The sequence below is a fragment of the Mesorhizobium sp. genome (genome assembly GCF_017306585.1).
Lineage (GTDB): Bacteria > Pseudomonadota > Alphaproteobacteria > Rhizobiales > Rhizobiaceae > Mesorhizobium.
The window spans coordinates 1-47,145 of the sequence record NZ_JAFKIC010000132.1 but is presented as its reverse complement, the minus strand read 5'-3'; the positions used below and the strand labels follow the sequence as shown (position 1 = coordinate 47,145).

General features: G+C 63.4%; 41 protein-coding genes. 20 read left to right on the top strand and 21 right to left on the bottom strand.

Features of this window, described 5'->3' with window-relative positions; genetic code table 11:
- Positions 1–1,137 (top strand): porin (locus J0I79_RS13070; RefSeq protein ID WP_292858760.1); only part of this gene is annotated, 1,137 nt, incomplete at its 5' end.
- Between the two features lie 274 nt (positions 1,138–1,411).
- Here the strand turns inward: J0I79_RS13070 and J0I79_RS13065 are convergent.
- Both J0I79_RS13065 and J0I79_RS13060 read right to left on the bottom strand, forming a co-directional pair.
- The gene (locus J0I79_RS13065; RefSeq protein ID WP_292858757.1) at positions 1,412–3,091 is read right to left on the bottom strand and encodes a tetratricopeptide repeat-containing sulfotransferase family protein; all 1,680 of its coding nucleotides are present in this window, start codon (positions 3,089–3,091) and stop codon (positions 1,412–1,414) included.
- A 65-nt stretch (positions 3,092–3,156) separates the two neighbouring features.
- Entirely contained in the window at positions 3,157–4,854 is a 1,698-nt protein-coding gene (locus J0I79_RS13060; protein WP_292858754.1) for a tetratricopeptide repeat-containing sulfotransferase family protein, read from the bottom strand.
- A gap of 663 nt (positions 4,855–5,517) precedes the next feature.
- Here J0I79_RS13060 and J0I79_RS13055 point away from each other — a divergent pair.
- Entirely contained in the window at positions 5,518–6,630 is a 1,113-nt protein-coding gene (locus J0I79_RS13055; RefSeq protein WP_292858752.1) for a pyridoxal phosphate-dependent aminotransferase, read from the top strand.
- Here the strand turns inward: J0I79_RS13055 and J0I79_RS13050 are convergent.
- The gene (locus J0I79_RS13050) at positions 6,627–7,154 is read right to left on the bottom strand and encodes a MarR family winged helix-turn-helix transcriptional regulator (RefSeq protein ID WP_292858750.1); all 528 of its coding nucleotides are present in this window, start codon (positions 7,152–7,154) and stop codon (positions 6,627–6,629) included. The genes J0I79_RS13055 and J0I79_RS13050 overlap by 4 nt on opposite strands.
- Before the next feature lie 174 nt (positions 7,155–7,328).
- Here J0I79_RS13050 and J0I79_RS13045 point away from each other — a divergent pair, with 174 nt between their 5' ends.
- The 6 genes from J0I79_RS13045 to J0I79_RS13020 all read left to right on the top strand — a co-directional run bounded on the left by J0I79_RS13045 (position 7,329) and on the right by J0I79_RS13020 (position 13,587).
- Positions 7,329–7,613: an acylphosphatase gene (locus tag J0I79_RS13045; protein ID WP_292858748.1), complete on the top strand. Its 285-nt coding sequence runs from the start codon at positions 7,329–7,331 to the stop codon at positions 7,611–7,613.
- 70 nt (positions 7,614–7,683) lie between these two features.
- Positions 7,684–8,328, top strand: coding sequence for a TetR/AcrR family transcriptional regulator (locus J0I79_RS13040; protein ID WP_292858745.1), 645 nt, complete (start codon positions 7,684–7,686; stop codon positions 8,326–8,328).
- Entirely contained in the window at positions 8,297–9,460 is a 1,164-nt protein-coding gene (locus tag J0I79_RS13035; RefSeq protein WP_292858742.1) for an isovaleryl-CoA dehydrogenase, read from the top strand. Before J0I79_RS13040 ends, J0I79_RS13035 begins: the two co-directional genes overlap by 32 nt.
- A 1-nt stretch (position 9,461) precedes the next feature.
- A complete protein-coding gene (locus tag J0I79_RS13030; RefSeq protein ID WP_292858739.1) occupies positions 9,462–11,069 on the top strand; it encodes a carboxyl transferase domain-containing protein in 1,608 nt (535 codons plus the stop codon).
- A gap of 132 nt (positions 11,070–11,201) precedes the next feature.
- Positions 11,202–11,573, top strand: a complete 372-nt coding sequence (locus J0I79_RS13025; RefSeq protein ID WP_292858736.1) for a hypothetical protein — start codon at positions 11,202–11,204, stop codon at positions 11,571–11,573.
- 49 nt (positions 11,574–11,622) lie between these two features.
- Entirely contained in the window at positions 11,623–13,587 is a 1,965-nt protein-coding gene (locus tag J0I79_RS13020; RefSeq protein ID WP_292858733.1) for an acetyl/propionyl/methylcrotonyl-CoA carboxylase subunit alpha, read from the top strand.
- 33 nt (positions 13,588–13,620) lie between these two features.
- On the opposite strand, the gene J0I79_RS13015 is transcribed toward J0I79_RS13020, so the two are convergent.
- The 3 genes from J0I79_RS13015 to J0I79_RS13005 all read right to left on the bottom strand — a co-directional run bounded on the left by J0I79_RS13015 (position 13,621) and on the right by J0I79_RS13005 (position 16,211).
- Entirely contained in the window at positions 13,621–14,121 is a 501-nt protein-coding gene (locus J0I79_RS13015) for a sugar O-acetyltransferase (protein ID WP_292858730.1), read from the bottom strand.
- A 268-nt stretch (positions 14,122–14,389) separates the two neighbouring features.
- Positions 14,390–15,511 (bottom strand): branched-chain amino acid ABC transporter substrate-binding protein, encoded by a 1,122-nt coding sequence (locus J0I79_RS13010; RefSeq protein WP_292858727.1) that lies wholly within the window; start codon positions 15,509–15,511, stop codon positions 14,390–14,392.
- A gap of 433 nt (positions 15,512–15,944) precedes the next feature.
- Positions 15,945–16,211, bottom strand: coding sequence for a sel1 repeat family protein (locus J0I79_RS13005; RefSeq protein ID WP_010915070.1), 267 nt, complete (start codon positions 16,209–16,211; stop codon positions 15,945–15,947).
- A gap of 439 nt (positions 16,212–16,650) precedes the next feature.
- Between J0I79_RS13005 and J0I79_RS13000 the strand changes: the two genes are divergently transcribed.
- The 5 genes from J0I79_RS13000 to J0I79_RS12980 all read left to right on the top strand — a co-directional run bounded on the left by J0I79_RS13000 (position 16,651) and on the right by J0I79_RS12980 (position 20,305).
- The gene (locus J0I79_RS13000; RefSeq protein WP_292858723.1) at positions 16,651–16,992 is read left to right on the top strand and encodes a DUF2147 domain-containing protein; all 342 of its coding nucleotides are present in this window, start codon (positions 16,651–16,653) and stop codon (positions 16,990–16,992) included.
- Between the two features lie 208 nt (positions 16,993–17,200).
- Entirely contained in the window at positions 17,201–17,356 is a 156-nt protein-coding gene (locus J0I79_RS12995) for a hypothetical protein (protein WP_292858720.1), read from the top strand.
- 40 nt (positions 17,357–17,396) lie between these two features.
- Positions 17,397–17,591: a hypothetical protein gene (locus J0I79_RS12990; RefSeq protein WP_292858717.1), complete on the top strand. Its 195-nt coding sequence runs from the start codon at positions 17,397–17,399 to the stop codon at positions 17,589–17,591.
- Between the two features lie 116 nt (positions 17,592–17,707).
- Positions 17,708–19,168 (top strand): AMP nucleosidase, encoded by a 1,461-nt coding sequence (locus J0I79_RS12985; protein WP_292858714.1) that lies wholly within the window; start codon positions 17,708–17,710, stop codon positions 19,166–19,168.
- Between the two features lie 132 nt (positions 19,169–19,300).
- Positions 19,301–20,305 carry an endonuclease/exonuclease/phosphatase family protein gene (locus J0I79_RS12980; protein ID WP_292858768.1) on the top strand — a complete coding sequence of 335 codons (1,005 nt, stop codon included), beginning with the start codon at positions 19,301–19,303 and terminating at the stop codon, positions 20,303–20,305.
- A 20-nt stretch (positions 20,306–20,325) separates the two neighbouring features.
- On the opposite strand, the gene J0I79_RS12975 is transcribed toward J0I79_RS12980, so the two are convergent.
- Both J0I79_RS12975 and J0I79_RS12970 read right to left on the bottom strand, forming a co-directional pair.
- Positions 20,326–20,925 carry a DUF922 domain-containing protein gene (locus J0I79_RS12975; RefSeq protein ID WP_292858711.1) on the bottom strand — a complete coding sequence of 200 codons (600 nt, stop codon included), beginning with the start codon at positions 20,923–20,925 and terminating at the stop codon, positions 20,326–20,328.
- Between the two features lie 53 nt (positions 20,926–20,978).
- Entirely contained in the window at positions 20,979–22,658 is a 1,680-nt protein-coding gene (locus J0I79_RS12970; RefSeq protein WP_292858708.1) for an electron transfer flavoprotein-ubiquinone oxidoreductase, read from the bottom strand.
- 221 nt (positions 22,659–22,879) lie between these two features.
- Here J0I79_RS12970 and J0I79_RS12965 point away from each other — a divergent pair, with 221 nt between their 5' ends.
- The 3 genes from J0I79_RS12965 (at position 22,880) to J0I79_RS12955 (ending at position 25,404) form a co-directional block, all read left to right on the top strand.
- Positions 22,880–23,524, top strand: a complete 645-nt coding sequence (locus J0I79_RS12965; protein WP_292858705.1) for a hypothetical protein — start codon at positions 22,880–22,882, stop codon at positions 23,522–23,524.
- A 92-nt stretch (positions 23,525–23,616) separates the two neighbouring features.
- On the top strand, positions 23,617–24,534 hold the full coding sequence (locus tag J0I79_RS12960) for a uracil-DNA glycosylase family protein (protein ID WP_292858702.1): 918 nt from the start codon (positions 23,617–23,619) through the stop codon (positions 24,532–24,534).
- A gap of 117 nt (positions 24,535–24,651) precedes the next feature.
- Positions 24,652–25,404: a helix-turn-helix domain-containing protein gene (locus J0I79_RS12955; protein WP_292858699.1), complete on the top strand. Its 753-nt coding sequence runs from the start codon at positions 24,652–24,654 to the stop codon at positions 25,402–25,404.
- Here the strand turns inward: J0I79_RS12955 and J0I79_RS12950 are convergent, their stop codons facing one another.
- Positions 25,405–26,370, bottom strand: a complete 966-nt coding sequence (locus J0I79_RS12950; protein WP_292858696.1) for a DMT family transporter — start codon at positions 26,368–26,370, stop codon at positions 25,405–25,407.
- Positions 26,371–26,571: 201 nt separating this feature from the next.
- On the opposite strand from J0I79_RS12950, the gene pepN reads away from it, so the two are divergent.
- From pepN to J0I79_RS12930, 4 genes are all read left to right on the top strand, one after another.
- Entirely contained in the window at positions 26,572–29,217 is a 2,646-nt protein-coding gene (gene pepN / locus J0I79_RS12945) for an aminopeptidase N (protein WP_292858693.1), read from the top strand.
- Positions 29,218–29,419: 202 nt separating this feature from the next.
- On the top strand, positions 29,420–31,741 hold the full coding sequence (locus tag J0I79_RS12940; protein WP_292858690.1) for a PAS domain-containing sensor histidine kinase: 2,322 nt from the start codon (positions 29,420–29,422) through the stop codon (positions 31,739–31,741).
- Positions 31,742–31,826: 85 nt separating this feature from the next.
- The gene (locus tag J0I79_RS12935) at positions 31,827–32,087 is read left to right on the top strand and encodes a type II toxin-antitoxin system prevent-host-death family antitoxin (RefSeq protein ID WP_292858687.1); all 261 of its coding nucleotides are present in this window, start codon (positions 31,827–31,829) and stop codon (positions 32,085–32,087) included.
- Positions 32,084–32,521: a type II toxin-antitoxin system PemK/MazF family toxin gene (locus J0I79_RS12930; protein WP_292858684.1), complete on the top strand. Its 438-nt coding sequence runs from the start codon at positions 32,084–32,086 to the stop codon at positions 32,519–32,521. The genes J0I79_RS12935 and J0I79_RS12930 overlap by 4 nt, the downstream gene beginning before the upstream one ends.
- A gap of 67 nt (positions 32,522–32,588) precedes the next feature.
- Here J0I79_RS12930 and J0I79_RS12925 read toward each other — a convergent pair whose 3' ends face one another.
- The 12 genes from J0I79_RS12925 to J0I79_RS12870 all read right to left on the bottom strand — a co-directional run bounded on the left by J0I79_RS12925 (position 32,589) and on the right by J0I79_RS12870 (position 47,120).
- Positions 32,589–33,059 (bottom strand): hypothetical protein, encoded by a 471-nt coding sequence (locus tag J0I79_RS12925; protein ID WP_292858681.1) that lies wholly within the window; start codon positions 33,057–33,059, stop codon positions 32,589–32,591.
- A gap of 42 nt (positions 33,060–33,101) precedes the next feature.
- Positions 33,102–36,068, bottom strand: coding sequence for a bifunctional [glutamine synthetase] adenylyltransferase/[glutamine synthetase]-adenylyl-L-tyrosine phosphorylase (locus J0I79_RS12920; RefSeq protein WP_292858678.1), 2,967 nt, complete (start codon positions 36,066–36,068; stop codon positions 33,102–33,104).
- A complete protein-coding gene (locus J0I79_RS12915) occupies positions 36,068–37,537 on the bottom strand; it encodes a HAMP domain-containing sensor histidine kinase (RefSeq protein WP_292858675.1) in 1,470 nt (489 codons plus the stop codon). Before J0I79_RS12915 ends, J0I79_RS12920 begins: the two co-directional genes overlap by 1 nt.
- A gap of 8 nt (positions 37,538–37,545) precedes the next feature.
- Positions 37,546–38,220 carry a response regulator transcription factor gene (locus J0I79_RS12910; protein WP_292858672.1) on the bottom strand — a complete coding sequence of 225 codons (675 nt, stop codon included), beginning with the start codon at positions 38,218–38,220 and terminating at the stop codon, positions 37,546–37,548.
- 341 nt (positions 38,221–38,561) lie between these two features.
- Complete coding sequence (locus tag J0I79_RS12905; RefSeq protein ID WP_292858669.1) at positions 38,562–40,112, bottom strand: Do family serine endopeptidase; 1,551 nt, start codon at positions 40,110–40,112, stop codon at positions 38,562–38,564.
- A 121-nt stretch (positions 40,113–40,233) separates the two neighbouring features.
- Positions 40,234–40,701, bottom strand: coding sequence for a cytochrome c-type biogenesis protein (locus J0I79_RS12900; protein ID WP_292858666.1), 468 nt, complete (start codon positions 40,699–40,701; stop codon positions 40,234–40,236).
- On the bottom strand, positions 40,698–42,689 hold the full coding sequence (locus tag J0I79_RS12895; protein ID WP_292858663.1) for a heme lyase CcmF/NrfE family subunit: 1,992 nt from the start codon (positions 42,687–42,689) through the stop codon (positions 40,698–40,700). Before J0I79_RS12895 ends, J0I79_RS12900 begins: the two co-directional genes overlap by 4 nt.
- 38 nt (positions 42,690–42,727) lie before the next feature.
- On the bottom strand, positions 42,728–43,171 hold the full coding sequence (ccmE, locus tag J0I79_RS12890) for a cytochrome c maturation protein CcmE (protein ID WP_292858660.1): 444 nt from the start codon (positions 43,169–43,171) through the stop codon (positions 42,728–42,730).
- An 8-nt stretch (positions 43,172–43,179) separates the two neighbouring features.
- Positions 43,180–44,319 (bottom strand): c-type cytochrome biogenesis protein CcmI, encoded by a 1,140-nt coding sequence (ccmI, locus tag J0I79_RS12885; RefSeq protein ID WP_292858656.1) that lies wholly within the window; start codon positions 44,317–44,319, stop codon positions 43,180–43,182.
- 105 nt (positions 44,320–44,424) lie between these two features.
- Positions 44,425–44,976 (bottom strand): hypothetical protein, encoded by a 552-nt coding sequence (locus J0I79_RS12880; RefSeq protein WP_292858653.1) that lies wholly within the window; start codon positions 44,974–44,976, stop codon positions 44,425–44,427.
- A 67-nt stretch (positions 44,977–45,043) separates the two neighbouring features.
- Complete coding sequence (locus J0I79_RS12875; protein ID WP_292858765.1) at positions 45,044–46,417, bottom strand: ATP-binding protein; 1,374 nt, start codon at positions 46,415–46,417, stop codon at positions 45,044–45,046.
- A 37-nt stretch (positions 46,418–46,454) separates the two neighbouring features.
- Positions 46,455–47,120: a response regulator transcription factor gene (locus tag J0I79_RS12870; RefSeq protein ID WP_292858763.1), complete on the bottom strand. Its 666-nt coding sequence runs from the start codon at positions 47,118–47,120 to the stop codon at positions 46,455–46,457.
- Positions 47,121–47,145: the final 25 nt, after the last annotated feature.

The following is a 47,145-nucleotide window of genomic DNA, read 5'->3' as shown; positions in this document are numbered from 1 at the left end:
ATCGCAGTTTCCGGTGCGCGCGCCGCCGACGCCGTCGTCGTCGCCGAGCCGGAGCCCGCTGAATACGTCAAGATCTGCGACGTCTACGGCGCTGGCTACTTCTACATCCCCGGCACCGAAACCTGCCTGCGTATCGGCGGCTATGTCCGCTACGACGTCGGCGTGGGCGACGTCGGCTCGTTCACCGGCGCTCGCGCCGACGACGTCGTCAACGGCAAGAACCAGGGCACCTGGTATAAGGATGCCCGCTTCACGCTGAAGACCTGGACCGGTCAGGAAACCGAGCTCGGCACGTTGAAGACCTACACCGAAACGCGCATGAATTTCCAAAACCACCCGCTCGACAACGGGGACGGCAACAACATGGCGAACAACTTCGACATGCACTTTGCCTGGATCCAGCTCGGCGGCCTGCGGGTCGGCTTGGATGAATCGGCCTTCGACACGTTCGTCGGCTACGCCGGCAACATCCTCAACGACACCATCGTTCCCTATGGCGGGTTCAAGACGGGCGTCGTTCAGTACTACTTCGATGCCGGCAACGGCTTCTCGGCGATGGCCTCTCTCGAAGAAGGGTCCGGCGGCGGCGGGATCGTCGCGGGTACCAGCACCTACGGTTACGGCCGCGCCACGGTCGACAGCTATGTTCCGCATGTCGTCGGCGGCGTGAAGTACACGCAGGGCTGGGGTGATATCGTGGGCGTCGTCGCCTATGACAGCAACTACGAATATGTGTCTGGCAAGGTTCGCCTGGACGTGAACATCAACAGCCAGCTGTCCCTGTTCGGCATGTTCGGTTATGGCAGCGAAGGAAAGCTGAACGATACTGGCGCATTCTCCCCGGCATTCGGTCGCGGCTTCTACAAGCCGTGGGGCGGTCACTGGGGCTTCTGGGCCGGCGGCACCTACAAGTTCAGCGACAAGGCGTCGTTCAACCTCCAGGTGTCGGGTGATCAGTGGAAGGACTATGGCGTTGCCGCCAACGTTACCTACACCGTCGTTCCCGGCTTCACGGTTACGCCGGAAGTCGACTACCAGCGCGTTGGCTCGGGCGCTATCGACGCCGGCAATGTCTGGGCTGGCGCCGAGAAGAGGAACTCCGTCGGCGCTCTCATCCGCTTCCAGCGCGACTTCTAAGACCAGATATTTCTGGGGAGACAGGAGAACCCGGCGGGCAACCGCCGGGTTTTTCTTTTGTTTCGATGCATAGCATTGCCCCCCGCCGCGCGCGTGCGCGATACGCATCACAGCAATGGTTGGGCGATTCCAGGAAAAGCGGGCAGCATTTCCCTAGGAAATTACGTTCCCTAGGAAATTACGCAAAACCAGAGAGTTAGAGTGGTTCATCGATTCTGTGAAACGGTGAGCCAAGCTAGACTGGCTATGACGTGCCTTGGCCTGTGAGCAGAGGTCAAACGTCGGCGAGGTCGCCCAACGCTTCGATCAGAGGCTGGATCTCACTTTCGTAATTCTTCCAGCGCTTCACTGACGATTTGTAGATCGGCTGACGAACTTGCCAGCGGCTGGGCGTGGTGACCGCCCCTTCCCTATCGAAGAAGCGCAGGCATGCGTCATCCCAAGGCAGGCCAAGATGGTCGATGAGCCGGCGCGACTGCGCCTCCTGATCCTCCACAAGCGTCTCATAGCGATTTTCAAAGATACGGCCAGGGAAAACCTCGTTCCAGTGACGCATCAGGCGGTCATATTCCCGATAGTACAGGCCGAGTACACGCAGGTCGGCGTTGTAGGAGTGAGCCGGGCTGAAAGGCAGGACATAGCATGACACGCAATTGTCGATGGCATCGCGGCGGCAGTGAACGATGCGCGCATTGGGGAACAGAAGGGCGATAAGACCGATCAGTTCAAAGTTGTGCGGCTGCTTGTCAACGACGCGGAGCGCGGCAGACGCTCGCTCCCTGAGATAGGATAGATGCTCTTCGGCCAGCGTCCTGATCAATTCCGGCGTAAAAGAATTGACGGACTTGCTCAAATCCTCAGCCGACGATTTGAGGTCGATTGCGTTTGCCACCCGCCTTAGCTTTTCAAGTTCTCCCGCGCCGTGGACCCCCGGATGGCTCGCCAGAATCTGCTCCGTCAGCGTCGTTCCCGAACGCGGCATTCCAACCACGAACACAGGGAGATCGGAAGGATTGCCAAAGCCGGACGCGGCAGCAAACAGGCCGGGCGTGAAGATTTCGATCGTCGAATCCACGAAACGACGATACTGGTCGATGTCGAACCTGTGGCCGGCGGCCTGCTTGGCCTTATTGAAATGGTCGAATGCTTCCGCGTAGCGCTTGAGGTCGTTCAGCACTTTACCGGCGGCATAGTGAAGACTCTGCGCGGACTCCGAATTAAGCCGCGGACTGTCGAGTTCGCGAAGGATCGATTGGAGTTCCGGGGGCTCTTCGGTAAATTTCCGGGTCTGCACGAGCTCGTAGTAGGCAGCCGGCGCGTCGACGCGTCGTTCGATCGCCTCTTTCAGATAGGCGCCGGCCTCGTCCATACGCCCAAGGCCGGTGAGCGTAGCAGCCATTCCGGTCCGCGCCTTGGCATGGTCCCGGTTGATTTTCAGCGCCTTCTCGTAAAGCGGCAATGCCAAATCGGGCTTGTCGAACTCGGTGTAGACACGCCCCAGGGCGCACAGGGCCTCGACAAGATCGGGCTGGATTTCCAGGGCATGCCGGATGTATCTGATGGCGGCCGAGAATTCGCTCAGTCTCGCATAGGCTTCGCCGAAGCTGAGATGGTAATATGCGTTTTTTGGCTCCTCGGCGACCGCGCGCGCGAAATAACGCAGAGCCGCCTCGTCGTCATGGCCCACACAAATCGTGCCCATGATGTACAGAGCCAGCGGATGGTTTGGCGTCCGCGCCAACACCTCGAAGCACAGCCTCTGCGCTTCAGCAAGCTGCTTGGCCTGTTGATGCTCATAGGCTTTCTTCAGCACCGCGTCATCGGCCTGCGCGCGCGCGGACGGATTTGCTTTCGGCGGACCTGGCTGTGTCGGACTTACCTGGGGGCCTCTGGGTTTCGGCGCGGCGGTGGACTTGATGTGTTTTGACCAGGCAGGCGGCAGACGATTGTTCATTGTGCCTGTTAGCAACAAGCACCGATGGAATCCAGTCAAAGCTCGGTGAGCAGCGGGCCCGCCGCTCAAGTATCCGCGAGATCGCCCAGCGCCTCGATCAACGGTTGAATTTCGTTTTCATAGTTTTTCCAGCGCTTCACAGACGATTTGTAGATCGGCTGACGAACCTGCCAGCGGCTAAGTGTGGTGACCGAGCCCTGCCTGTCGAAAAAGCGAAGGCAGGCATCGTCCCATGGCAGCCCCAAATAGTCGATGAGGCGGCGCGACTGCGCCTCCTGATCCTCGACAAGAGTTTCGTAGCGATTCTCGAAGATGCGCCCGGGCAGAACCTCATTCCAGTGCCGCATCAAGCGATCATATTCACGATAGTACAGGCCAAGTATCCGCTGGTCGGTGTTATAGTCGTGCATATCGCTGAAGGGCAAAACGAAGCACGAGAGGCAATTGTCGATGGCGTCGCGGCGACAATGGATGATCCGCGCATTGGGGAACATAAGGGCGATCAGGCCGATCAACTCAAAATTATGCGGCATCTTGTCGACGATACGCTGAGCTGCAGGCGATCGTTCCCTCAGATAGGACAGGTGCTCCCCGGCCAGCGTCCCGATCATATCCGGTGTAAGGAAATTCAGAGCCTGGGTCAAATCTCCGACCCCCGGCCTGAGACCCACCGCATTGGCGGCTCGCTTCAATTTGCCGAGCTCGCCCGCGCCATGAACTCCCGGGTGGCTGGCCAGAATCTGCTCCGTCAGCGTCGTTCCGGAACGAGGCATGCCGACGACAAAGACCGGCGCTTCGGAAGGATCCCCATAGCCAGCCGCCACGGCAAATAGGCCGGGCGTAAAGATTTCGATCAACGCGTCGATCCAGCGACGGTGCTTTTCGATATCGAACCGATGCTCGCGAGCCTGGTTCGCCTTGTCGAAATGGTGGAATGCTTCCTTGTAACGCTTGAGATCGTTGAGAATCTTGCCGGCGGCGCTGTGGAGCATGTAAGTAACGCCCGAATCGAGGCCGGGACGGCCGAGTTCATTCAGGATGGAAAGAAGTTCCGGAGGCTCCTCGGTGAAGTTTCGTGTCTGCGCCAGATCATTGTAGGCCCGGGCCAGGCCGATGCGGCGTTCGATCGCTTCCTTCAAATACGAGCCCGCATCATCCATGCGCCCAATGCTGATCAGCGCGCGAGCCATGCCGAGCCGTGGCTTGGGGTGATCGCGATTGATCTCGAGCGCCTTCTCGTAAATCGGCAACGCCAGGTCGGGCGTTCCAGAATCGATGTAGGTTCTCCCCAGGGCACAAAGCGCGTCGACCAGATCGGGCTGCAATTCCAGGGCGCGCTGGATATGCTGGATTGCCGGCGAGTATTCGATCATCGCAAGATAAGCTTCCCCCAGGCTTAGATGGTAATAGGGATTCGTCGGGGCTTCAGCGATGGCGCGCACGAAATAGCGCAGGGCCGCCTCGTCGTCATGGCTCAGGCAAAGGATGCCCATCATGTAGAGGGCCAATGAATGGTTCGGAGCGCGCGCCAGAACCTGCCGGCATAGCTCCCGCGCCTCATCGAGCCGATTGGCCTGTTGAAGCTCGCTGGCTTTCTTCAGCAACAGGTCGTCGGCCTGCTCGTAGGAACTCGGTTTGGACGAATTCGCTTGCCCTAATCCCGGAGCCTGCTGCAGGCCGGGTTTGAACCCCGGATCAGCTGGCCTGGCGACGGAACCGGACTTGATATGTTTGGCCCAGGCAGGCGGCGGACGGCTGTTCATTGGATTTGGTTAGCAAAACGACGCAGTTGAATCCAGCTTCGGGTCGCCTGCCCGGGGTCAAACCTATGTCATGAAAGGTGGTTGCGCGCGGAGGCGGCGCGCCCTTACGTGAAGGCTCCACCCCCGAAAGGCGGTGGCTTCAGATTACGGCTTAGAGCCGGATCGGACCGCCATCCGGAGGACTGGAGTTCGCGGCCGATGCCTCGGCGATACACCCTGTTCTTCACCTCCGCATCGGGGCGCGCCGGCAACATGGAGGCAAACGCATAAATGCTCTTCAAATCCCATGCCGGCAAAAGCCGTGGGGTTTACTGGTCACCTATCGGGGCCTCCAAATCGACCGAGAGTGCGCCCACGACATACAGAGCCAGCGGGTGTCGCGGAGCGCGGGCCAGAACCTCGCCACATAACTCCTTGGCCTCCGACAGCCGACCGGACCGCTGGAGCAGAAGTGCCTGCCGGAGCATATCGTCATTGGTCCGAGGGTGAGATTGCCGCCTGGGCTGCGCGGATGCCTGCGCTCCTGGAGTCGGTCTCGCCAACAAGAAGGGTCGCTGAAATCCAGTCCGCGCCTGGCTGCATCATAAGCGACCCTTCGCCAAGCTTGCGCCCTTCCGGCGGCCACGCTAGCAAGAGATTCCTCTTTTTAAGCGAGCTTCCGCCATGCGCCTGCGCCCTGCCCTCACGCCCGTCATCGCGGCGCTTCCGTCGACCGTGCCGTTTGTCGGCCCCGAAGCGCAGGAGCGTGAGCGCGGCCGGCCCTTCCGCGCCCGGATTGGCGCCAATGAAAGCAGCTTCGGCCCATCGCCGCGCGTCATCGCCCGCATGGAAAGTGTCGCGCGCGACCAGTGGATGTATTGCGACCCCGACAATTTCGACCTGAAGGTAGCCGCCGCCGCGCACCATGATGTGGCGATCGAGAACATCGTTGTCGGCGAAGGCATTGACGGTCTGCTCAATCTTGTGGCGCGCATGTATGTGGCGCCCGGCGACGCGGTGGTTACCTCGCTCGGCGCCTACCCTACCTTCAACTTCCACATCGCCGGTGTCGGCGGACGCCTGGTCACCGTTCCCTACGAGAACGACCACGAAAGCCTGGACGGACTGCTCGCAGCTGTCGCCAGGGAAAAGGCGCCGCTGGTTTATCTGTCCAACCCGGACAATCCGATGGGTAGTTGGTGGGAAGCAGGCGAAATCATCCGCTTCATCGAGGCTCTGCCGGAAACCACGATGCTGGTTCTTGACGAGGCCTATGGCGAACTGGGTCCGGCCTCCGCGCTGCCGCCGATCGATATCTCCAGGCCGAACGTCATCCGCATGCGCACGTTTTCGAAGGCTTACGGGCTTGCCGGCATACGCTGCGGCTATGCGGTGGCGGAAGCCGAGGTAATCCGGGATTTCGAGAAGATCCGCAACCATTACGGCGTCAGCCGCATGGCGCAGATCGCCGGCGTCGAGGCTCTCGCCGACCAGGCCTACCTCGAGACGGTGGTGGCGCGCGTCGCCGCCGGACGCCGCCGCATCGCAGCCATTGCCGAACAGAACGGGCTGAAGCCACTGCCGTCGGCGACCAATTTCGTCACCATCGATTGCGGCCATGATGGCGCGTTCGCGCTGAAAGTGCTGCAGGGGCTGCTGTCGCGGGACATTTTCATCCGCAAGCCGATGGCGCCCGGGCTCGACCGCTGTATCCGCGTCAGCGTCGGCCTCGACCACGAACTGGATGTTTTCGCCGAGGAACTGCCGGGCGCCCTGGCGGCGGCACGAGGCAACTAGAGGAGACGTTCGGAAGCCGCCGCTTCGTCGAGCAGGCTCCTGACGCGCGCCAACAGACCCGACAGTTCCGCCGCCTCCTTGTCCCCCAAACCATCGGTGACGCGGGCAAGATCGCGATCGGCGGCCGCATGGAGAGCGGCAAGCGCGGCCTGGCCGCGCGCGGTGAGCGAAAGGATGCGCCGAGACAGGGGCGGCGCGGAGCACCTGCGCATTTCGACCAATCCGGCGGCGCAGAGTTTGCGAAGGATTCTCAGCACGTGGCCGGGATCCATCTGGAGCTGCCCGGCAATCTCGGACGCCGCCGGCTCAAAATCGAGATTCAGCGCCCGCGCCAGAAAGCCGGCCATGCCGCCAGGGTCGGAGGCGATATGGCCCGGCCGTTGACCCAGTTCGAACAGCACGCGCGCTTCGGCCAGCGTGTAGGCGCTTTGCGTCAAGGTTTCGTCGAGCAGCCCGATACGACTGGTATAGAAGCGATTGAACCGGCGGATGTCGTTGACCAAGGCATTCCTGTTATCCGGCATGTCGGGCGCTCCATGGGATTTCCACGCGCCGGATCATCATCAGAATATTGACTCAGTCAACTATCTTTGGAATCGAGCCCCATACGTTGGCTCGGCTCGCCAATGGCGGGAACCCCTGGACACCGGTTGCCTTCGTTCGTGCCCGCACCAGATTCCACGCAAGGGAGGAAGCCAATGGACGACCGGCAAAGAGCGGTGTGTGCTCGCGTGTTCGGAAGGGTGCAGGGCGTCGGCTATAGAAACTGGACGCGCGGCGAGGCGACCGGGCTCGGCCTGATGGGTTGGGTGCGCAACGAGAGAGATGGTTCGGTGACTGCGTGGTTCGCCGGGGCCGATGTAGCGGTTTCGGTCATGGCCGAACGGCTTTGGAAAGGCCCGGCGGGTACGGCCGTGTCACGGATCGACCTCGAAGAGCTCGATACATGGATCGCGCCCGGGGACTTCAGGATCATCGCCTAGACTCACGATTCCAGAGCCCTTGAATTAATTGAACGTTCGTTTTATTATTGCTTCCTGGGATGAGGCGATTATGGCGCGAACAACGGGATCCGACGGCGAACGAACCGAAGCGGCAATTCGCGAGGCCGCGGTCAACCTGATCGCGCGCCAGGGCTACGAGGCCATGTCGATGCGCCAGCTGGCGGCAGAAGTCGGCGTGCAGGCCGCCGCGCTCTACCGTTACTTTCCGACCAAGGAAGAGTTGCTGTTCACGCTGATGCGGGAGCACATGGAGGGACTTGGCGAGGCCTGGGAAAAGACCCGGCCGGCGGGCGCCGATCCGAGCCAGCGGCTCTCGGCCTATGTGCGCAACCACATCGCTTTCCACATCGAGCGCCGGCACGCCACCCATGTGTCGAATATGGAGTTGCGCAGCCTCTCGCCCGAAAGGCTGACACACATACTGCGGCTGCGCACAGCCTATGAAAAGGAGCTGCGCGCCATTTTGCGCGATGGAACCGACACCGGAGCTTTCAGCATCGACGATATCGGGCTGACCGCGATGGCGCTGATCCAGATGATGACCGGCGTCATCGTCTGGTTCCGGCCGGATGAGAGGCTGTCGATCGCTGAAGTGACGGCGACATATCTTTCGATGACAATGCGCCTGGTGGGCGCAAGGCACGATGGTGCGGAGGAACGGCATGTACACGAACACGCTCAGCTTCGGGCATGACGAGGATGTCGAGGCGTTGCGCGACATGGTGCGGCGGTTCGCCCAGGATAGGATCGCGCCGATTGCCGGCGAGATCGACCGGGAGAACGAATTCCCCGCGCATCTGTGGCGCGAACTCGGCGCGCTCGGCCTGCTCGGCATAACGGCCGATCCCGATTTCGGCGGCAGCGGCATGGGCTATCTCGCCCATGTCGTCGCGGTCGAGGAAATTTCGCGGGCCTCGGCCTCGGTCGGCCTCTCCTATGGCGCCCACTCCAATCTCTGCGTCAACCAGATCAACCGCTGGGCGACGCCGGCGCAGAAGGAGAAATTCCTGCCGTCGCTCTGCTCGGGCGAGCATGTCGGCGCGCTTGCCATGTCGGAGCCGGGCGCCGGCTCGGACGTCGTTTCGCTCAAGCTGCGCGCCGAAAAGCGCAATGACCGCTATGTGCTCAACGGCACCAAGATGTGGATCACCAACGGCCCGGACGCCGAAACGCTGGTCGTCTATGCCAAGACCGATCCTGAACGCAAATCGCGCGGCATCACCGCCTTCATCGTCGAAAGGACGATGGCCGGCTTCTCCGTGGCACAGAAGCTCGACAAGCTCGGCATGCGCGGCTCCAACACCGGCGAACTCGTGTTTGAAAATGTCGAGGTGCCGTTCGACAATGTGCTGCATGAGGAAGGGCGCGGTGTCGAAGTGCTGATGTCGGGCCTCGACTATGAGCGTACGGTGCTCGCCGGCGGGCCGCTCGGGTTGATGGCGGCGTGCCTCGACGTGGCCATCCCCTATGTGCACGAGCGCAAGCAGTTCGGACAGCCGATCGGCGACTTCCAGCTGGTGCAGGGCAAGCTGGCCGACATGTACACGGCGATGAACGCCGCGCGCGCTTATGTCTACGCCGTCGCCGCCGCCTGCGATCGCGGCCAGACGACGCGCAAGGACGCCGCCGGCTGCGTGCTGTTTGCAGCGGAGAAAGCCACGCAGATGGCATTGGACGCCATCCAGCTGCTTGGCGGCAACGGCTATATCAACGACTATCCGACCGGCCGCCTGCTGCGCGACGCCAAGCTCTACGAGATCGGCGCCGGCACCAGCGAAATCCGCCGCTGGCTGATCGGCCGCGAGATCATGGCGGAGGCAATATAGCATGGCCACACTCCAGACCCAGATATCACCCTCCTCCGAAACCTTTCGCAGCAACGCCGAGCGTATGCGCGCGCTGGTCGCCGACATCGCGGACAAGGCAGCGGCGGTCGAGCGTGGCGGCTCCGACGAGGCGCGCGAGCGCCATGTCGGGCGCGGCAAGCTTTTGCCGCGCGAACGGCTGGCGCAACTGCTCGACATCGGCTCGCCCTTCCTCGAGATCGGCCAGTTCGCGGCGTGGTCGATGTATGGCGAGGAGATTTCGTCGGCCGGCCTGATCGCCGGCATCGGCCGCGTTGAAGGCACCGAGATGATGGTCGTCGTCAACGACGCCACGGTGAAGGGCGGCACATACTATCCGCTGACTGTGAAGAAGCATCTGCGCGCGCAGGAGATCGCGCTGCAGAACAATCTGCCCTGCATCTATCTGGTCGACTCGGGCGGCGCCAATCTGCCCAATCAGGACGAAGTATTTCCGGATCGCGAGCATTTCGGCCGCATCTTCTACAACCAGGCCAACATGTCGGCGGCCGGCATCCCGCAGATCGCCTGCGTCATGGGGTCCTGCACGGCGGGCGGCGCCTATGTGCCGGCAATGTCGGACGAGACCATCATGGTGCGCAACCAGGCGACCATTTTTCTCGGTGGACCGCCGCTGGTGAAAGCGGCGACCGGCGAGGATGTCAGCGCCGAAGACCTTGGCGGTGCCGACGTGCATACGCGGCTTTCCGGCGTCGCCGACCACTATGCGCTCGATGACGAGCATGCGCTGGCCATTTGCCGGCGCATCGTCAAAAACCTGAATCGGAACAAGACGGTAAGCCTGAACTTACACAAATCGATTCCGCCGCTTCATCCGGCGGACGAGCTTTACGGCGTCGTGCCGACCGATCTGCGCCAGCCCTATGACGTGCGCGAAGTGATCGCGCGTCTCGTCGATGGTTCCGAGTTCGACGAGTTCAAGCAGAATTACGGCACCACGCTGGTTACCGGTTTTGCCCATCTCCACGGCATGCCGGTCGGCATCATCGCCAACAATGGCGTGCTGTTTTCCGAAAGCGCGCTGAAGGGCGCGCACTTCATCGAACTGTGCTGTCAGCGTAAAATTCCGCTGGTTTTCCTGCAGAATATCACCGGCTTCATGGTCGGCAGGAAATATGAAGCCGGCGGCATCGCCAAGGACGGCGCCAAGCTGGTGATGGCGGTGGCCACCGCCCGCGTGCCGAAGGTGACCGTCATCATCGGCGGCTCGTTCGGCGCCGGTAATTACGGCATGTGCGGCCGCGCCTACTCCCCGCGCTTCCTGTGGATGTGGCCGAACGCCCGCATCTCGGTGATGGGCGGCGAGCAGGCGGCAACCGTGCTTGCCATGGTCAAGCGCGACGGCATCGAGCGCAAGGGCGGGCAATGGAGCGCCGAGGAGGAGGCGAAATTCAAGAAGCCGATCCTGATGAAATATGAGCACGAGGGCCATCCGCTCTACTCGTCCGCCCGGCTCTGGGACGACGGCATCATTGACCCGGCCAAGACGCGCGAGGTTCTGGCGCTCAGCCTCTCCGCCGCGCTCAACGCGGAAATCGAGGACACGCGCTTCGGCGTGTTCAGGATGTGACGATGAGCACCATGGATGAGACCATCCTCTCGCTCACAAAATTGCGAGCCGCCTTTGCATTCCTGGCGAGGATGAAGGATATTCGCTACGAATTATCCTTCAGCAATATCGTACAATGGGGATCGGGTGGAAATGAAGCTGAAATACTTTCCCAAGTCATTCGCCTCAATACTTTCAGCACTTCTTATATTCTCGGCATCCAGCGCGGGCGCAGCAGGATCGCTGGCGGGAAACGAGGGCAACAAGCGGTTCCCCCCGAATCTGGGCGTCTCGACGTCGCCATGCGCCAAGGCCTACAGGGCCTATGTGGCTGCCGGCGGCCACTCGGCTTATGCCACCACGCCATATTCCAGAGTGGTTTCACTCTACATCCTGTGCGGCACGCATCTGAATGCACCGTCACAACAGGTCGCGGAAGAGCTGGCGATGAAATCCTGCGTGGCTACGCGTGCGCACTACAAGGTGACGAACGGCGGCGCCTGCGAGATTGCCGCTTCGAAATAGGCTGGCGCCTGCCAAAATGGCGCCGCCCGATATTGACCCGGGAGGCTCCATGTTTAGCAAGATCCTGATCGCCAATCGGGGCGAGATCGCTTGCCGTGTTATTCGCACGGCCCGGAAGCTCGGCGTGCGCACCGTCGCCGTCTATTCGGATGCCGACGCGCACTCCCTGCATGTCGAGATGGCCGATGAGGCGGTTCACATCGGCCCCTCGCCGGTCGGCGAGAGCTATCTGCGCGGCGACAGGATCGTCGCGGCTGCCCTGGCGACGGGGGCGCAAGCAATTCATCCGGGTTACGGCTTCCTCTCCGAAAATCCCGATTTCGTCGACCAGGTGGTGGCGGCAGGCCTCACCTTCATCGGGCCGTCCGCGGCCTCGATCCGCGCCATGGGGCTGAAGGACGCGGCCAAGCGGCTGATGGAGAAAGCCGGCGTGCCGGTCGTTCCTGGCTATCATGGCGAAGCGCAGGAAATCGTGCTGCTCGCGTCCAAGGCGCGCGAAATCGGCTATCCCGTGCTGATCAAGGCGCGCGCCGGCGGCGGTGGAAAAGGCATGCGGCGTGTCGAGCATCCCGATGATTTCTCCGAAGCGCTGTCCAGCGCACGGCGCGAGGCGAAGGCCGCTTTCGGTGACGACCGCGTGCTGGTCGAGAAATATGTCGACAAGCCACGGCATATCGAAGTGCAGGTGTTCGGAGACAATTTCGGCAATGCCGTTCACCTCTACGAACGCGACTGCTCGGCGCAGCGCCGCCACCAGAAGGTGATCGAGGAAGCGCCCGCCCCCGGCATGACGCCGGCGCTGCGCAAGGCGATGACGGAGGCAGCCGTGAAGGCGGCCAAGGCGATCAATTATTCCGGCGCGGGCACGATCGAGTTCATCGTCGACGCCTCGCAAGGCCTCAAGGCCGACCGCTTCTGGTTCATGGAAATGAACACACGCCTGCAGGTCGAGCACCCGGTCACCGAAATGGTCACCGGCACCGATCTGGTCGAGTGGCAGCTAAGGGTCGCCAGCGGCGAAAAACTGCCGAAGGCGCAAGGCCAGATCGTGCTCTCAGGCCACGCCTTCGAGGCGCGCCTCTATGCGGAGGACGCGGCAAAAGGGTTTCTGCCGGCGACGGGCACGCTGCACCATCTCAAATTTCCGCAAGCAGCCCCGGACGGCGCCTCGATGCGCATCGAGGCCGGCGTACGGGCCGGCGATGCCATCTCTCCGTACTATGATCCGATGATTGCCAAGCTGGTCGTTCATGCGAAGGACCGGCCAGAAGCGCTGGAGGCGTTGAGGACTACCCTGTCGCAGACCGAGGTCGCCGGCTCGACCGTCAACACCGCCTTCCTTGCCGCTCTTGCGGGCGATCCGGATTTCTGTGCGGGCGACGTCGACACCGGTCTGATCGGCAGGCATCAGCAGTCCCTGACCGAGATCGCACCGCCGACCGGCGAAATCGTCGCCGCGGCCGCGCTCGCCGCCTCTGGCGCGGGAACGTTGCCGCCGTCGGACGATCCATGGTCGTCGCTTGCCGGTTACGCGCATTTCCACGGCGTGGCGCGGCGCACGCGGCTGAAATTCGGTGAGGACGATATCGGCGCGAAAATCTCGGTACGGGCGGATGGCCGCTTCCAGGTGGCGCTCGATGCCCCCTATGACAACACGAATTCGCATGACCTTCGTGCCATTCCTCGCCTTGCCCGCTGGCCCGGCCACGTCACCGTGTTCGACGGCGCCGTCGGCTACACGTTCGCCGTGTCGGATCCCCTGGCCAGAAGCGACGACGCGGCCGCGGCCTCCGGCAGCCTGCGCGCGCCGATGCCGGGCCTCGTCAAGCTCGTGCGGGTGGCCAAGGGCGACGCCGTGGTCAAGGGACAGCCGCTGCTGATTCTCGAGGCGATGAAAATGGAGCACACCATCGCCGCCCCGCACGACGGGCTGATTGCCGAGATCGCGGCCGAAGGCGCGCAGGTGAGCGACGGCACCGTCCTGGCGCGGTTCGCCGAAGGCAGCCAGGACTGAGACGCGGCCTGTCTGGCCCGCTTCGGCCCGGCGTCACTCGGCGATCGAACGGATAGGCCGAGCCGGATTGCCTCCGACGAGCGTATTGGGCGCGACGTCCCTGGTGACGACCGAGGCCGCCGCGACGACCGAGTTCTCGCCTATAGTCACCCCGCCGATGATGGTCGCGCCGGCCGCGATCCAGACGTTTCTCTCAATCACAATGGGCTTTGCGACGACGAAGGCGCGCCGTTGCGAAGGTGCAAGAGGATGGCCTGATGTGATGATGCTCACATTCGGCCCGATCATCACATCGTCGCCGATGTCGAGCCCGCCAAGATCGTAGAATGTGCAGTTCTGGTTGATGAAGACGTTGCGCCCGATGCTGATGTCAGACCCGCCGGTCGTGTAGAATGGCGGCGCCAGCAAGAAGCTGTCGTCGACCTTCTTGCCTATGAGGTCGCTGAACAAGGCCCGTACCTCGTCGGCGTCATTGTATGTCAAACGGTTGAGACTGGCGGTGAGCGCCATCGCTCTTTTGACATTTGCGGTCATGGCCGCAGATTCCGGCGTTCTCCTGGGAATTATCCTGGTGCGATCCTCATTGGCCATTCCCGATTGTCCTCCCGGCATTTGTCGAACGAGCCGTTCGGCACATGAAGGCGGACATTCGCTGAGTCTGGCCGGAGATGGGAGTGCCGAAATCCGCCTTCGCTGGAAGTTCCCCACAGCGGGCCAGTCCGAGGCCTCTTATCCGGGCCGAAACGAAAATGGCCGGGACGAACCCGGCCATTCTGTCGCGCCTGGCTGATCGCCAGGGCGGTTACTGCGCGATCGGCGCGTATTTGCCGTCATGCCACTGGTTGATGTCGTAGCTGGCGTTCTTGAGGTCGCCCTTCTCGTCGAAAGTAACCTCGCCGACAACGGTGCTGAACGGCGTGCCGTTCTTCAACGCTTCGGCAACCTTGCCCGGATCGTCGCTGCCGGCGCGCTTGACGCCTTCGGCGACAGCCTGGACCACGGCATAGGAGAACAGCGTGAAGCCTTCCGGCACGAAGCCGCCGGCCTTGATCTTCTCGACGGCGGCCTTGGCTTCCGGCTTTGCCTGCGGATCGGACGGGAACACGAACATGGTGCCCTCGCCGGCGGGGCCGGCAACCTGCCAGAATTCCGGCGAGGCGATCGAATCCGGCATGATCAGCTGGAACTTGAAATTCTGTTCGGCCGACTGACGCAGGATAAGACCGGCTTCGGGGTGATAGCCGCCGAAATAGACGACATCGGCCTTGAGGTCCTTGAGCTTGGTGACGAGCGCCGAATAGTCCTTTTCGCCGGGGTTGATGGCGTCATAGTAGACTTCCTTCAGGCCACCGGTGTTCATGGTCGCCCGCACGGCGTCGGCAACGCCCTGTCCGTAGGCGCTCTTGTCGTGCAGGATGACGACGTTCTTGCCGGCATACTTCTTGGCGATCCACGGGCCGATGAAGGCGCCCTGGGCATCGTCACGCGTATAGAGACGCATGATCGTCGGCCAGCCGGCCTTGGCCGCGGCATCGGTCAGCACCGGATTCGAGGAAGCCGGGCTCATCATCAGCGCACCCGCCTCGGCATAGACGGCCGAAGCCGGAATGCTCGAGCCGGAACAGGCATGGCCGTCGATGAACTTGACGCCATTGGCCACGATGCGGTTGGCGACCGAAACGGCCTGCTTGGGGTCGCACTGGTCGTCCTCGATGTCGAGTTTGATCATCGAGCCATTGACGCCGCCGGCGGCGTTGATGGCGTCGGCGGCGGCCTGGGCGCCCTGCTTGAACTGATCGCCGATGGTGGCAAGCTGGCCCGTCATCGGGCCGACCACCGAGATGGTGATGTCGTCGGCGAAAGCGACCGGCGCACTCATCATCAGGCCGAAAATGGCCGCGCTCAAAATACTCATTTTTTTCATGATAATGGAACTCCTCCACTCACGCACGGCCGCCCCGGCCGCGCTTCTTCCAGAGAGGCGGGACAATTTCATCCTTCGCCGGGCCTGTCTAGGCGCATCGGCATCGCTCGATTGGGCCTGTGGGCGTTCATCCACGCAAAAAGCCACGCCAGCCTTGTTCCGGCCGGTCGTGGCTTTTTGCCCGTCGTGCTGTTTCCCCAGCGCCCCCGCGCCGCGAACCCAACCTTGCCTTCCCTGTCTCCCTCTTGGCCATGATCCTGCCCGAATTGGAGTTCGGCATCCGGGATCATGATCCGCTGCGTGGCCTGGACATTTCTGCCTGCCGCGTTCTTGTCGTTGATGGCCTTTTGGCCGGCTGTCTGCGCAGCCTTATCCCTGTTTCGGTCCGACCGTCTTTGGGCGGCCTGGACCGGAATTCCCCGTCCGGCGGAACTCAGTGCATGGTCATCCATTCGCGGGCTTCGCGAAGCGCCTTGGCGATCTCGACCTTCGACATGGCCGCCGAGAGTTCCGAGCGCAGTTCCGCGGCGCGGGCCGAGCCTTTGATGGCGGCAATGTTGAACCATTTGTGGGCGGCAACGACATCGGTCTCGCAGTCGCGGCCCGTGGCGTACATCATGCCCAGTTCGAAAAGAATGTCGGCCTGGGCAGTTGCCCCCATGGCGCCGAAACCTGCTTCAAGCATTTCAAAACGTGCCATTTTAGTCCCCTGTCTGGCTCCCGAGAGCTGCCTCCGTTTGTCTCGTCCGGGCCGCTCTTTCGACGCTTTCGAGAATGCCGCCGAGGCTTGAATCCGTCGTTAAATGGCGTGCTTAATTTGAAGAAAACAAAGCTAAAACAAGAGGTAAACGCGGAAATTCGTTAAGGATACAAAGCCAGCAATCCGGCTGGTTTTCGCCAAATTTGACGAAAATTTTCGACATCGATTTCAAGACTCCGCTAACCCTAGGAAACGAACACGATGCGCCGATCGTTTTCATTTCCGGCCGGCAGGGGCGAATTCCGGTGGCTTTCAAAATGCCAAACCCTTCCCCAGCGGCACCGCTTTTGTTTTGCAGGAAGCTGGATTAGCTTACGTTTGCGTAAGCGGCAGACCGGCGAGCCGGAGCATCCGGCCGGCTATCCAAAGGGAGGAAGACATGTTTCGTAAAGTGAGCCTGGCTCTCGCAGCCACATTGATCATGTCGGGCGCGGCCTTTGCCGATCCGATCGAGGGCAACTGGAAGACGCAGGCCGGCGACACCGCCGCCATCGGTGGCTCCGGTTCGTTTTCCATCACGCTCAAGACCGGCAAGTACGCCGGCAAGACCATCGGCTCGCTGAAGGCGGCCGGCGACAACAAATACACCGGCAGCATAACCGACCCGGCAAACGACAAGACCTATTCGGGCAAGGCGACCCTTTCGGGCACTTCGCTCAAGATGAGCGGCTGCGTGCTGGGCGGGCTGATCTGCAAGAGCCAGACCTGGCATAAGCTCTGATCGAGCGTAAACCTCAATATCAGGATTGAAACGGGGCCCGTCGGGCCCCGTTTTCGTTTCGGCTGCACGGTTGACCGGACACCCGGCGGAGCGACGGCGCCCGGGCAAGGTCCCGTCAATCAATTTGAACCGCAGATGAACGCCGGTCTCAGGGCCGGTTCAGAGGCATCAGGGCATTCTCCTGCGCATTGAAGGAGACACCACCGCAATGCTCGCCCGCCGCTTCACCATCGTCTGCCTGCTGATGAGCCTGTTTGGAATGTTCTTCGCCATCCTCGTCGCCGAAGCGGGCCGCCCGGCCCGCTCCTGGGATGAAGCCACCAGAATCTGCGGCTTCGGCTGCCCGACCAATTTTCGTCACTGAAACCAAGAACCGGACCCTGAAAAGAAAAGCTGAAAACGTCATGGACCGCATCACCGCCAACGCCCTCAAGACCCTCCGACTCCTGCCGCGGGCGGCGCTCATCCTGATGCTCCTGGCCGCCCCGGTCCTGGCGGTGCCGATGATGCGCGCCGATGCCGGCTCGACGATCGAGGCGCCGGCCCTGAAGAAGTCGGGCGTGGGCTTCGTCCTGCTGGTCAGCCTGCAGCGCGGGTAAGAAAAAATCGCGCTTTGGGCGCCTTCATCGGCGAGCCCCCTCCCAACAGCTCATCCAAGTCTCTATATTGAGCCATGGAAAAGCGAATCTATCCCCAAGCCATCGAATCCGTCGTCATGCCAGAGCCTTTTGGCCGGCAAAGCTTCGACAGCGCCGAAAAAGCCGTCGCGGCACTTCAGCTTCTCTACGACCGCAACACCAAGTTCCTGCGCGATTCCTTCGCGGCCCTTGCGGCGGGCGGAGACAGCAGCAAACGTTATCGCGCCTTCTACCCCGAGATCGGCGTCACCACGAGTTCGTTCACCCAGGTCGACTCGCGCCAGGCCTACGGCCATATGCCGACGCCGGGCCATTTCGCCACCACGGTCACCCAGCCGCGGCTGTTCGAGAGCTACCTCGTCGAGCAGCTCCGGCTGATCATGCGCAATCACGGCGTGCCGGTGACGGTTTCGGAATCGACCACGCCGATCCCGCTGCATTTCGCCTTCCTCGAAGGCGCCTATGTCGACGGCGCGGCGGCCGAACGCATCAAGCGGCCGATCCGCGACCTGTTCGACGTGCCGGACCTTGACGGCACAGACGACCAGATCGCCAACGGCACGTTCGAGGTGGCCTTCGGCGAGCCCCGGCCGCTGGCGCCCTTCACGGCGCAGCGCATCGACTATTCGCTGCACCGCATGACGCACTATACGGCAACCAGCCCGCAGCATTTCCAGAACTTCGTGCTGTTCACCAACTACCAGTTCTACATCGACGAGTTCGTCGCACGCGCCCGCGACCTGATGGAGAATGGTGGCGGCGGTTATGCGGAATTCGTCGAGCCGGGCAATGTCGTGACCCGCGCCGGCGCCAGTGCGCCAAGCGAGGGCACGCCGCCGGCCCGTCTGCCGCAAATGCCCGCCTACCATCTGAAGAAGCCGAACCATGGCGGCATCACCATGGTCAATATCGGCGTCGGCCCATCCAACGCTAAGACGATCACCGACCATATCGCGGTGCTGAGGCCACATGCCTGGGTGATGCTTGGCCATTGCGCGGGGCTGCGCAACACCCAGGCGCTGGGCGACTATGTGCTGGCGCACGCCTATGTCCGCGAGGACCATGTGCTGGATGACGACCTGCCGGTCTGGGTGCCGATCCCGCCGCTGGCCGAGATACAGGTCGCGCTGCAGGAAGCGGTCGCCGAGGTCACCGGCCTGTCGGGCTACGATCTCAAGCGCATCATGCGCACCGGCACGGTCGCCACCATCGACAACCGCAACTGGGAACTGCGCGACCAGCGCGGCCCGGTGCAGCGCCTCTCGCAGTCGCGCGCCATCGCGCTGGACATGGAATCGGCCACCATTGCCGCCAACGGCTTCCGCTTCCGCGTCCCCTATGGCACGCTGCTCTGCGTCTCCGACAAGCCGCTGCACGGAGAATTGAAACTGCCCGGCATGGCGACCGAATTCTACAAGCGGCAGGTAGCGCAGCACCTGACCATCGGCATCAGGGCGATGGAGAAGCTGGCCGAGATGCCGATGGAGCGGCTGCATTCGCGCAAGCTCAGGAGCTTTTCGGAGACGGCGTTCCAGTAGGCAACCGCGACACCGGAGCGAGGCAATTGGTCGTCTTGCTCAGGCCGCAATTTGCCCGCTAAGCAGGCCGAACGGATCGTCAGGCGGCATTCGGCAGACACGACCTCTATGGCAACAGGCACGCGCTTGAACATGATGGCTGGGTTGGCATTCCTGGCGATGACGGCACTGTCGGCCGCGCTGCTGGCCGGCTTCTTCGGCGCGCTGCACCCGGCTTTCGATTCCTTCTCGCATTTCCGCATTCATTTCAGCGTGCTGATGGCGCTTCTGGCCCTGCCGCTGCTGGCGAGTTCGTATCGGTTGCAAGCGGCGGCGGCGCTCGTCTTCGCCGTCGCCTGCCTTGCCACGACCGCGAACGCGTTGCCCAGGTTGTGGCCGGAGCCGGCTGTCGCCAGGCCCGCCGACCAGGCCGTCTACAGCCTGCTGCAGATGAACCTGCGCTTCAACAATCCGACGCCCAAGAAAGTGCTCTCGCTGATCGGCCGCACCAATCCCGACGTGATCACGCTCGACGAGGTCTCGGCGATGTGGGCTACCGAACTCGAGTACATCAAGGGCGCTTATCCATATCGTATCCTCTGCGACTACCCCAACGGCCTATTCGGTGTCGCCCTCCTGTCGCGACGACCGTTCGCCGCCGGCACGACGCCATATTGCGAACCGCGCGGCGCGATGGCCATCGCAACCGTCGATTTCGGCGGCATCGATGTCGATGTCGCTGCAATCCATCTCAGCTGGCCATGGCCGAAGGAACAATACTGGCAGATCGGCGAATTGGCCGAGCCGCTGGCCGCGCTCGGCCAGACGGCGATCATGGCTGGAGACTGCAACGCCGTGCCGTGGAGCGCCGCGGTACGCCGCGTGGCCGCGCTCGGCGGGCTGACCATAATGCCGTCGGCCGGCCCGACCTGGATTCACAGGACACTGCCCGACCTGCTCCGCCGCTATGCGGGCCTGCCGATCGACCAGGTGTTCAGCAAGGGCGGGCTGACGATCCTGTCGTCGACCCGGCTGGAGGACACCGGTTCCGACCATCTGCCGGTGCTGGTGGAATTTTTGCTGAGGCCCGAGGCGGACAAACCGGTCGACGAGCACGAAACGGCGACGGTGTCGCTGCCACTCATGCCGCGAAGCTGAGCCTTCGTCCCCAAAAGCCGCTAAGACTTCTCGAGGGCGTCGACCAGGTACTCGACGTGACCGCCTTCCCTGTGCTCGCGGGCGTCGAAAGCGTTCTGCCTGGCCTCGTACTCATCAAAGACCTCGGCTATGCGCTTGCGGGCCTCGCGGCGCGTCTGGGAACATTCCGGGTCATTGGGAACCGCCAACCCGGTAAGCGTCTTCTCGGTCGCCTGCATCATCTGCCTGGCGATCTCGCCATGTGTTTCCTCGTGCTTGCGCACCCCTTCAAAAAACCGGGCCCAGCGGCGATCGAGGGGTGGAGGCAGTACGGAAGTGACACGCGGGTAAGTGAAAGTCAGATTGAGCGTACCATTCGCCTTCGCGATACGGCAGGCCCCCCTGGACTTGGCGAAGTCGAAGTCCCAGTCCTTGGTGTAGCTGGTCTGGGCGATGGCCCGGGCCATGAAACCGTGCCTGGGACCATTGCGATCCATGGATCGGATGAGCGCCTCGCCCGTGGCGCCGGCAACGTCGTATGTCTGCGTCTTGACCAGAACCTTGACGTCCGCCTGCGCGGCAGACGCGAAACCCGACAATGCGGTGATGGCGGCCAGAGCTGAAAGCGTCGCGAAACGCATATCCATTTCCTTTCCGTCACCGCAAGATCCGCGGCGGGCCGCCGCCGGTCCTGCTACATATTCTGGTAGACCGGCCCCTCGCCGCCCTGCGGCGGAACCCAGTTGATGTTCTGGTTCGGATCCTTGATGTCGCAGGTCTTGCAGTGGACGCAGTTCTGCGCGTTGATGACGAAGCGCACGTCCTTTGCCGCCGGATCGGCGGCGGCGTTGCCGTCCTTGTCCACCCATTCGTAGACGCCGGCCGGGCAATAGCGGGTCGAAGGTCCGGCGAAGACATCGTGTTCGGAACGCTGCTGCAGCGCCATGTCGCCGACGACGAGGTGCACCGGCTCGTTTTCCTCATGGTTGGTGTTGGACAGGAACACCGAGGACAGGCGGTCGAAGGTCAGCACGCCATCCGGCTTCGGATAGGCGATCTTCTTGTGCTGAGCGGCAGGCTCCAGCGCTGCATAGTCGGCCTTGCCGTGCTTGAGCGTGCCAAAGGGCGAGAACCCGAACAGCGTGTTCAGCCACATGTCGAGCCCGCCGAGGCCGATGCCGAGAACCGTGCCGAAGCGCGACCACAGCGGCTTGACGTTGCGGACCTTCTTCAGGTCCTTGCCGATGTCGGTGGCGCGCCAGGCCTCCTCATAGGACATGAGTTCGTCATTGGCGCGGCCGGCGGCGATTGCCTCCGCGACATGGTCGGCCGCCAGCATGCCTGACAGCACTGCATTGTGGGACCCCTTGATGCGCGGCACGTTGACGAAGCCGGCCGAGCAGCCCATCAGCACGCCGCCGGGGAACGACAGTTTCGGCACTGACTGCCAGCCGCCCTCGGTGATGGCGCGCGCGCCATAGCCGATGCGCTTGGCCCCTTCGAACGTTCCGGCGATGGCGGGATGCGTCTTGAAGCGCTGGAATTCCTCGAAGGGCGACAGATAAGGGTTCTTGTAGTTCAGGTGCAGGACGAAGCCGACCGCCACCTGGTTGTCCTCCAGATGGTAGAGGAAGGAACCGCCGCCGGTCTTGAGGTCAAGCGGCCAGCCAAAGGTATGCTGGACAAGGCCCGGCTTGTGGTTTTCGGGCTTTACCTGCCAGAGTTCATTGAGGCCGATGCCGTATTTGCCCGGCTCGCGACCCTCGGAAAGCTTGTACCTGGCGATCAGTTGCTTGGCGAGCGAGCCGCGCGCGCCCTCGCCGATCAGCACATATTTGCCCATCAGCGCCATGCCGGGCGCGTAAGCCGGGCCATGCGTGCCGTCCTTCTCGACGCCCATGTCGCCGGTAATCACGCCAGTGACGGCGCCGGCATCGTTGTAGACGAGGCTTGCCGCCGCAAATCCCGGATAGATCTCGACGCCGAGTGCTTCCGCCTTGGTCGCCAGCCAGCGGCAGACATTGCCGAGCGAGACGATGTAGTTGCCATGATTGTTCATCAGCGGCGGCATCACGATGTTGGGCAAGCGCACGGAGCCGGCCGGGCCAAGCACCAGGAAATGATCCGCCGTGACGGGTGTCTTGAAGGGGTGGCCTTCCTCCTCGCGCCAGCCCGGCAGCAGCCGGTCTATGCCGACGGGATCGACAACGGCGCCTGAAAGGATATGAGCGCCGACCTCGCCGCCCTTTTCCAGCACGACGACGGAAAGCTCGGGATTGACCTGCTTGAGGCGGATGGCGGCGGCCAGGCCGGCCGGACCGGCGCCAACGATGACCACGTCGAATTCCATGCTTTCGCGTTCGATATCGCTCATCAACCCCTCCGCACTGGCTTGCCGCTGTTGCGTATCTTGCTGGCTCCTGCGCTGCATAGCGCATCAATTGGCGACAGGAAACCGGCGCATACGTGACAATGCGGTTTTGGCCAAAAAGTCGCGCACCGTGCGGCAAGGCCAACCGTCGGATCTATTCGGTGCTCCCGGCGCCCGCGTTTTTCAATTGTTCGACGGCTTGCTTATCGGCCATACTTGTCGCCATGCGCATTCCCAGGCCTGCCGGCTTTCCTTCGACGCGCTTTCTTTTCCCGCCCGGCCGGGCCAGCCGGGCGGTTATGCTGGCTCTTCTGGCGTCGGCGCCAGGTCGTGCCGCTGCCGACGAAGTGAGGGTCTGGGCGACGGGCGCCTATTCCTTCTCCGACGAGCTTGGCGGCTTCCGCATCACCGGAGCGTCCGGCATCGGAACCAGAGACGATCCGCTGGTCATCACGGAAGAGCTGAATTCGGCGACGCCGGTGACGCTGACCATCCGCACCACGAAGCCGATCCAGGCATTCGGCAAGGCGGGTGAGTTCGCCAACGGCATCATGTACATGCGCCTCGACGTGCTCAACAACAGCGGCCAGGCCTGGATCGAATTCCAGTTCGAGCTTCAGGAAATACTCAATCAGCCAAGCGTCTTCGGGGACGGGCTTTCGTTCGACCAGCGCAACAAGACGCCCGACAATATCTGGTCGAGCAATTTCGCCGATTTCGACCGCGACTTCGACCCCTATGACCGGCTGCTGTTCAGGAACGGCAAGGTCGACCCATTGAAGACCACCAGTTTCGAATTCCTGATGACCGACTACACGCCGCGATGGACCTTCTATCTGGTGCAGGATCCCCGCATTCCGACCGGATAGCGATCTCCCCTCTTGAGGGTAGATCGGCTTTCACCGCCGCTTTCGGCATTCGCAAACTTGCAAATCATGCTCGCGCGGACGATGGTGGCGCCATGATTGCCTCCTCCAGCAACCCAGCCGAAATCGCCGAGCTGCTCGCCTTCTATGCCAGCGCGGGCGTTGACGAGGCGTTGGAGGACGCTCCCATCAACCGGTTCGCGGAAGCCTCCCGGCCGAAACAATCCGAGCGCCCGGCTGCGGCGACCACGCCCGTCCGCGAAAGCAGGTCCCAGGAAATCCCGTCATCGCCCGCACGCTCCGACCAGGGCGGCATTACAGAGCGACAGGCGCCATCGCCCGGCCTGGATGCCAGCAACGTGCCCGATGCGCCGGTGCGCACCGCGACCGCCGCCGTTCCCGACGAGGCCCAGGCAGCCCTCGCCCGGCAGATGGCGGCGAGCGCGTCCACGCTCGAGGAACTGCGCCGGCACATGGAAGCCTTCGACGGCTGCAACCTCAAGGCTACCGCCAAGCACCTCGTATTCGCCGACGGCAATCCGGAGGCCACGCTCATGCTGGTCGGCGAAGCGCCCGGCCGGGACGAGGATATAGAGGGCCTGCCCTTCGTCGGCCGCTCCGGCCGGCTGCTCGACCGCATGCTGGCGGCGATCGGGCTCGACCGGACCTCTGTCTACATCGCCAATGTCATTCCGTGGCGGCCGCCGGGCAACCGCACGCCGACGCCGCACGAGACCGAAATCTGCCGGCCGTTCATCGAGCGGCAGATCGAACTGGTCAATCCCAAAGTGCTGGTCAATCTCGGCGGCCCGTCGGCCAAGACGCTGCTCAACACCTCGGAAGGCATATTGCGGCTGCGTGGCAACTGGCGCGCCCACACCACGGCATCCGGCATCGCCATTCCGGCGATGCCGACGCTGCACCCGGCCTATCTGTTGCGCACACCCGCGCACAAGAAACTGGCATGGCGTGATTTTCTTGAGGTGAAGGCGAAACTGCGGGCGCTCGGCTGACGATGACCTCGCAGGTAATTGAATAGCTTCCGCAGCTGCCTTACTCATCCCCGCATGACAACAGCAGCACAAACCTCAGCCGGTAGCCTCATCCGCGAATGGCGCACGCGCCGCCGCATGAGCCAGCTCGATCTCGCCATGGAAGCCGAGATTTCGCAGCGCCATCTGAGCTTCGTCGAAAGCGGCCGCGCCGCGCCTTCGCGCGACATGGTGCTGCTTCTGGCCGAGCAGCTGGCCATTCCGCTGCGGCAACGCAATCAATTGCTGCTGGCGGCGGGCTTTGCGCCCAACTTCAGCGAAAGGCCGCTCGGTGACAAAACGCTGGCGCCAGCGATGGCGGCCGTCGAGATCGTGCTCAAGGGACATGAGCCCTTCCCCGCGCTGGCCGTGGACCGCCACTGGAACCTGGTTTCGGCCAATGCGGCGATCGCTCCCTTCCTCGCCGATGTCGCCGAGGCTTCGCTGCTGACGCCACCCGTCAACGTGCTTCGCCTCAGCCTGCACCCCGGCGGCATCGCGCCGCGCATCGTCAACCTGCAGGAATGGCGCACGCATTTGCTGGAACGCCTCAAGCATCAGAACGATGCCACCGGCGATGCCGTGCTGATCGATCTGGAGCGCGAATTGCGCGACTATCCGTCAGGGCTGAAGAGCAACAGGCCGACGCGTGTCGAACCCGATGGCATCGTGCACCCGCTGCGGCTCGCCCACGGCGATACGGTGCTCTCCTTCATCAGCACCATCACCGTGTTCGGCACGCCGCTCGACGTCACGCTTTCCGAGCTGGCGATCGAATCCTTTTTCCCGGCGGACGAGCAGACGCGGACGGTCCTGGTGCGGCTGGGCAAGGAGCGGGCCGAACGCTCCTGATCACCCCTGCGGCAGGGCGGCCTTGCGTGTCCGCGTGCGCTCCAGGCCAAGCTGACGCTCACGCCAGATGATGAAGATACCGGCAGCCACCACGATCACGCCGCCCACCAGCGTGCTGAGCGAGGTCACGTCGCCGAAGACGAAATAGCCGACGACGACGCCGAGGATCATCGAGGTGTATTCGAACGGCGCCACGACAGAGGCCTCGGCATGGCGATAGGCCGCCGTCATCAGGATCTGGCCGAGCCCGCCGCAGAAGCCGGCCATGACAAGCAGCACCGCCTGCAACGGGGTTAGTGCCTGCCAGCCGAAAGGCAGCGTCAGCAGCGACAGCACGCTCGCCGTCGACGAGAACCATAAAACGATGGTCGCCGTCTTCTCCGTCTGCACGAGATTGCGCACCAGAAGCATGGCAACAGCCGAGATTGCCGCCGCGACCAGCGCGGCGATCACGCCCAGCACTTCCTGGTCGTTGAGCGCCTCGTCCGAATTCAGCAGCGTCAATTCCGGCCAGGAGATGATGAGTACGCCGACCAGGCCGACGGCAACAGCGCTCCAACGATAGAAGCGGATCGCCTCGCCGAGGAAGATTGAGGAAAACACCACCACCAGCAGCGGCTGCGCATAGTTCAGCGTGATTGCCTCGGGCAACGGCAGGCGGGTCAGCGCGAAGAAGCCAAGCCCCATCGCACCGACGCCGACGACGCCGCGGGCGATGTGATTGAACGGCCGTTTTGTAGTGAAAGCGGTGGCCAGCTTTCCCCTGAAGGCAAGGAAAGCCATGATCGGAAAGATGGCGAAGAACGAACGGAAGAACACGATCTGGCCGGCGGGCACGTCGCCGGCCGCCTTGATGCAGGTCTGCATGCCGACGAACACCGCCACGGAGACGATCTTGAGGGCAATGCCTCGCAGCGTATCGTGACCGCCGATGGTTTCTGGTTGCGCCCCCGCTGTCGATGTCACGCTGGCGATGCGTCCCTGATTTGCCGGCTATGAGGCCGGCGTGTCGATACGACTTCCACGGCGATGCCGCAAAGAAGGCCTGAATAGTCCCTGTCGCAGTTTTGTCGAGGGCCTGTTTCGTGTAAAGAGCGCGGACTTCGAACTATTTTGGACTAGCCAGACCCATGTCCGGCCCCAGGAAAAGACAGGAAAAAACCGGGAATGCGCACTGACACAGGCCATGTCTTCAAACTCGAAGACTACCGCCCCAGCGACTACCTCATTCCGGAAACCAACCTTGAATTCCGCCTTTCACCACGGGCCACCACCGTCACCGCGATACTGACGATCGAGCGTCGCCAAGGCGTCACTGGCTCGTCACCGCTCGTGCTCGACGGCGATGGGCTTTCGCTCAAGCGGATCGAGATCGACGGCAAGATGGTGAAACCATCGGAGCTGGCGGCCAGTCCCGACCAGTTGACGCTTCTGAAGCCTCCGGCCCAGCGCCGTTTCCAGTTGCTGATCGAAACCGAACTGGCGCCTGACGGTAATGCCGCTCTGATGGGCCTCTACCGCTCGAACAATGTCTATTGCACGCAATGCGAGGCCGAGGGTTTCCGCCGCATCACCTATTTCCTCGACCGGCCCGACATCCTGTCGGTCTATACCGTGCGGATCGAAGCCCCGCGCGACGAGGCGCCGCTGCTGCTGTCCAACGGCAACCTGGTCGACAAGGGTGATCTCGGCGGCGGCCGGCACTATGCCATATGGCACGACCCCTTCCCCAAGCCGTCCTACCTGTTCGCGCTGGTGGCCGGCAATCTCGGTCAGGTGGCCGACAGTTTCGTCACCATGTCTGGCCGCAAGGTCGAACTCGGCATTTATGTCGAGCCGGGCAAGGAGGCGCTCGCCGGTTACGCGATGGATGCCCTGAAGCGATCCATGCGATGGGACGAGGAGGCGTTTGGACGCGAATACGATCTCGATGTCTTCAACATCGTCGCCGTGTCCGACTTCAACATGGGCGCGATGGAGAACAAGGGCCTCAACATCTTCAACGACAAATATGTGCTGGCCGACCGGGAGACCGCGACGGACGCCGACTTCGCCAACATCGAGGCGATCATCGCGCACGAGTACTTCCACAATTGGACAGGCAACAGAATTACTTGCCGCGACTGGTTCCAGCTCTGCCTGAAGGAAGGGTTGACCGTCTTCCGCGATCATGAATTCTCCGCCGACCAGCGCTCGCGGGCGGTCAAGCGGATCGCCGAAGTGCGCACGCTGCGCGCCCACCAGTTTCCCGAGGACCAGGGTCCGCTCGCGCATCCGGTGCGGCCGCGCCGCTACCGCGAGATCAACAACTTCTACACGGCGACAGTCTACGAAAAGGGCTCCGAGGTGGTGCGCATGATCCGCACCATTGTCGGGCCAGAGGCTTTCCGAGCCGGCATGGATCTCTATTTCGAGCGGCACGACGGCGAGGCCGCGACGATCGAGGATTTCATCAAGGTGTTCGAGGATGCGTCGGGACGCGACCTGTCGCAGTTCGCGCTCTGGTACCATCAGGCCGGCACGCCGAACCTGACTGTCAGTTCGACGCATAATCCGGTCGCCCGGGAGTTCACCCTCGAGATCGAGCAGTCGGTGCCGCCCACACCTTCCGAGAGCCGCAAGCGACTGATGCATATCCCGCTCGCCTTCGGCCTGATCGGCGCCGGCGGCAAACCTGCCGAATACAGCGGCGTCGATGGCGCCAGCGTCGAGGACGGCGTCATCCATGTCCGCAAGCGTCGCCATGTCGTGCGCTTTTCGGGCGTCGCCGAACGTCCCGCAGTATCGCTCAACCGAGGCTTTTCAGCACCTGTCACGCTGTCGGTGGAGCAGAAGGCGGACGACCAATTCTTCCTCGCCCGCCACGACAGCGACGCCTTCTCGCGCTGGCAGGCCTTCAACACGCTGCTGACCGATGCGCTGATCGCGGCCTTCCGCGAGATTCTCGGCGGCAAGCAGCCCGATTTCCCGCCGAGGCTGATCGAACTCGCCGGCGCTATCGCCGGGGACGAGATGCTGGAGCCAGCCTATCGCGCATTGGCGCTGTCGCTTCCGAGCGACGCCGACATCGCCCGCGACATCGGCAGGAATATCGACCCGGATGCCATTCACGCCGCCAGGCAGGCCCTGGCGCTCGCGATCGCCACGGCGAACCGGGACTCCTTCGCCCAGCTCTATGACCAGCTCGCGGACGAAGGCGCGTTCAGCCCAGATGCAGCGAACGCCGGGCGACGCGCGCTGCGCAACGTCCTGCTCGACTATCTCTCGGCGCTGCTGGGCGGTGCGGCGCTCGCCGCGGGGCATTTCCAGTCGGCGACCAACATGACCGACCGCGCGGCCGCGTTGAGCGTGCTCGCACATCGTCACCACGGCTCGCCCGAGACGAATGCGGCGCTGGCGGCTTTCGAACAAGCCTATGCGAACGACCCGCTGGTGATGGACAAATGGTTCCTGATCCAGGCGAGCGTGCCAGGCCCGCAAGCGGTGGACACGGTTCGCGCCCTGACCACCCATCGCGCCTTCTCCATAGGCAATCCGAACCGGGTGCGCTCGCTGATCGGCACATTCTCCAGCGCCAACCAGACCGGCTTCCACAGAGCCGATGGCGAAGGCTACCGGTTCTTCGCACAGACAGTGCTGGAGGTCGAAAGGCGCAATCCGCAAGTGGCGGCACGGCTGGCCACGGCGTTGCGGTCCTGGCGCTCGCTCGAACCTGGCCGGCAGGCCAAGGCAAGGGAAGCACTGCTGTCGATCGCCAGCGCTGAAAACCTTTCGGCGGACCTGCGCGATATCGTCGAGCGTACGCTGGCGTAGACGCGTCTATCCTGCCGGGAGGCGCCGAAGAGTCGGACCTCCCGAAAGCCCACTATTTTATTCGATTTTTAATCTTTTTTCGCCGCGCCACTGGACAAGGCGAATCACCTTTGATTCTTTAATGGCGATTCGGACGTGCGGTGTTGCCGGATCACCAAGCACACAGAAATGCAGGCATACTGAAATTCGGGGAGTGCCATTTATGGCGAAGGCGGACGCGTGGGGCGCGCCCGGAGGGATGGCTTTTGCGCGGCGCGAGGCGTCGAGCGACGGCCTTGCCGGGAATGCGCGGCTCATTGCCGAACCGGCCTACAAGCGGCTTCTGGCCGCTGAACCGCTGCTGCGCCGGTCTATACCGGCGCTGATCGTCATCTTCCTGATCGTCATAGCGGCGCTGCGCGTGCTGTCGCTGATGAACGAGCGCGACGATGTCGAGCGCGACGCCAAGGCGATCCTGACGCTGGCGGCGGGCCAACTGGCCAGTTCGCTGGCGACCATTTCCGACACGCCGCCGGGCGCCATCCAGGACCTGCTGGAAACCACCAGCCGCCAGGGCGCGATGGGCCGCAGCCATGTGCTCGTCATCACCGACAGCGCCTTCAAGATCACCGCGGTGACGCCGCGCTCCATGCCCTGGCAGGGCCATTCGCTCGACGGGCTGGTCCAGGGCGGCCAACCGCTGTTCATGTTCGGCGACCGCGCCGGCGTCATGGAGGTCAACATCGGCGGACAGGACTGGTACGCCGCCGTCAGCGTCGCCAAGGACAGAAAGGGAGCCGCGGCGGCTCTCGTGCCGCAGGAAGCGGTCTTCGACACCTGGCGCAAGACCGTCTCGCTGAACGTGACCCTGTTCGTGCTGACGGCCGGCGTGCTGATCATCATCCTCTACGCCTATTTCGGCCAGGCGGCGCGCGCCCAGGCGGCCGACCGCATCTATCTCGAAGCGCATCAGCGTATCGACATGGCGCTGGTTCGCGGCCGCTGCGGCCTGTGGGACTGGGACATGGTGCGCGGCAAGATGTACTGGTCGCGGTCGATGTACGACATGCTGGGCTACGAGCCCTGCGACACGATGCTGTCGTTCGGCGAGGTCGACGAGATCATCCATCCGGATGACGGCGACCTTTTCCAGCTCGCCAACCGGATCGTGGCGCGCGAAATCGACCACATCGACCAGGTCTTCCGGATGCGGCATGCCGATGGCCAATGGGTGTGGATGCGCGCCCGCGCGCAGGTCATGGATCCGGAAGCCCCCGAGATCCAGCTGATCGGCATCGCGGTCGATGTCACCGAGCAGCGCCATCTGGCGCTGCGTTCGGAAGCCGCCGACCTTCGCCTCAGGACGGCGATCGAAAACATCACCGAATCCTTCGTGCTGTGGGACTCGACGCAGCGCCTGATCATGTGCAACTCGAAATACCAGCAGGATAACGGTCTTTCGGATCGCGACGTGATGCCCGGCGTGGCCCGCACAGCCCTGGAAGAGCGCATGCTTGCCTTTGCATCGGAACGCCGACTTGCCAACACCAACGGGCCGCAGGGCGGCTCCACCTTCGAGCGCCAGCTTGCCGACGGCCGCTGGCTGCAGGTCAACGAGCTCAGGACCAGGGACGGCGGCATCGTTTCGGTCGGTTCCGACATTACCCAGATCAAGCTGCACCAGGAGAAGCTGGTCGACAGCGAGCGCCGGCTGATGGCGACCATCCATGACCTCAGCCTCGCCCGCCGCGCTGAAGAGGAGCGGTCGCGCGAACTGGTCGATCTCAATCACAAATACATGAAGGAAACCGAGCGCGCCGAAGCGGCGAACCGGGCGAAATCCGAGTTCCTCGCCAACATGTCGCACGAACTGCGCACACCGCTCAACGCCATCATCGGCTTTTCGGAGCTGATGGAACAGGGATTGTTCGGACCGCTGGGATCGGAGCGCTACGAGGAATACGCGACCGACATCAACAGCAGCGGCAAATATCTGCTGGGCGTCATCAACGACATTCTCGACATGTCCAAGATCGAGGCTGGGCAGTTCTCGCTGGACCAGGAACAGATCGACCTCGGCCCGCTGATCAGCGAAACGGTCCGGGTCGTCTCGCTGCAGGCGGCACAGAAGTCCATTACCGTGGAAACCCGCATCGCCGACGCCCTGACCTTGTTCGCCGACCGCCGCGCGATCAAGCAGATCGTCATCAATCTTCTGTCCAACGCGGTGAAGTTCACCGGCCAGGGCGGCCATATATCGGTCAGGGCGCGCAACACGTCCGGCGCGCTTGTGCTGACCATCGAGGACAATGGCTGCGGCATTCCAAGGGCAGCGCTCGGCAAGCTGGGGCGGCCTTTCGAGCAGGTGCAGAACCAGTTCTCCAAGAACCATGCCGGATCAGGCCTTGGCCTCGCCATCTCGCGCTCGCTGGCCGAGCTTCAGGGCGGCGCGCTGAAGATCCGCTCGACCGAAGGCGTCGGCACCATCGTGTCTGTGCGCATTCCGGTCAAGAAAGGCGCACCGGCCGTCAAGGCAGCGGCTTGAACGACAGGACTGCTCCGTCGTGGAACGTGAGGTGCTTTGACAAAAGTATCCATTCTATCTATTTTAGATAAGAAGAGGATTTGCCATGCGCGTCACATCAACGGAATTCCAACAGAATGTCGGGCGCTTTCAGGACGCCGCCCAGCGCGGGCCAGTAGCGATCACCAAAAATGGACGCACTCATACGGTGCTCCTGTCGGCGGCAATGTTCGAGGTTCTGGTCAAGGGACGGGTCGCTCGTCCGGTGGAGGAACTGGACGACGAGACGCTGAGCGCAATAGCCGAAAGCGTCGTCCCATCTGAATATGCCGGACTTGACGCAATGCTCAAAGACTGGGCGCCGTGAGCCTGCCCAAGCCTATACCCGGCCTGGTGATCTCCTATTCGTATCTGTGGGTGAGAGAATACGAGAATGGTGCTGAAGAAGGCCGCAAGAGCCGGCCCTGCGCCATTGTTACCGCTCGACGGATCGTAGAGGGCCGCGAAGTCGTAACGGTGGTTCCGATCACCCACTCGGCCCCGGCTGACCCTGCTGATGCAGTGGAGATACCCGCGCCACTCAAGGCCCATCTCGGCCTTGATGGAACGCCCTCATGGATCGTGCTGACCGAAACCAATGATTTCCTCTGGCCGGGTCCAGACCTGAGGCCCATTGCAGGCAGCAAGCCATCCCGCTTCGACTATGGTATGCTGCCGCCGCGCTTTTATGCCTATCTGCGCGACAGGATTCTGCAGGCTCGCGCAGACCGCTTGCTCCAACAAATTCGGCGGACAGAGTAGCTCCAAGGACGCTGAAGATAACGCAAACCCTCCGGCGACTGACGCCGCCGGAGTTACATGATGATGATCACTGGACGCTGCCTTCGTCATCCAATTGACGGTGATGGCCAAAACGACCTTCCCTGGGCAGTTCGCTCTTTTCGATCTTGCCGTCATTGTTCTTGTCGAGCACGGCGAAGACCTTCTTCTCGCGACCGATGATGTCATCGGCCGTCAGGATTCCATCACCCTTGGAGTCGTAACGGGCGATGATGCGCCTGGCCATCCGCTCGAACCGCGCCTTCTCAAGCGCGTCGGCGAGCTCAGCAACGGTCAGCTTGCCGCCATTGTCGGCAACAAGCTTCTTCAGTCGCGCATCCATGGCATCGGAAAACTGGTCGAAGGTGATGGCGCCACCATTGTCGTTCATCGCCCTGTCGAGACGCATCATCGTGCGCTCGCGCATTCTTGCGCTGTCGGTGTTTTCGGCATAGGCCGCGCTGCCGACGGCGCCGGCAAGGGCGATGAAGGCAAAGGCGAGTTTGGTTGTCTTTCTCATGGTCTTCTCCTGTTGCATCGTCACCCCCGATGCCGCCGGACGTCAGCCTCGCGGCGGTCCGGCACGAAGCAGAAGATCAAAGTCCTTCCTGACCCTTTGCGACGTTTCCTTGAGATGTGCTTCCAGCACACCGAAATCCGGCAGGTCGGTGACCGCCAGAAGCAGATCCGAAAGTCCCGGCGGAACGTCATCGCGCTCAAAGGCACCGGTAAGGCAAAGCCGCGTCATCTGGGTCAGCGCCAGATAGAGCGCATAGGCGCTGCAGAGTTCCTGCCTGACATCCGCATCGGCAAAGCCAGGAGCAAGACGCGACAGGATTTCGGCGGTGCCGGTGGCACGCGCGCCGGCCTCGACCTGCCCGGTGATGACCGCGACCTGGGCGATGAATTCGAGATCGATCAGCCCTCCGGGTATGAGCTTGATGTCCCAGAGGTCGCGCGGCGGCTTTTCCTGCTCGATCATGGCCCGCATGTCGCGGGCTTCCGCCTTGACCTTGGCGGCATCGCGCCGCTGGCCAAGCACCGCCACAACGTCGGCCTCGACCTCGCCGCACAAACCGGCGTCGCCGGCAATGGCGCGTGCCCGCGACAGCGCCATGTGCTCCCAGGTCCAGGCCTCCTGGCGCTGGTACTTCCTGAAGGCATCGATATGGGTCGCCACCGGACCCTTGTTGCCGGACGGCCGCAGGCGCAGGTCCAGTTCGTAGAGCACGCCTTCCGCCGTCGGCGCCGATACAGCAGAGATCAGCCGCTGCGTCATGCGGGTATAGTAGTGCGACGGCGCCAGCGGCTTCTCGCCGTCGGAATCCTCGGCATCGGGGTCGTGGTCGTAGAGCAGGATGAGGTCGACATCCGACCCAGCGGTCAATTCGCGGCTGCCGAGCTTGCCCATGCCAAGCAACGAGACCACGCCGCCCGCGACCGTGCCGTGGCGCGCGGCGAATTCGCGCATAACCGCCTGCAAAGCCGCCTCGATGGTGAGATCGGCAAGGTCCGAAAAGGCGCGGCCCGCCCGCGCGGGATCGATCGAGCCGGCGAGCAGCCGTACGCCGATCAGGAATTTCTGCTCCGAGGCAAAGATGCGCAACCGGTCGAGCACGTCCTCATAGGCCCTGTCGCCCTCGAGAAAAGCCGAAAGCCGGGCCGAGAGATAGGCGCGGTCCGGCAGTTCGGTGAGAAGCGCGGGGTCAAGCAGGCCGTCGAACACATGCGGTCGGCGCGTGATGATCGCCGCCAGCCGGGGCGCGGCGCCCATGATCGTCGCCATCAGCTTGAGCAAAGCCGGGTTCGACTGCAGCAGAGAGAACAGCTGGATGCCGGCCGGCAGGCCGGCGAGGAACTCATCGAAGCGGACCAGGGCCTCGTCCGCCCGCCGGGTCTGGCCAAATGCCTTGAGCAGCGCCGGTGTCAATTCCGTCAGCCGCTCGCGCGCTTCAGCCGACTGGGTGACGCGGTAGCGGCCGAAATGCCAACCGCGGATGACACGACAGATGTCGCTCGGCCGCTGGAAACCCAGCCCATGCAAGGTCTGCAGCGTGTCGGGATCGTCGACGTCGCCGGTGAAGACCAGATTACCGATGCCGGCCGAGAGTTCGGGTGCTGTTTCGAACAGCGCCGCGTAATGGCGCTCGACCTGCTGGAGCGAGGCCCGGAAGGCCAGGGAGAAGGCCGCCGCATCGGCAAAGCCCAGCATGCGGGCGATGCGCTCCAGCCCTTCGTCGTCTTCCGGCAGCGTGTGCGTCTGCTCGTCCGCCACCATTTGAATGGCATGTTCGACCCGGCGCAGGAACCAGTATTGGCGGGCGAGCGCGTCGCGCGCGTCCGACGTGATCCAGCCGCGCGCCGCGAGCTGACCGAGCATGGGCACGGTCTCGCGGCCGCGCAACTCGGGAAAACGGCCTCCGGCGATGAGCTGCTGGGTCTGGACGAAGAATTCGATTTCGCGAATGCCGCCACGACCCAGCTTGACGTTGTGGCCCTTCACCGCGATCTCGCCATGCCCCTTGTGGGCGTGGATCTGGCGCTTGATCGAATGAACATCGGCAATCGCCGCGTAATCCATGTATTTACGCCAGATATAGGGCTGCAATTCCTTGAGGAAGGCAGCACCGGCGGCGAGGTCGCCGGCTACCGGGCGCGCCTTGATCATCGCTGCCCGCTCCCAGTTCTGGCCCCGCGCCTCGTAGTAGCGCAATGCCGCCTCGACCGGGATCGCGAGGGGCGTCGACCCGGGATCGGGGCGCAACCGCAGATCGGTACGGAAGACGTAGCCGTGCTCGGTGCGATCCTGCAGGATACGCACCAGCCGGCGCGTCAGCCGTGAAAACAGGTCTGTCGCGTCGAGGGGATCGATCACGGCGGGCGCCTCGGGATCGAAGAACACGACGAGGTCGATATCGGACGAGAAGTTCAGTTCATGCGCGCCGAGCTTGCCCATGCCGAGCAGTATCCAGCCGGAACGAAGCGAGGGATTCTCTAGGTCGGGCAGCTTGAGCTTGCCCTGTCCGTGCGCGTCCCGCAGCAGGAAATCGACGGCCGCGCGCGTGCAGGCATCGGCGAGATCGCTCAGCCGCCTTACCGTCTGAGACGTTTCCGCTTCGCTGGCGAGATCGGCAAGCGCGATCAGGAAATGCGCCTCGGTCTTGCACTGGCGCAGTTCCATCATCAGGCCGGATTCGGAAACCGCCTCCGCCAGCGGCGCCTGTTCGATCGCGGCGGTGATCGCTTTCAGGCGAGCTTCAACCGGCTGGTCGAACAGGCTGTCCAGGATGTGCGGCCGGCGGCGTGCGACATCGCGGAGGAAGGGGGAAAGGTCGAAGACGGCGGCGAGAAAATGCTGCGCCTCCCCCTTTGCAGCCAGGAATCTGGCCAGCCGCGTCAGTCCCTCTTCCCGTGCGGCGCCAGCGATTTCGGCCAGTTCCTGCCGCGCGTCGCCTTCGTCGAGCGGGGCAAGGGCAACCACCGGCCTGAGCAGCCAGTCCGTGATTTTGCGTTTTACAGCCGCAGCCATCAGTGATCCTCCCGCGTGGGGAAACTCATGACCACGGATAGTCCTGGATTGCCAGGCAAGAGATCAAGCCGTCCATTATGGAAAGTCATCACCGCCTTGGCGAGGCTGAGGCCAAGGCCCGAGCCCGGCTGCGAACGGCTCTTCTCCAGCCGCACGAAACGTTCAGTCGCCCGCGCGCGGTCGGCATCGTCCGGGATGCCCTGGCCGTTGTCGGCGACGGTCAGCCTGATCTCGCCGGGCGTGCGATCGAGCGTCACGCGAACCGCCGGCGTGGTGGCGGAATCGACCGAATATTTGATCGCGTTGTCGACGATGTTCGAGAGCGCCTGGCCGATCAGCTCGCGATTGCCGTCAACGAGAAACGCCCCGTCCAGGTCCGCCTCCAGCAAGACACCGGCCTCTTCCGCCACCGGTTCGTAGAGTTCGACGACGTCGCTGACGGCCGCGCCAAGGTCGACCCGGTTGGTGTGCTCGGACGAATATCCGGCCTCCAGCCGGGAGATCATGAGGATGGCGTTGAAGGTTTTGATCAGCTGGTCGGATTCGGCGATAGTGCCTTCCAGCGCCTGCCGGTAGTCCGATGTCTTGTGTTTTCCCGACAGCGTGGCTTCGGCGCGGTTGCGCAGCCGGGTCAGCGGCGTCTTCAGATCATGCGCGATGTTGTCGGAAACCTGCTTCAGGCCTTCGTTGAGCGTGGCGATCCGGGCCAGCATGGTATTGAGGTTTTCCGAAAGCCGGTCGAACTCGTCGCCGGCGCCGGTTACCGGCAGCCGGCCGCTGAGATCGCCGCCCATGATGCGGCGGCTGGCTTCCGAAACGCCGTCGATGCGCTTCAGCGCGGCGTGTCCGACAAAGAACCAGATCAACAGCCCGCCCAGGCCCATCATGCCGAGCGCCAGCATCAGCGAACGTTTGATGACGGCGCGGAAGCGCTCCGGTTCGCCAAGGTCGCGCCCGACCAGCATGATCATCTGGTTGGGCAGCCTCAGCACCAGCGCGATCGCATTGTGCCCCTGCTCGCCCTCGGTCTGCGTCCCGCCGGGCTGCGGCGCGGCCGGGTCGGCAACGCCGCTGCGCAGTCGGTCGAGCTCGCCCTCGCCAAAGCGCTGGTAGGAGAATGGCTCGGTCGTCCAGCCTTCGGTTTCGATCACGCCGGGCTGCAAACTCTGGACATTGCCGGTCAGGATCTGGCCGTTGGCATCGGCGATAAGATAGAGGTTCGCGCCCGGCTGGCGCGAGCGGGCCTCGACCACGCGCACCAGCACCGGCAGGCCGCCGCGCTTGTAGGCGCGTGCCAAGCCAAGCACCTCGTCGTTGATGGTGTCCTGCGTCTGCGCCGTCAGCATGCGCGCGGACAGCGAGGTCATGTAGAAGACGAGCAGCACGGCGCAGATCGCGAAGAGCAGAAGGTAGAGCGCCGAAAGCCGCGCTGCCGTCGTCTTCATGATGGCGGGCACGGAAAGCGCCATGCTGTCGCCTAGCCACCCTTCAGCATGTAGCCCGCGCCGCGAACCGTATGCAGGATAGGTTTGTCGAAGCCTTTTTCGATCTTGCCGCGCAAGCGCGAGACATGAACATCGATGACATTGGTCTGGGGATCGAAGTGATAGTCCCAGACATTTTCGAGCAGCATGGTGCGCGTCACCACCTGGCCGGCATGACGCATCAGATATTCCAGCAGGCGGAATTCGCGCGGCTGCAGCGTGATCTCGCGCGCAGCGCGCTTGACCGAATGCGACAGTCTGTCGAGCTCAAGGTCACCTACCCGGTAGACGGTTTCGGCCTCCTTGGCGCTGGCGCGGCGGTTCAGCACCTCGACACGGGCGAGAAGCTCGGAGAAGGCATAGGGCTTGGTCAGATAGTCGTCGCCGCCGGCGCGCAGGCCGGTGACCCGGTCATCGACCTCGCCAAGCGCCGACAGGATCAGCACCGGGGTGGTGTTGCCTCTCGAGCGAAGCCCGGCAATGACCGACAGGCCGTCGCGGCGCGGCATCATCCGGTCGATGACCATGACGTCATAGTCGCCGGCATCGGCGAGCGCGAAACCGGTCTCGCCATCACCGGCGACATGCGCGGTGTGCCCGGCCTCGGTGAAGGCTTTCTGCAGATAATCCGCTGCCTCGCGGTCATCTTCTATGACGAGAATCTTCATAGAGCCGTTATACGCGATTTCGCTGGAAGTTTGAGTAGCCGGCATCTGCATTTTAGCCTTTGCCACAGCGCATCGCGACCAAGATGATTCGGAGCGTGCGCGACAAGATCTTTGTTCGGTGGCGTCATTACGCCGGACATGCCAGATCCCGGGTGTGCCGTTACCCTGAAATCACCATACGGATCGGCATCGGGCGCAGCGATCTCGAATGTGCGGCAGCGGGCGATGGGAAGCCCGCTGCCGCTGGAGGAGAGCACGATGACTGACTAACGTACCCGGCTCCATGCTTTCCCATGCGGCGACTCGGGGGTGTATGAAACCGCCGCATTGGAAAAGTCGTTTCAGCCCTTGGCGACCGGCAGTGCGACGAAGCGATTGTTGTCGTCGCGGGTGATCTGCATCAGCACGGCCTTGCGTCCCGATTTGACCGCGTCGGCCATCGCCTTGGCGACGTCGTCGGTGCCGTTCACCTCGGTCGAGTTGACTGCGGTGATGACGTCGCCCGGCTGGATACCGCGGTCGGCGGCATCGCTGTCGGGATCGACATCGGTGACAACCAGACCCTTGCCCTTCTCGGCCTTGGTGACGGTGAGGCCGAGATCGGCCAGCGTGTCGGGCTTTGCCGGCGTCGCGGGTTGCTGCTGCTGGTCGTTCGAGGCCTGCTTGTCGCTGGCCGGCAGCTTGCCGAGATCGACCTTGATGTCCTGGCTCTTGCCGTCGCGCCAGACGGTGACGTTGACGGACTTGCCCGGCGAATAGGCGCCGATCAGGCGGGCGAGTTCCTTGGGCGATGCAACGTCCTTGCCGTCGACCTGGGTGATCACATCGCCGGCCGTGATGCCGGCCTTCTTGCCGGGGCCGTCATCCTGGGCGCTGGATACCAGCGCGCCATTGTTGGACTTCAGACCGAGCGATTCGGCGATATCGGACGTGACCGGCTGGATTTCGACGCCCAGCCAGCCGCGCTGCACCGCGCCGCTCTTCATCAGGTCCTCGACAACCTGCTTGGCGGTCGAGGCCGGAATATCGAAGGCGATGCCGACGCTACCGCCCGAGGGCGAGAAGATGGCGGTGTTGATGCCGACCACCTGGCCGTTGAGGTTGAAGGTCGGGCCACCCGAATTGCCGCGGTTGACCGAGGCGTCGATCTGGAGGAAGTCGTCATACGGGCCGGCGCCGATGTCACGGCCGCGCGCCGATACGATGCCCGCGGTGACGGTGCCGCCAAGACCGAAGGGATTGCCGACGGCCACGACCCAATCGCCGACGCGAACCTTGGAGTCGTCGGCGAAATCGACATAGGTGAACTTGCCGCCGCCATCGACCTTGAGCACGGCGAGATCCGTGCGCGGATCGGTGCCGACCAGCTTGGCGTCGAGTTCCTTGCCGTCATTGGTCACGACGGTGAAGGCGGTGCCCTCCTCGACGACGTGGTTGTTGGTGACGAGGTAGCCGTCCTCGGAGATGAAGAAGCCGGAACCCTGGGCCACGGGGCGCGGCTGGTCGTTGTTGCGGTCGCGGTGGCCGAAGCGGCGGTGGCCTTCGTCGTTCTGGCCGCCCTGGTCGCCAAAGCCGCGGAATTCCTTGAAGAAGCGGCGAAGCTGCGGATTGTTGGGGAGATTGTCGAGGCCGTCCTGGTCGTCGGAGCCGTCATCGGCTGTCGGCTGGATCTTGGCCTTGACCTTGACGCTGACCACGGCCGGCGAAACGCGCTCCACGACGTCGGCAAAGCCCGGCATCTGGGGAGCTTCGACACGCACCGCGTCGGCCAGAACGGGGCTGGTTCCGCTGGTCAGCGCGCCGATGCCGAGCGCTCCGGCAATGGCAACGGACGCCACAGCAGCCAGAAGACGCTTACGGGTGCGGGAATATGAATTGGGGGCAATATTCATGGGGTCTCTATCCTCTTTCAAAGGGGGCGCGCCTTGATCGGCATCCTCGGAAAATGAGAATTAGAGAGGCGCACATTACAGCGCCATTTCCGATGCATGAAACTTTGGTAATGTTGCCGGATCAGTCGCGGCGCAGGATTGCGTCGAGTGCCGTTTGCTCGTCGGCGGAGAGGGATTTCGTCGCCAGCGTCCGGCGCGAGCGCGCGTTGAGGGCGATGAAAATCCCGCCCGCCAAAAGCAGGATCACGGGGGTGCCCCAAAGCAGCGCGTTACGCAGGTCGAAGCGCGGCTTCAACAGCACGAATTCGCCGTAGCGCGAAACCACATAGTCCATCACCTGCCGGTCGCTGTCGCCGGCGACGAGGCGCTGGCGCACCAGGATACGGAGATCGCGCGCGAGATCGGCGTCGGATTCGTCGATCGACTGGTTCTGGCAGACCATGCAGCGCAGGCCTTCCGAGAGCGCGCGCGCCCTTGCCTCCAGCGCCGGATCGGCCAACATTTCGTCGGGCTTTACCGCGAGCGCGGTTCCGGCAAAGCATAGCGCCAGCAACAGAACGAGCGATGCAGCGGAAAACCTTGCTTTCATGGCGAGATCGCTGTTGCCGCGGCATCAGCCTGCTTGCGGCGGCGCGAGGGCGCGCCGACTCGCAGGCGCCTGTCCATCAAAGACATGGCCGCGCCCGCCATCATCACCAGCGCCCCGCCCCAGATCAGCGTCACCAGGGGCTTCCACCACAGGCGCACCACGACGGCCCCGTCCTTGCCCTCGTCGCCCAGCGAAATATAGAGCTGTGAGAGACCAAGTGTCTTGATGCCGGATTCGGTCGTCGTCATCTGCCGAACCGGATAGAACCGCTTGGCGGAGCTGATTTCGCCGACCGGGTTGCCGGCAGGTCCGATCAACTCGAAACGGCCGCGATCCTCGCTGAAATTCGGCCCCTGCGCGGGGTAGATCCCGGCGAAACGCAGCGTGTGGCCGGACAGGTCGACAGTCTCGCCCGGATGCATCGACAGGATCTTTTCGGTGCCAAAGCAGAGCGTGCCGACGATGCCGAGCACGGTCAGGCCGAGGCCGAGATGCGCCAAAGCGGTGCCGAAGACCGAGCGCGGCAGGCCAAGCAGGCGCCTGACCATGATGCCGGTCGCGACGTTGCCTAACCCTGCCTTGACGGCAAGGTCGGTGAGCGCGCCGAGCACCAGCCAGACGGCAAGGCCGACGCCGAGGGCCGCGAGCACGGTGGCGCCGCTGATAAACAGGGCTGTGACCAGCATGGCCAGCAGGGCTGCCGCGAAAGCCGTCATCAGGCGCTGCGCGACGGCCAGGATATCGCCGCGTTTCCAGGCCAGCAGCGGCCCGAAGGGAACCATCACCAGCAGCGGCACCATCAGCGGAGCGAAGGTCAGGTTGAAGAACGGCGCGCCGACCGAAATCTTGTCGTCGGAGAGGGCTTCGACGACCAGCGGATAGAGCGTGCCGACAAGCACGGTGGCGGTCGCCGTGGTCAGGAACAGGTTGTTGAGGACCAGCGCGCCTTCGCGCGAAATCGGGTGGAACAGGCCCCCGGCCGTCAGCCGGGAGGCGCGCAACGCAAACAGCGCCAGCGAGCCGCCAATGAACAGCGTCAATATGCACAGGATGAAGACGCCCCGTGTCGGATCGGTGGCGAAAGCGTGGACTGACGTCAGGACACCCGAACGCACCAGGAAGGTGCCGAGCAGCGAGAGCGAAAAGGTGAGGATCGCGAGCAGCAGCGTCCAGATCTTCAACGCCGAGCGCTTTTCCATGACGATCGCCGAATGCAGCAGCGCGGTGCCGGCCAGCCACGGCATGAAGGAGGCGTTCTCGACCGGATCCCAGAACCAGAAGCCGCCCCAGCCGAGCTCATAATAGGCCCAGTAGGAGCCCATGGCGATGCCGCCGGTGAGGAACATCCAGGCGACCAGCGTCCACGGACGCACCCAGCGCGCCCAGGACGCATCGATGCGCCCCTCGATGAGGGCGGCGACCGAGAAGGAGAAGCAGATGGAGAAACCGACATAGCCGAGATAGAGCAGCGGCGGATGGATGGCGAGACCGAGGTCCTGCAGGATCGGGTTGAGATCGCGGCCCTCGATGGGGGCCGGATTGAGCCGGATGAAGGGATTGGACGTCGCCAGGATGAACAGGAAGAAAGCGGCGCCGATCGCACCCTGCACGGCCAGCACATTGGCCCGCAGGCTTGCCGGCAGATTCGAGCCGAAGGCGGCGACGAGCGCGCCGAAGAAGGTCAGGATCAGCACCCAGAGCAGCATCGAACCTTCGTGATTGCCCCAGGTTCCGGTGATCTTGTAGATCATCGGCTGCAGCGAGTGCGAATTCTCCCAGACATTGGCCAGCGAAAAATCGGAACTCGCATAGGCGCTCGCAAGCGCCGCGAAGGAGAGCGCGGTCAGGGCGAATCCGGTCACCGCGACCGGGCCGCCAACAGCCATCAGGCGCTGGTTGTTCAGCCGTGCGCCAAACAGCGGCACGATCGTCTGCACCAGCGAAAGCGCGAACGCCAGGACCAGGGCGAAATGTCCGGTCTCAACCATTGTTGTCCCCGCACGGCGCGTTTGTCTTTCCGCCAGAGCTATTCACTCTTGCTCTCCTGCCAGACACCCTTGGCCTTCAGGCCGTCGGCTACTTCCTTGGGCATATAGCGCTCGTCGTGCTTGGCCAGCACACTGTCGGCGACAAAGACGCCGTCCGGGCCAAAAGTGCCTTCGGTGATGACGCCCTGCTCTTCGCGGAACAGGTCGGGCAGGATGCCGGTATAGGTGACCTTGACCGATTTGTGGGTGTCGGTGACCGAAAAGGCGACCGTCGCGCCCTGCCCGCGCTGGATGGTGCCTTTTTCCACCAGACCACCCAGCCGGATGCGCTGGCCGGGCTGTACAGTTGCGGTGGCGAGATCAGCCGGCATGTAAAAATACGACGCCTTCTGGCCGAGCGCGTAGAAGGTCAGCCCGGTGGCGGCGCCCAGGAAAACCAACCCGCCTAAAATGACCGACAATCGTTTCTGCTTGCGCGTCATGTCGAGTTCTACTCCGTCGCCGTCAGGCCAAGCGAGGCGGCAAAGGCGGTGAATTTCTTCGCTTCCTCACTGCCGGCTCCGAACACGGCAATGGCGCGACCCAGCGCGGCGCGCGCCTGGTCGGCCTTGCCCAGCACGACATAGGAACGAACGAGCCGCATCCATCCTTCCGGATCACGCGGATTTTGCCGCAGTTTGTCGTCGAGACCAGCGACCATGGTGTTGATCATGGCTTCGCGATCCTGCGGCGACATGGATGACGCGGCGCCGACATCCGCCGCGTCGGGGCCCTTCGCGTCCGTGGCGGACGCAACTTCGGGAGCGCCTGACTTGGCCAATGCCTGCTCGACGGCGCCGCGCCACGGCGAATCCGGCGCCAGCCTGGCGAGCATCGCCTGCCAGGCCGCCTCCGCTTCCTTGTCGCGGCCCTCCTGCGCCAGCCCCATGGCGAGATAGAAGCTCGCCTTGGCGTTGGCCGGATCGAGCTTCAAGGCGGCTTCGAACGCATCCTGGGCGTCCGCCGAGACGATGCCGCCCGCCGCGCCGGCGATCGCCTCGCCGAGGCCAGCCTGCCGGGCAGCGCTGTCGCCGTCGAGGCGGATGGCATTGCGATAGGCGGCCGCAGCGTCGGTAAAGCGCTGCATGCGCAGATAGACCGGCGCCAGCACGTCCCAGCCCCTGCCGTCGGAAGGGTTGGCGGCAAGATGCGCTTCCGCGCGCGCCACCAGCTCATCGACCGAACTGTCGGCCGGATTCTTGGCCAGCCGCTCGGCGAGTGGCTGCGACGGCAGGTCGGGCGAGCCAATCTGGCTGTAAAGCCCCCAGCTCACCAGCGGCACAGCCAGCACGGCGGCGGTGGCGACGAGTCTTGCCATAGCCGATGCCGGACGAGCCGATGAGCCGGCGACCGGCCCCGCGGTATCAAGGCGCAGGATGCGGCGGGCGATCTCGGCGCGCGCCTCGGCAGCTTCCGCAGGCTGGATCAAACCACGCGCGGCATCGCGGTCGAGTTCGGTCAACTGGTCGCGATAGACTTCGAGATCATGATCGCCGCTCGGCGACGCGCTCTTGGCGCCGCCTGCCAATGGCAGCAACACCGCCAGGCTCGCACCGAGCGTCAATATCGCGGCTATGACCCAGAACAGCATGGTTCTTCCAATAACGGCACAGCCCTGCCCTGCCAACACCGGCGTCCTGCGACGCTTTGACGGCGGCGCGGCTGACGGGCGCCAGAGCGGTCGGCCGGTTAAAACTCAGGTCAGCGGTGTCCAGCTGCCGTCGCCGTTGCGGCAGGCGGTTCCGCGAGCCGTCACGCTGGCGCCGCCGTTGAACACGGTCTGCGTGTACTGGCGGCAATCCTGCGAGCCGACACGGTAAGGCTGGGCCGGAACCACTTCGCCGTAGCGCGAAGCCTGATCGCCCTTCCACGTCACCTTCTGGCCGCTGGTGTTGTATTCGAGCGCCTTGTATTCGGCCTCCAACGCGCTGCGCTTTTCCGTATCGCTGAGGCCGTTGCCGATTGACCCGCCGATCAGTCCGCCGCCCATGGCTGATATGATCGACTTGGTGACCTTGCCGCTCGAAGGAGGCGTCGATGCAGGCGTGGGCGCGAGCGTGGGACCCTTGCCACCCAAGGTGCTACAGCCGGACACGGCCAGCAGTGCGGAAACAATCGCGACGCGAATCTTCATGCCAACAACCGGTTTTCTTGAGTTGGAGCCTGCCATGGATGCGCCGGGGGCCGCGTCATCGAAGATGTGGCCATAGTGTTGATATTTGTCGGAAATTTGGCCGCTGGCGGCCACCCCCGAACCAATCCTCATGCCGCCATAGCATGCGCCGTCCATCGCTGTCGATTGGCCAGGCACAGCCTCACTGCAGGCTCCGCAGCCGCACCACCGCCTTCAGCCCGCCCAGGCTCGACCGTTCGAGCGCCAGGGCGCCGCCATATTCGTTGACGAGATCGGCGACAATGGCGAGCCCCAGGCCTGTCCCCGGTTTTGTCTCGTCCAGGCGCCTGCCACGCTTCATGGCCTCGCGCGCCTTGTCCTCGGGAATGCCGGGACCGTCGTCATCGATGCTGATCTCGAACTGATTGTCATCCGTCCCGGTCACGGGCGCCACCGAGACCGAGACCGAGCTTTTTGCCCATTTCATCGCATTTTCGAGGAGATTGCCGAGCAGTTCCTCGAGGTCCTCGCGCTCGCCGGCAAAGACGATCTCGGTCGCCGGCAAGGAGAGTGACAGGCTGGTCTGGGGGTTGAGCTTCTGCAGAACCCGCACCATGCGCTCCACCAGCGGCGACACCGGCGTGCGGTAGACGACGCTGTCGCGCTGCGCGGCAACGCGGGCGCGCTGCAGATAGTGTTCGACCTGCTTCTGCATGGAAGCGGCCTGCTCGACGATCAACTGCCCCTTGGCGCCGCCCAATGCCCGACCCTCATTGAGAAGCACCGCAAGCGGCGTCTTCAGCGAGTGGGCGAGATTGCCGACCTGGGTTCGGGAACGCTCGACGATGCGTTTGTTGTTTTCGATCAGGGCGTTGGTTTCATTGGCCAAGGGCTCGATCTCGGCCGGGAACCGGCCGTCCAGTCTTTGCGCGGTGCCCTCGCGCACCATGGCCAGCGCGTTCCTGACCCGGCGCAGCGGCTGCAGGCCAAGCAGGATGGCGACGGCATTGATGGCGATCATGCCGATGCCGAACAGGCCGAGATAGGTCAGCAAGCGGCGCTGGAACGTGCTGATCTCCTGCTCCAGTTCGCTCTTGTTGCCCATGACACGGAAGCGCGCGGCGCGATTCTTGGCATCGAGAACGAATTCGCTTTCGAAGACCACCAGTTGCTCGCCATCAATGCCTCTGGTGGCATAACTGCGCTGAAAATTGGCATTGAACGGCACATCCGCGACACTCGGCGACAGGATCGACGTGGTCATGGACGACGAATGAAGCTCACCATGCACGCCTTCCGAGGCAGGTTCGACCGACCAGTACCAGCCCGAATTCGGCTCCGAGAACCTGAGGTCGCCAAGATCGGGAGAGCCGGTGAGCGCGCCCGTGTCGGAAATGCCGACGGACCCGATCAGGTTGAACAGGTGCGCCGACAGCAAGCTGTCGAAACCACGCTCGCTAGCCTGGCGGTAGAGCGTCGTGATCAGGGTAAAAATGACGACGAGGGTCAGGATCGCCCAGACCGTCGAGAAGGCGATGACGCGAAAGGTCAGCGAACGTGGCCACAAACGCAGCAGAAACGGCCGCCTTGCGATTGGTTTGAGCGGTTCCGAGTTACGCCTCCGGCTCGCGCATGCGGTAGCCCATGCCGCGCACGGTTTCGATCATGTCGATGCCCATCTTCTTGCGCAGCCGACCGACAAAGACCTCGATGGTGTTGGAATCGCGATCGAAATCCTGGTCGTAGAGGTGCTCGACCAGTTCGGTGCGCGAAACCACCTCGCCCATATGATGCATCAGATAGGCAAGCAGGCGGAATTCATGCGAGGTCAGCTTCAGCGGCACGCCGTCGACATCGGCTTTCGAGGCCTTGGTGTCGAGGCGCACGGGTCCGCAGGTCAGTTCCGACGAGGCGTGGCCGGCGGCGCGGCGGATCAGGGCCCTCACCCGCGCCAGAACCTCCTCGATGTGGAACGGCTTGGTGACATAGTCGTCGGCACCGGCGTCGATGCCGGCAACCTTGTCGCTCCAGCGGTCACGCGCCGTCAGGATCAGCACCGGCATCTTGCGGCCGCCGCGCCGCCAGCGCTCGACCACGCTGATGCCGTCCATCTGCGGCAGGCCGATGTCCAGCACGACCGCGTCATACGGCTCGGTGTCGCCCAGGAAATGCCCCTCTTCGCCATCAAAGGCGCGATCGACGACATAGCCGGCGTCGACCAGCGCATCCGATATCTGGCGGTTGAGATCCTTGTCATCCTCGACGACGAGTACGCGCATTAGGAGATCGATACCTTTTGAAGAA

Bases quoted from the DNA above. Each gene is read 5' to 3' on its own strand.
- J0I79_RS13065 (WP_292858757.1), bottom strand. From the start codon at position 3,091: ATGAACAATCGTCTGCCGCCTGCCTGGTCAAAACACATCAAGTCCACC.
- J0I79_RS13060 (WP_292858754.1), bottom strand. From the start codon at position 4,854: ATGAACAGCCGTCCGCCGCCTGCCTGGGCCAAACATATCAAGTCCGGT.
- J0I79_RS13055 (WP_292858752.1), top strand. From the start codon at position 5,518: ATGCGCCTGCGCCCTGCCCTCACGCCCGTCATCGCGGCGCTTCCGTCG.
- J0I79_RS13050 (WP_292858750.1), bottom strand. From the start codon at position 7,154: ATGCCGGATAACAGGAATGCCTTGGTCAACGACATCCGCCGGTTCAAT.
- J0I79_RS13045 (WP_292858748.1), top strand. From the start codon at position 7,329: ATGGACGACCGGCAAAGAGCGGTGTGTGCTCGCGTGTTCGGAAGGGTG.
- J0I79_RS13040 (WP_292858745.1), top strand. From the start codon at position 7,684: ATGGCGCGAACAACGGGATCCGACGGCGAACGAACCGAAGCGGCAATT.
- J0I79_RS13035 (WP_292858742.1), top strand. From the start codon at position 8,297: ATGTACACGAACACGCTCAGCTTCGGGCATGACGAGGATGTCGAGGCG.
- J0I79_RS13030 (WP_292858739.1), top strand. From the start codon at position 9,462: ATGGCCACACTCCAGACCCAGATATCACCCTCCTCCGAAACCTTTCGC.
- J0I79_RS13025 (WP_292858736.1), top strand. From the start codon at position 11,202: ATGAAGCTGAAATACTTTCCCAAGTCATTCGCCTCAATACTTTCAGCA.
- J0I79_RS13020 (WP_292858733.1), top strand. From the start codon at position 11,623: ATGTTTAGCAAGATCCTGATCGCCAATCGGGGCGAGATCGCTTGCCGT.
- J0I79_RS13015 (WP_292858730.1), bottom strand. From the start codon at position 14,121: ATGACCGCAAATGTCAAAAGAGCGATGGCGCTCACCGCCAGTCTCAAC.
- J0I79_RS13010 (WP_292858727.1), bottom strand. From the start codon at position 15,511: ATGAAAAAAATGAGTATTTTGAGCGCGGCCATTTTCGGCCTGATGATG.
- J0I79_RS13005 (WP_010915070.1), bottom strand. From the start codon at position 16,211: ATGGCACGTTTTGAAATGCTTGAAGCAGGTTTCGGCGCCATGGGGGCA.
- J0I79_RS13000 (WP_292858723.1), top strand. From the start codon at position 16,651: ATGTTTCGTAAAGTGAGCCTGGCTCTCGCAGCCACATTGATCATGTCG.
- J0I79_RS12995 (WP_292858720.1), top strand. From the start codon at position 17,201: ATGCTCGCCCGCCGCTTCACCATCGTCTGCCTGCTGATGAGCCTGTTT.
- J0I79_RS12990 (WP_292858717.1), top strand. From the start codon at position 17,397: ATGGACCGCATCACCGCCAACGCCCTCAAGACCCTCCGACTCCTGCCG.
- J0I79_RS12985 (WP_292858714.1), top strand. From the start codon at position 17,708: ATGCCAGAGCCTTTTGGCCGGCAAAGCTTCGACAGCGCCGAAAAAGCC.
- J0I79_RS12980 (WP_292858768.1), top strand. From the start codon at position 19,301: ATGATGGCTGGGTTGGCATTCCTGGCGATGACGGCACTGTCGGCCGCG.
- J0I79_RS12975 (WP_292858711.1), bottom strand. From the start codon at position 20,925: ATGCGTTTCGCGACGCTTTCAGCTCTGGCCGCCATCACCGCATTGTCG.
- J0I79_RS12970 (WP_292858708.1), bottom strand. From the start codon at position 22,658: ATGAGCGATATCGAACGCGAAAGCATGGAATTCGACGTGGTCATCGTT.
- J0I79_RS12965 (WP_292858705.1), top strand. From the start codon at position 22,880: ATGCGCATTCCCAGGCCTGCCGGCTTTCCTTCGACGCGCTTTCTTTTC.
- J0I79_RS12960 (WP_292858702.1), top strand. From the start codon at position 23,617: ATGATTGCCTCCTCCAGCAACCCAGCCGAAATCGCCGAGCTGCTCGCC.
- J0I79_RS12955 (WP_292858699.1), top strand. From the start codon at position 24,652: ATGAGCCAGCTCGATCTCGCCATGGAAGCCGAGATTTCGCAGCGCCAT.
- pepN (WP_292858693.1), top strand. From the start codon at position 26,572: ATGCGCACTGACACAGGCCATGTCTTCAAACTCGAAGACTACCGCCCC.
- J0I79_RS12940 (WP_292858690.1), top strand. From the start codon at position 29,420: ATGGCGAAGGCGGACGCGTGGGGCGCGCCCGGAGGGATGGCTTTTGCG.
- J0I79_RS12935 (WP_292858687.1), top strand. From the start codon at position 31,827: ATGCGCGTCACATCAACGGAATTCCAACAGAATGTCGGGCGCTTTCAG.
- J0I79_RS12925 (WP_292858681.1), bottom strand. From the start codon at position 33,059: ATGAGAAAGACAACCAAACTCGCCTTTGCCTTCATCGCCCTTGCCGGC.
- J0I79_RS12920 (WP_292858678.1), bottom strand. From the start codon at position 36,068: ATGGCTGCGGCTGTAAAACGCAAAATCACGGACTGGCTGCTCAGGCCG.
- J0I79_RS12915 (WP_292858675.1), bottom strand. From the start codon at position 37,537: ATGGCGCTTTCCGTGCCCGCCATCATGAAGACGACGGCAGCGCGGCTT.
- J0I79_RS12910 (WP_292858672.1), bottom strand. From the start codon at position 38,220: ATGAAGATTCTCGTCATAGAAGATGACCGCGAGGCAGCGGATTATCTG.
- J0I79_RS12905 (WP_292858669.1), bottom strand. From the start codon at position 40,112: ATGAATATTGCCCCCAATTCATATTCCCGCACCCGTAAGCGTCTTCTG.
- J0I79_RS12900 (WP_292858666.1), bottom strand. From the start codon at position 40,701: ATGAAAGCAAGGTTTTCCGCTGCATCGCTCGTTCTGTTGCTGGCGCTA.
- J0I79_RS12895 (WP_292858663.1), bottom strand. From the start codon at position 42,689: ATGGTTGAGACCGGACATTTCGCCCTGGTCCTGGCGTTCGCGCTTTCG.
- ccmE (WP_292858660.1), bottom strand. From the start codon at position 43,171: ATGACGCGCAAGCAGAAACGATTGTCGGTCATTTTAGGCGGGTTGGTT.
- ccmI (WP_292858656.1), bottom strand. From the start codon at position 44,319: ATGCTGTTCTGGGTCATAGCCGCGATATTGACGCTCGGTGCGAGCCTG.
- J0I79_RS12870 (WP_292858763.1), bottom strand. From the start codon at position 47,120: ATGCGCGTACTCGTCGTCGAGGATGACAAGGATCTCAACCGCCAGATA.